Below are 57,083 nucleotides of genomic sequence, written 5' to 3' on the forward strand. Positions count from 1 at the left end.
CCCCCCCCCCCCCCCCCCCCCCCCCCCCCCCCCCCCCCCCCCCCCCCCCCCTTTTTCGGCAGCGTCAGATGTGTATAAGAGACAGGGCCTGCATATTGTGCGAGCTTCTCGACATCGCCGAGATCGCGCACGCCCCATTCCGCGTTGCCTTCGCGCAAGGAGGTGTCGAACACGGCGTTGCTGAGCGCGGTGTGCTTGCCCTCGCGCTTGAAGGGACCGTAGAGGAACAGCGTGCCGCCGGGCCGTAAATAGCGACCGACACCATCGAACAGCCCCTCGGCCACGTTCCACGGCGCGATGTGGATGACATTGGCGCAGAACACCGCCGCAAGATCCCTTGGACCTTCCTTGGACCCCTCGCCGCCCTTCATCTCCGGACACCAGTCGGGATCGGACAGATCGATCCGCAATGGCGGCCGGATGTTCGGCAGGCCTGAATGGACGCGCCAGGCCTCGATGCTTTTCAGGTGCCGCTGGTTGAGGTCGCTCGGCCACCAGACGAGATCGGGCGTATGGCGAGCGAAATGGACCACATGCTGGCCGGTTCCGCTGCCGACCTCGACCACGTCGCCGAGGCGCCCGGCGAGATGCTTCTCCAGCGCCGCCCAGATCGGCCCGTGATTGCGATGGAACGCCGGTGCATCAAGCCGCCCATCGGGCTCGACCCGCCCGCCGTCCTTGCCAAATTCGACGACATATTCAGCCAATTGAGGCCCCCGGAAAAACGACAACGAGATAAAAACGCCGCTGGACGCCAAGACGTCCCAAAAATCACAGGCCCGTCAGGGCCCAATCTGCAGAACAAATAATCTCTCTTGGTGCAACGCGGAAGATATTAACTCCAACTTGCGACCTGAATCGTCGCGATTGTCAGGCGGTGCCCTTTGTGCTTTGAGCACTATATTTCGCAAACGCAATCATCGACATAACGCCTCGGACCGACGCCTTGACCGCCTTTCCCCGGAAGCCCGCTCTGGTCTTCATTCTGGCCACCCTCGCCGCGATGGCCACAGCGCCCGCGCGCGCCCAATCCACCGCCGAGGGCCAGAAACTCGCCTTCGACCGCAGCAAGGGCAATTGCCTGACCTGCCACGTGATCAGGGGCGGCGACCTGCCCGGCACGATCGGGCCGGAGCTAAAGGACATCAAGGCAAAATACCCCGACCGCAACGAGCTGGTCGCGATCCTCGTCGACGAGACCAAGCGCAATCCGCAGACGATGATGCCGCCGTTCGGACGGAACCGGCTTTTGACCGAGCAGGAAATCAACGCGATCGTTGATTTCCTCCAGACCCTGTGATGGCGCCGATACAAGGGATCGCCGAGACGATCGACCAGGAGACTGAGATGAATGCAACGACCGGCCTTCTCGCGACGCGGCGCCTGATCCTGCAAGGCGCGGCCTCCGTCGCGCTGATCGGCCTCGGCAATCTGCCGTTCGCAAGCGCACCGGCGCGTGCCGCAGCCAACGACAAATATCCGGAAGAGGCATTCAAGCAGAAGAGCGAGGCCGACGCGATCAAGGCGCTCTATGGCAAGACGGCCGAGCCGTCCGACAAGATCAAGCTCGATGCGCCCGAGATCGCCGAGAATGGCGGCGTGGTGCCGATCTCGGTGACGACGACGCTCGAGAAGGTGACCTCGATCTCGTTCTTCGTCGCCGAGAACCCGAACGCGCTGGCGGCGAGCTACAAGATTCCCGACGGTACGATTCCGAGTGTCGCCAACCGGCTGAAGATGGCGAAGACCACCAACGTGGTCGCGATCGTCGAGGCCGACGGCAAGCTCTTCAGCGCGACCAAAGAGGTCAAGGTCACCGTCGGCGGCTGCGGCGGCTAGGAGATAAAGTCCGATGGCATCAAGCATTCGCGTACGCGCCACCGCCAACGGCGACATCACCGAGGTGCAGGCATTGATCCAGCACCCCATGGATTCGGGCTTCGTCAAGGACACCAAGGGTGAGCTGATCCCGGCGCATTTCATTCAGGAGCTGAAGTTCGAATGTAACGGCAAGGACGTATTCGTCGCCGATTGGGGCCCTGCAGTCTCCAAGGACCCCTACGTCAAGTTCAGCTTCAAGGGGGCCAAGAAGGGCGACGACCTCAAGATCAGCTGGGTCGACAACAAGGGTGCGTCGGATACGACCACCGCGAAGATCTCGTGATGAAGATGCGCTCCGCAATCCGGCTCGGCTCCGCGCTCGTCGCGCTCACGGCGCTTGCCTTCACCGCGCAGCGCGTGACCGCTGCTGACAAGATCGATCCCGCTGCCGAGGCCAAGGCGTTCCAGAACTTCTTCTTCCAGAAATTCCCGAACGTGAAGCACGAGGATTTCGTCAACGGTCCTTATTCCATGAACGAGGACATGAAGCGACAGTGGCAGGAGAAGGAGGAGTTTCCTCCTTACGAGTTCGCGCTCGACGCCGGCAAGGAGATGTTCGCGACCCCGTTCAAGAACGGCAAGACCTACGCCGACTGCTTCCCGAATGGTGGCATCGGCATCCGCCAGAACTATCCCTACTTCGACGAGAAGGAAGGCAAGGTCGTCACGCTCGAGCTCGCGCTCAACCGCTGCCGCGAGGCCAACGGCGAGACGCCCTACTCCTACGTCAAGGACGAGATGGCCTCGCTGACCGCCTACATGGCCTTCACCTCGCGCGGCAAGCCGATGGACATCAAGATCCCCGACGATCCACGCGCGCTTGCGGCCTTTGAGAACGGCAAGCGCTATTTCTACACGCGGCGCGGGCAGATGAACTTCTCCTGCGCGAGCTGCCACGTGCAGAGCCCGGGCGAGCGCATCCGCGCGGAAGTGCTGGCACCGGCGCTCGGCATCATGAACGCTCTGCCGATCTACCGCAGCGAATGGAGCGGCATGGGCACGACCACGCGCCGCCTCATGACCTGCAACAGCCAGACCCGCGCGGTTCCGCTGGAACCGCAATCGGACGAATACCGCGACGTCGAATTTTTCCTGTCCTACGTCGCCAATGGCCTGCCGATTTCCGGGCCGGGAGCACGGCCATGACCGGAATTCGAGCAGTCGCGCTGGCGCTGCTACTTGCGCTTGTCGCGATGCCCGCGCACGCGGCAACCGAAGCCGACTACAAGGCGGCCTATGCCGCAGCGGAAGCGGCGAGCAACGAGGCTGCCGGTTTGCGCAACCAGTGGACCACGACCGTCTCGACGCTGGCGGCCGCGAAGAAAGCCGGCGATGGCGGCGATTTCGACCGTGCGGTCGCCGCCGCCAAGGAGGCCGAAGCGCTGGCGAAAGCCTCGATCTTCCAGGCGACATCGGAAAAAGAAGCCTGGAAGGCGATGGAAATCCGCTAAACTGGCTCGCGTGGAACTGTTGGACGATCTTCTTCTTTAAGGGGCGGAGAATTTGGGATGACCATCCGCCGCCGCGATTTCCTGAGAGCCGCAGGCGCTGCCGCCGTCACGGCCGGACTGCCGCAGCTTGCGCGCGGCGCCGACACCACGAGCATCTACGACCTCGAACGCTTCGGCAATGCGCGCATCCTGCACATCACCGATACGCACGCGCAGCTCAATCCGATCTATTTCCGCGAACCCAGCGTCAATATCGGCGTCAGTGAGATGGCGGGACGGCCGCCGCATCTGGTCGGCCGTGCCTTCCTCGAGCGCTTCGGCATCCGCCCCGACAGCGCGGATGCCTATGCCTTCACCTGCTTCGAGTTCGAGAAGTCCGCAGCCCGCTTCGGCAGGCTCGGCGGCTTTGCGCATCTGAAGACGCTGATCGACCGCTTGCGCAACGACGTCGGCGAACAGCATTCGCTGCTGCTCGACGGCGGCGACCTCTGGCAGGGCACCGGCCTTGCCAACACCATGCAGGGCCGCGACATGGTCGAGGTGGCGAACCTGCTCGGCATCGAGGCGATGACCGGTCATTGGGAGTTCACCTATGGCGAGCAGGCGCTGCGCGACAATCTCGAGCGCTTCAAGGGCGAGTTTCTGGCGCAGAACGTCTTCCTGACCGAGGAAGCCGCGTTCAACGAGGCACGCGCCTTCGACAAGGCGACGGGGCGCGTGTTCAAGCCATCGACCATCAAGGAACTCGGCGGCCATCGCGTCGCGATCATCGGCCAGGCCTTCCCCTACGTGCCGATCGCGCATCCCAAGCGCTTCACGCCGGACTGGACCTTTGGCATCCGCGAGGAGGAATTGCAGAAGCTGGTCGATGGCTTGCGCGGCAATGACAAGGTCGATGCCGTGATCCTGCTGTCGCATAACGGCATGGACGTCGACCTCAAGCTCGCGAGCCGCGTCACCGGCATCGACGTCATCCTCGGCGGCCACACCCATGACGCCGTCCCGCAACCGGTCGCGGTGAAGAACGCGAGCGGCACGACGCTCGTCAGCAATGCCGGCTCGAATGGAAAGTTTCTCGCGGTGCTCGATCTTCAGCTCGCCAAGGGCAAGGTCGGCGATATCAGGTACCATCTCCTGCCGGTCTATTCCGAGCTGTTGAAGCCAGATCCCGCGATGGCCGAGCTGATCGGCAAGGTGCGCGCGCCGCACGTCACCGACTGGTCGGAGAAGATCGCAACGCCCGACCGCCTGCTCTATCGCCGTGGCAATTTTTCCGGTCCCATGGATGAGCTCATCTGCTCGGCGCTGCGCCGCGAGCTCGATGCGGAAATCGCGCTGTCGCCGGGCTTCCGCTGGGGCGTCACCGCGCTCGCCGGCCAGCCGCTCACGCTCGAGGATGTGCTGGCGGAGACCGCGATCTCCTATCCCGAGACCTATGTGCAGGAGATGCTGGGGGCTCAGATCAAGGACGTGCTGGAGGACATCTGCGACAACCTCTTCAATGCCGATCCCTACCACCAGCAAGGCGGCGACATGGTGCGCGCCGGCGGGCTCAATTACACCTGCACACCGACAGCCGCGATCGGCAGCCGCATCGCTGCGCTGACGCTCGACAGCGGCAAGCCGGTTGAGGCGCACCGGCGCTACAAGGTCGCGGGCTGGGCGTCGGTCAACGCGCAGCAAGGCGCGCCCGTCTGGGACGTGGTCGCAAAATATCTGCGCTCGGGCCGGATGCCGGAGAGCAAGAGCACCAGCGTCACGCTCAGGGGCGTCGAGGACAATCCGGGAATTGCAGAACAGGGATGACGCGTTTGCCAAATCGTCGCGCGATGCTGTTGGCGCTGGTCGCCTGGGCTTTGATGCTGCCTGCCTTTGCGCAGCAGGCGCCCTTGCAGGACAAGCCATTCGCAGAGCACAAGATCGTGCTCCAGCTCTCCGACGGCGATGCCAAGAAGCAGGCGCTGGTGCTCAGCGTCGCCAACAATCTCCTGAAAGCCTATGATCCAGACAAGGTCGCGATCGAGGTGGTGGCGTTCGGTCCGGGCATCGATCTCCTGCTCGCCGCCAACGACCACCGCAAGCAGGTCGAGAGCCTGATCGCGCAAGGCGTCCGCTTCGACATCTGCCTCAACACCGTCGACACCATCGAGCGCGATACGGGCAAACGGCCGGATTTCATCCCTTCCGCCACCCCGGTGCAGGTCGGCGTCGGCCAGATCCTGTTCCTGACCGAGAACGGCTACACGCTGGTCAGGCCCTGACTCGCAACCCCCCTCCCCTCGTCGTCCCGGACAAGCGAGCGGAGCGAGCGCTGATCCGGGACCGATAACCACAGGAAGCGGTTTGGCGAAGATTCGGGGTTGCCGGCTCGCGCCACAACTTCTCCCTGGGGGTATGGGTCCCCGCCCTTCGCCGGGACGACGCTGAGTACGTGGGACCAGCTTCGCTCCGGAAAATGACGAGTGCGGCGTGAGTTCACGGTCAGAGAAAAATTATTCCGAAGCTATCGACTTGTGGAGTAGATTACTTCTCTTTTGTGCGGCCTTTGTAGTATGATTTGAAATCATCGACGCCGGGGGTCCGCCATGATCTTCCGCCAATTGTTCGACAGCGTTTCCGGGACCTACAGCTATCTGCTCGCCAGCCGCGCCGGCGGCGAGGCGCTCATCCTCGATCCCGTGCTGGAGAAGGTCGACCGCTACTGCCAATTGCTGCGCGAGCTCGACCTCAAGCTGGTCAAGGCCATCGATACCCACCTGCACGCCGACCATGTCACCGGACTTGGCGAGCTGCGCGACCGCACCCACTGCATGACCATCATGGGCGACCAGAGCAAGGCCGACGTCGTGGCAATGCGGGTCTCCGACGGCGACAAGGTGACGATCGAGGGCATGTCGCTCGACGTGATGTACACGCCCGGCCACACCGACGATTCCTACTCTTATCTCATGGGCGACCGCGTCTTCACCGGCGACACGCTGTTGATCCGCGGCACCGGCCGCACTGACTTCCAGAACGGCTCTTCACGCGCACAATACGACTCGATCTTCAATCACCTGTTGAAACTGCCCGACGAGACGCTGGTCTTCCCCGCACATGACTACAAGGGCGACACCGTCTCCACCATCGGCGAGGAAAGGCGCCACAATCCCCGACTCCAGGTGCGGTCGGTCGACGAATATATCGAGCTGATGGACAACCTGAAGCTGCCCAATCCGAAGATGATGGACGTGGCGGTGCCAGCCAACATGCATGTCGGCCTGCACCAGGAGGAGCTGGAGAAGGAAGGCCGCGCGCTCAGCGCTGTCGACGCGATCCGCGCGCTCGGCCGGCCCGACATCCTCCTGGTCGATCTTCGCGAGACCAATGAGCGCGCCAAGCACGGCATGCTCGAGGGCGCGCTGCATGCGCCCTATCCGTCCATCGAGGAGAGCCTGAAGCCCGGCGGCATGCTGCGCGAGGTGGCGGCCGCCACCGGCCGCCGCGTGCTGTTCTTCTGCGCCTTCGGCGAGCGCTCGGCGATGGCGGTTGCCGCGGCGAAACAGGCCGGGCTCGCCAACACGGCGCATATCGCCGGCGGCATCGACGCCTGGAAGAAGGCGGGCGGTCCCGTGGTGCGGGCGTAGCGGCGGCCCGGCGCCCCGAGCGCTGCTTGAGAAAGGTCAACCAAATCGGAGCGGGGACCGGCTAGCATCTTGCTGATGCATCACCATCCGGAGAAGGTCATGGCCAGGGCCGGCAACAAGACCCAGCCGCCGAAGAAGGCGGATGACACCAAGAAAAAGCCGCAGCCGTCGCGCGATACCGACGACGATTACGAAGACGGCGACATCGCCACCCCCAAGCGCGACCGCTACGGCCCGGATGACGAGCCGCTGTGAGGGGCGCAACGCCCTCCAATGTCGTCCTGGCGAAAGCCAGGACGACTGTCGGGATGCACTGTGCCCGCACTACCTGCCATGCGCCGGCATTCATGGACAAATCACCGGCCGCGCCGATATTTTGCGGTTCCGCCGAAGGAGTGAAACGGAACTGCGATGGCCGACGTTCTTGCCGCACAGCAACAGGGGAAAGCCGACAGCGCGCTGCGCACGCTGACGGGGATCTCGATCGCGCATTGGGTCAGCCATTTCCATATGCTGGTCCTGCCGATGCTGTTTCCCTTCCTCAAGAGCCAGCTCGGCGTCGGCTATATCGAGCTCGGCTTTGCGCTGACCGTGTTCGCAGTGGTGTCCGGGCTGACCCAGGCGCCGATCGGCTATCTCGTCGACCACTTCGGCGCGCGAAAGATCCTGCTGATCGGGCTCGTGATCGGCGGGCTGTCGCTGGCGCTCCTCGGCCTGCACCTGAGCTACGCCTCACTGATCATCTGCGCGGTGCTGCTCGGGCTTGCCAACAGCGTCTATCATCCCGCCGATTACGCGATCCTCGCCGAGCACATGGACGAAGCGCGGATGGGCCGTGCCTTCTCAGTTCACACCTTCGCCGGCTATCTCGGCGGCGCGGTAGCGCCCGCGATCGTCGCCGCGCTCGTCACGGTCTCGGGCGGCGTCGGCGCACTGATCGCATCGGGCGCGATCGGCGTGCTCTGCGCGCTGCTGCTCATCCTGATGAACATTCCCGACGCTGGCGCGCACAGGAAGAAGCCGGGAAACGAAGCCGCGTCAAAGCAGGCGGTCGTCACCCCGTCGCTGATCATGCTGACCGCGCTGTTCATGCTGCTCAGCCTGTCGGTCGCCGGCATCAACAATTTTGGCGTGGTGGCGCTGATGAGCGGCTATGCCGCGTCCTACTCTGCCGCCAATGTCGCGCTGACGGCGTTTCTGGGGGTAAGCGCCGTCGGCGTGCTCGCAGGCGGCTTCCTCGCGGACCGCACCGAACGCCATGGCCAGCTTGCCGCCGCCTGCTTTGCCGCGAACGCCGCGCTCGTGCTGCTGATTGCGCTTGTCGCGCTGCCCGGCTTGCTGCTGACGGTTGCGATGACGCTTGCGGGCTTCCTCTCCGGCGTGATCGCACCTTCGCGCGACATGCTGGTGCGCAATGCGGCACCCGCGGGCGCAGCCGGGCGTGCCTTCGGCATCGTCTCCACCGGCTTCAATATCGGCGGCATCATCAGCCCGCTTCTGTTCGGCTGGATCATGGACCAGAACGCGCCGCACTGGGTGTTCGGAGCCTCGGTCGTGTTCATGGTGGCCACGGTGTTTTTATCGCTGCTGACCGAGCGGCGGGAGCAAGCCGCGCAAATAGCGCGGTCCGGATAGGTCCACCGGCAGCTCAACTCATTCGGTGTCGTCCCGGGTCGCGCAGCGCGAGCCCGGGATCCATAACCACAGGATTGAGTTTGGCGAAAGATCCGTAACCACGATCTCCTGCCACAACCACTCCCTGTGGCTATGGTCCCGGATCAGGGCTCCGCTTCGCTTGTCCGGGACGACAGTTTGCTTTTGGGCCCGACCAACTACGTCGGCGACACCACGCCCTTCAACGCACCGGCCCGCGTGCCGGCCCCATGCGTCAGCCTCGCCTTCTCCGTGTTCGGCCACAGCAAGAGCAGGCCGAGCACGCCGGAGCCGATCATGACCGCGGCGTTGATGCTGTAGCCGGTCAGGTAGCCGTCGACCGTTGAGCCGGCGCGCTGGATCACGCTGCCCATCACGGCCGGAGCGATGATGCCTGCGAGCGTGTAGAGCGCGCCGTAGATCGCGATGACGGCACCGCGCTGCGAGGCAGGAGTAAATTCGCCGAGCATCGGCGGGCAGACGACGTAGATCGCCCCGCACAGGCCCGAGCCGACCACGAGGAGCGTGATCTGCAACCCTGCACCCTGCACGTGCGGCATCGCCGCGATGATAAGGCCGCCGACCACCAGCGGCACCGAGCCGAGGACGCCGCGCGCGATTCGCGTGGTCGCCCCGCGCGCCACCATCACCTGCGAGATCCACCCGGTGAGGATGACGACGGTAGCACCGAATATCCAGGGCAAGATCGAAATGAAGCCCGCATCGGTTTGCGAGAAGCCAAATCCCTTGACGATGAAGGACGTGAACCAGGTGAGCCCAAGCGACAGCGCCCAATAGGCTCCGAAGGTCGCCGCCACGCAGCCGACGAAGGTGCGCGAGGTGAGAAGCCGGACATAGGGAATCTTCGGCTCGGTGGCCGCCAGGAGCTGCGTGTCCTCCAGCGGCCCCTCCTTGCCGAGCGCGAGCCAGGCCGCGACCCAGATCAGGCCGACGACGCCGAGCGCGCCGAAGGCGTAGTGCCAGGAATGATTGACGATCACCCAGTTCAGCGCCGGCACCGCGAGAATAACGCCGAAGGCCGAGCCCTGCGACAGGATCGCGGTCGGCAGTGTGCGCTTCTCGTCTGGAAACCATTTGTAGATCGCGTGTGCGGCGACCGAGAAGCCCGGCCCCTCGCCCGCGCCGAGCACGATGCGGCAGATCACGAGCGTGGTGAAGCTGACGGTGCCGACCATCGGAAACTGCGCCAGCGACCAGATGACCGCGAGCGTCAGCAACACCCAGCGCGTCGGCACCTTGTTGACGATGAAGCCGACCACGATGGTCGAGATCGAGAACAGGATAAAGAAGGAAGAGCCGAGCAGGCCGAACTGCTCCGGCTCGAGCTTCAGGTCGGTCATGATCGGCACACCGGCGAGTCCCACGACGATCTTGTCGGCGAAATTCACCACCATGAAGAGAAACAGGAGAAAAGTGACGGTCCAGGCTCCCTTCGGCGTTACCGTGGCCTTCGTGCTGCCCGCCGCTTTGGGCGTTCCCCGAGCGCTCATATTTCTCCCCGTCTCGCCGTTTCGGCGCTTTTGATTTGGCCGTCTTGCGAGCTAACAACGGCTTGAACGGCAACACAACCCCGACATTTCCGCATCAACTATGCTACCCAGCATTCCAGTTTATTCCGTGCGGCGCCATTCATCGTGCTGAACATCAAAAACCTGTCCAAAAGCTTCTCCTCGGCCGGCGAGCCGGTCCATGTGCTGCGCGGCGTCGATCTCGACGTTCGCTCCGGCGAGCGCGTCGCGCTGACCGGGGAATCCGGCAGCGGCAAGAGCACACTGCTGCACCTGATCGCGGGGCTGGATGGCGCCGATGGCGGCACGATCATGCTCGAAAATACCGACGTGACGGCACTGCCGGACGCAGGGCGGGCAGCGCTGCGACGCGACCGGCTGGGCCTGGTGTTCCAGCAGTTCAACCTGATCCCGAGCCTGTCGATCGAAGACAATATTTCGTTTCAGGCGCGGATCGCCGGCCGGCACGATGCCGCCTGGCACGGCGAGCTGATCGAGCGACTCGGCCTTGGCAAGCTGTTGAGACGCTACCCCGAGCAGCTTTCCGGCGGCCAGCAGCAGCGTGTCGCGATCGGCCGGGCACTCGCGATCAAGCCGTCACTGCTGCTCGCGGACGAGCCGACCGGCAATCTCGATGAGGCAACCGCCGACGACGTGCTGGCGCTGACGCGCGATCTCGTGGCGCGCACCGGCTGCGGTTTCCTGATGGTGACACACAGCCTGCATCTGGCCGGCACGCTCGACCGCCACGTCACGCTGCATGCGGGGCGGATCACATGAGGCGCGCGCTCTGGATTCTCGCAGTCTTGCTCAGCCATTGGCGGCGGCATCCGATGCAGCTCGCGACGCTCCTGATCGGCCTGATCGCGGCGACCGCGCTGTGGAGCGGTGTGCAGGCGATCAACCAGCAGGCGCGCAGCGCCTATGACCGCGCCGCCGCGACATTCGGCGGAGCGCGCACGGCGATGCTGGTTGCGCCCGATGCCGCAACGTTCTCGCAGGACCTGTTCGTTGCGCTCAGTCGCGCCGGCTGGCCGGTCTCGCCTGTCGTGGAGGGCCGCGTCCAGGTCAACGGGCGCTCGTTCCGGCTGCTCGGCATCGAGCCGGTGACGCTGCCGGCCGAAGTCGGCAACGCGCCGAGGCTCGGCGCGTCGGACTTGCGCGCATTCGTCGCCCCGCCCGGCCAGACGCTGGTCGCGCCGGAGACGCTCGCCGACCTCGACGCGACGGAGGGCGCGGCGCCACTGATCAGCAGCGGCGCAAAGCTGCCGCCGCTGCAGGCGCAGCCGCAGCTCGTGCCCGATGTGCTGGTAGTCGATATCGGCGTCGCACAGCGGCTGCTTGGCAAGCAGGGTCAGGTCTCGCGGCTCCTGATCGGCAAGGCCAAGGGCAAGCCTGCGCCGCTCGCGAGCGTCGTCGGCGACCGCTTGCAGCGGATAGAGCCGAGCGCGGAGACCGAGCTCGAACGCCTCACCGACAGCTTCCATCTCAATCTCACCGCCTTCGGCCTGCTGTCGTTTTTCGTCGGGCTCTTCATCGTCAATTCGGCCGTCGGCCTTGCCTTCGAGCAGCGGCTGCCGATGCTGCGCACGCTGCGTGCCTGCGGTGCCTCGGCGCGGATGCTCAACACCGTGCTGGTGGTCGAGCTGGTGGTGCTGGCGCTCGCTGCGGGGCTCGTCGGGCTCGTCTGCGGCTATGTCATCGCCGCGGCGCTGCTGCCGGATGTGGCGGCCTCGCTGCGCGGCCTCTATGGCGCGCAGATTCCGGGCCAGCTTTCGCTGCGCGGCGAATGGTGGCTCGCCGGCATCGGCATCAGCATCATCGGCGCGCTGATCGCGGCAGCAACCAGCCTGATCAAGGCGATGCGGCTGCCGCTGCTGGCCACCGCGCAGCCGCGAGCCTGGCAACAGGCGCAGCGGCGCTGGCTGATCCTGCAGGGCGCGGCTGCGTGTGCGGTGTTCGCGGTCGCGCTGCTTTTGCTACGCTACGGCGATTCGCTGATCGCAGGTTTTGGCGTGCTCGCCGCGCTGATGCTCGGCGCGGCGCTGATCCTTCCCGCACTGCTCGAGATCATCCTGCTCGTCGGCCAGCGCCGCGCGAAGGGGGCGGTTGCGCTGTGGTTCTGGGCCGACAGCCGGCAGCAGCTCTCCGGACTCTCGCTGGCTCTGATGGCCCTGCTGCTCGCGCTCGCCGTCAATGTCGGCGTCTCCACGATGGTGGAAACGTTCAGCCGCACCTTCGTCGGCTGGCTGGACGGGCGGCTCGCCGCTGACGTCTATATCAGCGCACCCGACAACGCGAAGGCGGTTGCGATCCGGGGCTGGCTGCGCGATCGGAGCGAGGTGCAGGCGATCCTGAGCGGCGGGCGAGCAGAGACGCAACTCGAAGGACAGCCGGTGGAGCTGTTCGGCCTGCCCGACCATCCGCTCTATCGCGAGCGCTGGCCACTTCTGGAAGCCGCGCCGCGCGCCTGGACGCAGCTCGTGCCGGGTGATGCCGCCTTCGTCAGCGAACAATTGAGCCGGCGATTGAACCTGCGCGTCGGCGACGTCATCGAGATCCCCGCGCCCGGCGGCAACTGGGTGCTCGATATTGCGGGCATCTATGCCGACTACGGCAATCCCAAGGGACAGCTCGCCGTGAACGTCGCGGCGCTGATCCGGCGCTTTCCGCAAACACCGCAGACGCGGATCGGACTGATCGTGCCGCGGGACAAGATCCCCGGCCTGATCACGGCTCTACAAAAGCAGTTTGCCCTCGACGACCGCAGCGTTGCCGACCAGGCAACGGTGAAGGCGGAGTCCATCCGTATCTTCAACCGCACCTTTGCGGTGACGGGAGCACTGAACGCCTTCACTCTCGGCGTTGCCGGGATCGCGCTGCTGACCAGCCTGCTGACGCTTGCCAATTCCCGCCTGCCGCAGCTCGCGCCACTCTGGGCGATGGGCCTCACCCGGTCGCGCCTAGCCGCGATCGAGCTGACCAAAACGCTGGCGGTCGCGCTGTTCACGGCACTGCTGGCATTGCCGCTGGGACTCGTCGTGGCCTGGTGCCTGATCGCGATCGTGAACGTGAAAGCGTTCGGCTGGCGCCTGCCGTTCCACGTGTTTCCGCTGCAACTGGTGGAGCTGGTCGCGGTCGCACTATTCGCCTCGCTGCTCGCCGCATTGTTGCCGGTCGCGCGGCTCGCGCGCATGCAGCCCGCGAATCTGGTGAAGGTGTTTGCCAATGAGCGCTGACCAAGTATCGCGGCGCGCATTTGCCGGCGGCCTCGCCGCGCTGGCATTGTCGCGCAGCGCATTCGCTCAAGGCTATGCCGGCCTCGGTGAGAGCGTGGATGGCTTTGCACAGGTGGCGCCTGGAAAAGTGTTCTCCTTCCCCGCCGATCACGGTCAACATCCCGACTTCCGCATCGAGTGGTGGTATCTCACGGCGAACCTCGTCGACGCCAATGGCGCGGCTTGCGGCCTGCAATGGACGCTGTTTCGCCAGGCCGCCGAGGCCGGGCCGCAGCGCGAGGGGTGGGCCAATCAGCAGCTCTGGATGGGACATGCCGCGGTGACCCGCGCCGACACCCACCGCTTCAACGAGATGTTCGCGCGCGGCGGCGTCGGGCAGGCAGGCGTGGAGGCAAAGCCATTCGCGGCCTGGATCAACGACTGGGAGATGAAGGGCACTGAGAGCACCGATGATAGCAAGCTGGCGCCGCTGGCGTTGAAGGCGTCAGGCACCGATTTCAGCTATGCACTGACGCTTCAGGCTGATCGTCCGGTGGTGCTGCAAGGCGATGGTGGTTTCAGCCGCAAATCCGAGCGCGGCCAGGCGTCGTATTACTACAGCCAGCCATTCTTCCGCGCGCGCGGCAGCCTCGTCATCGACGACAGGACGGTCGATGTGTCGGGGCAGGCCTGGATGGACCGCGAATGGAGCAGCCAGCCACTTGCCTCCGACCAGACCGGCTGGGACTGGCTGTCGCTGCATCTCTCATCGGGCGACAAGCTGATGCTGTACCGGCTGCGGCAGAAGGACGGCAAGGACGATCCGTTCGGCAACTGGATTTCGTCCGACGGCCGTACGCAGCAGATCTTTGCCGCCGACATCCAGATGACACCGAAAGGATGGGCCGAGGTCGCGGGGCGCAAACTGCCGGTGGAATGGCAGATCGCGATTCCTTCGCGCTCGTTTTCGATTTCCTGCAAGCCGCTCAATGCCAAAGCCTGGATGGGCACCGGCTTTTCCTATTGGGAAGGGCCGATCAGCTTCGCCGGCAGCCATGACGGCGTTGGCTATCTCGAGCTGACGGGCTATTGAGCGTCCGGCGACTTCCAAAGCGCGATGAGATTTGTCATCGCGCTTTGGGCTTGTTGTTTGCGCATGATCTTTCCGGAAAACCGCTTCACACTTTTCCGGACCATGCTTTAGGGGACCCCGTCGATGTATCATCTCACCGCGCTCGTCACGCTGCTGGCAGTGGCGTTCTGCTTCTTCACCGGCATCAACGTCGCGCGGTCACGCGCGAAGACCGGCGTCAAGGTGCCCGCGATGTCGGGCCATCCCGACTTCGAGCGCGCCTTCCGCATCCAGATGAACACGCTGGAATGGATGCCGATCTTCCTGCCATCGCTCTGGCTGTTCGCGATCTATGTCAGTGATGGAATCGCGGCCGCAATCGGCGCGATCTGGATCATCGGCCGCATCGTCTATTTCATCGGCTATTCGAAGGAAGCCGCCAAGCGCGGCCCCGGCTTCGCCATCCAGGCCTTTGCCAGCATCGCGCTGTGGGTAGGCGCGCTTGGCGCGGTGGTTTGGCGGGTGGTGTGATTGAGGCAGGTCGTAACCTCAATCACAGCCGTCGTCCCGGACAAGTGCAGCGAAGCGGAGCGCAGATCCGGTATCCATAACCACAGGGAGCGGCTGTGGCGCGAGGGTCTCAACCCCGAGTCTTCGCCAAATTACTTCCTTGGGGGTATGGGGTCCCGGCCTTCGCCGGGACGACACCGGAGTTGTCGCGCCGCTCTCGCGTCACTTCGTCAGCGGGCAGCCGCTTTCCTTGGCGGTGAAGAACGCCTTGTCGCCGGGAACAGTTGCGAGCAGCTTGTAATAATCCCAAGGCTTCTTCGATTCCGAGGGCTTCTTGACCTCGAACAAATACATGTCGTGCACCATGCGACCGTTCTCGAGCACCCTGCCTTGCGCGAAGGCGTCGTCGACCGGAAGCTCCTTCAGCTTCTTGGCGACCGCGTCCGGATCCTTGGTGCCGGCGGCCTTGACCGCCTTCAGGTAGCTCAGCGTCGCCGAATAGGTGCCGGCGTGGATCATGCTCGGCATTCGCCCGGTGCGCTTGAAAAAACGTTCGCCGAGATCGCGCGTCTTGTCGTTGAGATCCCAGTAATAGCCCTCGGTGAGCACGAGGCCTTGCGCGGCCTGCAAGCCGAGACCGTTCACTTCCGCAAGCGTCATCAGGAGACCGGCAAGCTTCTGGCCGCCGGTGACGATGCCGAACTCGGCGGCCTGCTTGATCGAGTTGGTGGTATCCAGGCCTGCGTTGGCAAGGCCGACGATCTTGGCCTTGGAGCTCTGCGCCTGGAGCAGGAAGGAGGAGAAGTCCGACGAGTTGAGTGGCACGCGGACCGAGCCGACCACCTTGCCGCCATTGGCGGTCACGATCTCGCTGGTGTCCTTCTCCAGCGCGTAGCCGAAGGCATAGTCGGCGGTGAGGAAGAACCAGGTGTCGCCGCCGGCTTTCGTCAGCGCGCCGCCGGTGCCGACCGCGAGTGCGCGGGTATCATAGGCCCAGTGAAAGCCGTAGGGCTGGCAGGCATCGCCGGTGAGGCGCGATGTCGCAGCACCCACAACGATATCGATCTTCTTCTTTTCCTTGGAGAGCTCGTGGATCGCGAGCGCGACGGAGGAGGTCGTCAGCTCCGTGATCATGTCGACGTTCTCGACGTCGTACCACCGCCGCGCGATGGAGGTGGCGAGATCCGGCTTGTTCTGGTGATCGGCGGTGACGAGCTCGATCTTGTGCCCCAGCACCTCACCGCCAAAATCCTCGATCGCCATTTTTGCGGCTTCGACCGACCATTTGCCGCCGTAATCGGCGTAAACGCCGGACTGGTCGTTGAGGATGCCGATCTTGACGCCTTGCGCGGAGCAAGGTGCCGCAAGCAACACGGACACAGCGGCGGCGGCCAAAAGTGCTGATTTCATATTTATCTCCCAGCAGTTTTCTGTTTTGAAATCGCGCGGATAGTAGTGAAGAACCCCGGCAATGCCCATCCATTTCGGCCTCAGCCGTTAGTATGGAGGGTGGTCACGCCCCAATCTCAACTCGTCGTCCCGGACAAGCGAAGCGGAGCGGAGATCCGGGATCCATACCCACAGGATTGAGTTTGGCGAAGATTCGTGGTTACCAGCCTCGCGCCACAACATGATCCTGTGGTTATGGGTCCCGGCCTTCGCCGGGACGACACTGAGTTGTGGATGCAGCGGTGGCCACAATAACCAATCACGCCCCCGCAACTGCCTTCTTCCCGCGCCCATCCGCCAGGTTGCGCACGATCATGTAGAAGATCGGCGTGAAGACGAGGCCGAACAGGGTGACGCCGAGCATGCCGAAGAACACGGCGACGCCGACGGCCTGGCGCATCTCGGAGCCGGAGCCGGTCGAGACCACAAGCGGCAGCACGCCGAGGATGAAGGCGAAGGACGTCATCAGGATCGGCCGCAGGCGCAGTCGGCACGCCTCGATGACGGCTTCCAGCCGCGGCTTGCCCTCGAGCTCGATGTCGCGGGCAAACTCCACGATGAGAATCGCGTTCTTGGCGGCAAGCCCCACCAGCACGACGAAGCCGATTTGCGTGAGGATGTTGACGTCCTGCCCCATGATGCGCACGCCGATGGTGGCAGCGAGCAGACACATCGGCACGATCAGGATCACCGCGAACGGCAGCGACCAGCTTCCGTATTGCGCGGCGAGCACGAGATAGACGAACAGCACACAGATCGGAAACACGTAGAGGCCGGCATTGCCGCCGGTGACCTGCTGGTAGGACAGGTCCGTCCATTCGAAAGTGAAGCCGCTGGGCAAGGTCTCGTCTGCGAGCTTCTTGATGGCATTGAGCGCGGTGGTCGAGCTCGCGCCCGGCGCCGGCTCCCCCTGCAATTCGGATGCTGCATAGAGATTGTAGCGCGCGACGCGATCGGGGCCCGAGACGTCGCGGAAATCGACAACGCTGCCCAACATCACCATGTCGCCGGAGGCGTTGCGCGTGCGCAGCCGCGCGAGATCGCTGGGTTCCTTGCGGAACGGCAGATCGGCTTGGGCCGTGACGTGATAGGTGCGGCCGAACAGGTTGAAGTCGTTGACATAGGTCGATCCGAAATAGGTCTGGATCGTGTCGTTGATGCCGGCGATGGGAACGCCGAGCTTTTGCGCCTTGGTGCGGTCGATGTCGACGAATAGCTGCGGCGTGTTGGCCGTGAACGGCGAGAACACCGAAGTGAGCTCCGGCGACTTGCGCGCGGCGGCCACCAGCTCGTCGGTCGCTGCCGCCAGCAATTCCGGTCCACGGCCCTGGCGATCCTGGATGCGGATGGTGAAGCCGCCGCCGGTGCCGATGCCGGGCACCGCGGGCGGTGGAATGACGATGATGAAGGCGCCTTCGATTCTGGACAGCCGCTTGCGCAGTTCGGCGGTGATGGCGTTCGCGGACAACCCTTTCTTCAGGCGCACCTCCGGCTCGTCGAACACCGGAAACAGCGCCGCCGCATTGCCGGCCTGCGTGCGCGTCGCGCCCGAGAAGCCGGCGAAGGCGGCGACGCGAACGATGCCTGGCGTGTCCAGCGCGATGCGCTCGATCTCACGCACGATCTCGGTGGTGCGCACGAGCGAGGCTGCGCCCGGCAATTGCACGGAAACGATGACGTAGCCGCGGTCCTGCGCCGGAATGAAGCCCTGCGGGGTGGTCGCGATCAGCCAGCCGGCGCTGCCGATCAACGCGACGTAAATCAGGAGCATCACCGCCGAATGCCGGATCACGAAATTGGCAACGCCGGCATAGCCGCGCGACAGCCGGTCGAACACACGGTTGAAGACGCCTGTGAATGCGCCCCAGCCGCGCGCGACGACATTCCAGCGCGCCGGCGGCCGTTTCTCTTCGTGAGGCGTGAGAATTTGCGAGGCCAGCGCCGGTGACAGCGTCAGTGAGCAGAAGCAGGAGATCGCGGTTGCAACCGCGATGGTGACGGCGAATTGCTGAAAAAATTGTCCGGAAATGCCGCCCAGGAACGCCGTCGGCACGAACACCGCGCACAGCACCAGCGCGATCGAGACCAGCGCGCCGCCGACCTCCTCCATTGTCTTCAGCGCAGCATCGCGCCGGCTCATGCCGTGCTCGAGATGGCGCTCGACGTTCTCGACCACGACGATGGCGTCGTCGACGACGATACCGACGGCAAGCACGAGCCCGAACAGCGTGAGATTGTTGATGGAGAAGCCGAGTGCCGCCATCACCGCGAAGGTGCCGACCAGAGAGACCGGGATCGCGATGATCGGAATAATCGCGGGCCGCCAGCCCTGCAGGAAGACCAGCACCACGATGACCACGAGCAGCATGGCCTCGTAGATGGTCTTGATCAGCTCATGGACGGATTGCGCGATGAATTCGGTCGGGTTGTAGCCGATGTTGTAGTCGAGGCCCTTCGGGAAGCTCGTCTTGAGCCTCGCCATGGTGTCGGAAATGTTCTTGGCCGTCGCAAGCGCGTTCGATCCGGGGCGCTGGGTGACCAGCATCGCGACCGCCGATTTGCGCAGCAGGAAGCTGTTCGTGGTGTAGGACAGTGCGCCGAGCTCGATGCGGGCGACGTCGCGCAGCCGCACCGTCCGGCCGTCGGAACCGGCCTTGATCAGGATATCCTCGAATTGCCTCTGATCCTTCAGCCGCCCCGTGAAGGTCAGGTTCGGCTGGAAAGCGCGGTCCGCGATCGGCGGCTCGGCGATCTGGCCGCCCGCGATCTGCACGTTCTGTGACCGGATCGCCGCAAGCACCTCGGTCGATGTCAGCCCGAGATTGGCGATACGATCGGGATCGAGCCACAGCCGCATCGAATAGTCGCGCGCGCCAAAGATCTGGATGTCGCCGACGCCGTCGAGCCGCAGGAGCTGGTCGCGGACCTGGAGCAGCGCGTAGTTGGAAATGTAGAGCTGGTCGAAAGTGTCGTCGGGCGACAGCATGAACGCGACCATCAGGATGTCGGGCGAGTTCTTGCGCGTCGTGACGCCGTTCTGCTGCACTTCCGCGGGCAGGCGCGGCTGCGCGATCGCGACACGGTTCTGCACCAGCACCTGGGCCTTGTCGAGATCGGTGCCGAGCTTGAAGGTGACGGTGATGGTGAGCTGACCGTTCGATGTCGCCTGGCTGTAGAGATACAGCATGTCCTCGACGCCATTGATCTCCTGCTCGATCGGAGCGGCGACCGTGTCGGAGACGGTCTGGGCGGAGGCGCCGGGATATTGCGTGGTGACGACGACCGTGGGCGGCACGACCTGCGGATATTCGGAGACCGGCAGCGTGGTGTAGGCGATCGCGCCGACGATCAGCAGCACGATCGACAGCACCATCGCCAGGATGGGCTGGTTGATGGAGAGGCGGCCGAGGTTCATGATTTGCCACCCGCGGGCGCTTGAGCCTGATGCGGGTTGACCTTGGCGCCGACGCGGGCGCGCTGAATGCCGTCGACGATGACACGGTCGTCGGCCTTCAGCCCTTTGCGGATCACGCGCAGCCCTTCATCGAGAGGACCGAGCGTCACGGGCCGCGCCTCGACAGTGTCATCCGGCTTGACCACGAAGACGATCTTGCGGGATTGATCGGTCGCCACCGCGACGTCTGGAATCAGCAGCGCCTCGTAGGGCGCGCTGCCGATCAGCCGCACGCGGCCGAACTGGCCGGGCAGGATCGAGAGGTCGGTATTCTTGATGACGGCGCGACTGCGCAGTGTGCCGGTGGAGACGTCGAGGCGGTTGTCGAGGAAATCGATGGTGCCGTCATGCGACGGCTTGATCTCGCCGGCCAGCGTCACCTGCACCGGATTCGGCGTATCGCGCGAGCTCGGGCGCTTGCCCTCGAACCAGAGCTTGCTGTTCTTGATGTAGGTCGCCTCGTCCATGTCGAAATAGATGTAGATCGGATCGAGCGACACGATCGAGGTCAGCAATGTCGACGTGCCGGTATCGCTGCCCTGGACCAGATTGCCGGGACTGACGAGATGACGGCTGACGCGGCCGGTGAGGGGCGCCGCCACATGGGTGAACTCGATATTGAGCTTGGCGGCCTTCAGCGCGCCTTCGGCCTGCATCTCTGCGGCGTGCGCGGCTTGCAGGGCCTGGCGACGCTGGTCGACGACCTGTTCGGAGACGGCGCTGGTCTGGACCAGGTTCAGGCCGCGATCGAGCTCGCGCTTGGCAAGCTCCACCTTGGCGCGTGCGTCCGAGAGCTGACCGTCCGCCTGCTCGGCGACCGCCTCGAACGGACGCGAGTCGATGACATAGAGGAGATCGCCGGCATGAACGATCGCGCCGTCCTGGAATTCGACCGAGGTGACGAAGCCGCCGACCCGCGGGCGCACCTGCACCTCTTCTACTGCCTCGAAGCGGCCGGTGAATTCTTCCCAATCGGTGACGGTGCGCTTGACCGGCTGAGCGACCGTGACGGAAGGCGCTGGGGGAGCTGCCGCTTGCGTAGCCGGCTTCTCGCAGCCGGCGAGGAGGCTGGCCGTCGTCAGCACCATGAGAAAGGGACGCAGCGCAGATTGCCGTCGGACTGGACGCTGCCTCAGGTGCGGCTCGCTCATGTCTTGCCCCCTTCCTTGGTGGCTGCGGCGACCAACAGGGTAGTCTCTTACCCGCAGGCGGCACAAGATGGGTTTCAATGATGAACTCTTCAAGACGAAGGCGACGCAAGCCTGGGCCTCAGGCCCTAGCCGGATGATGGGTTGACAGGTAGAAGGCCGGCCGCGCGATGGCCGGGCTTGTCCCGGCATGAGCACCTCTGGTCGATCCAGAAACGAGCACGACAGCGTCTTCGCGCATGACGGGCGCCGGTGGCTCGGCTAGATTAATCGAACAAAAACAAGACGAATTGTCCGGGAGGACAGGCGTGCATCAAGGACGTGTCGTTTTCGGCGCGATCGAGGAGGTCGTGTTCGGCCATCCGGCCGCGGGCGCCATTCTGGCGCAGATGGATCGCCTGGGATCGAACCGCGCCTTCCTGATGGTCTCGGGCACTCTCAACCGGCAGACCAACGAAATCCAGAAAATCAAGCAGTCGCTGGGCTCGCGCTGTGCGGGCTTGTTCGACGCGATGCCAGCGCATACGCCGCGCGAGGCGGTGATCGCGGCCGCCAACGCAGCGCGAGACGTGAAGGCGGATCTGATCGTCACCGTCGGCGGCGGCTCGATCACCGATGGCGCCAAGGCGGTGCAGCTCTGCCTCGCCAACGAAATCGACAGCGTCGATGGCATCGAGCGCATCCGCGTCCATAAGGGCGTGGCGCCGGAGATGACCGCCCCGACGGTGCGCCAAGTCAGCGTGCCGACCACGATCGCCGGCGGAGAGTTCAGCGCGATCGCAGGGGTAACCGATCGCAGCACGCATGTGAAGCAGATGCTGCGGCACCCGCTGATGGTGCCGCGGGCGACGATCCTCGATCCCGCCATCACCGTGCATACACCGGAATGGCTGTTCCTCTCGACCGGCATCCGTGCTGTCGACCATTGCGTCGAGGCGATCTGCTCGCGCGAGACGCATCCCTATGCCGACGCACAATCGGTGAAGGGGCTCGCGATGCTCGCCGATGCGCTGCCGCGGGTGAAGGCCAACCCTTCAGATCTCGACGCGCGAATGGATGCGCAGATCGGAACCTGGCTGTCGATGGGTGCGCTCGCCGCCGGCGTTCCCATGGGCGCGAGCCACGGCATCGGTTACGTTCTGGGCGCGGCCTTCGACGTGCCGCATGGCTACACGTCCTGCATCATGCTGCCGGCCGTGATGCGCTGGAACGAGCCTGAAAATGCCGACCGCCAGATGATCGTCGCGGCCGCGATGGGCTTTCCGGGCCAGAATGCCGCCGACGTGCTGGATGCCTTCATCCGCTCGCTGGGCATGCCGCGCAGCCTCTCCGAGATGCGCGTATCGCCCGAGCATTTCGATGGCATCGCCGGGCAGGCGATGCGCACGCCCTGGGTGCCGCGCAACCCGCGCAAGATCGACGGGCCCGCACAGGTGCGCGAAATCCTGCTTCTCGCTGCATAGCATGACGACCACAAACTCGGTGTCGTCCCGGGCTCGCGCTTCGCGCGCCCCGGAAGGACGACTGAATTCGTCGGTACGCCCTAACCCAGCATCTGGGTATCGCCGCAGATCGAGATCGCCTGGCCCGAGATCGTGCGGCCGCGCGGGCTTGCCATGAACAGGATCTGATCGGCGATCTGCTCCGGCGTCACGTAGTCCTTGATCGAGGTGTAGGAGAACGCGATGCGCTCCATCTCGGCATAGGAGATGCCGCGCTGCTGTGCCTTCGCTTCCAGCACGCGGCGCTGACGGTCGCCGGCGACGAGACCGGGCAGGATCGCGTTGACGCGGATGTTGTCGGGGCCGAGCTCGATCGAGAGCGATTTGGTCAGGCCGATGACGCCCCATTTCGCCGCTGCGTAGGGCGTGCGCATGGCAAAACCGACCTTTCCGGCCGCGGACGAAATGTTGACGATCGAGGCGTTCTTGCTCTCGCGGAGCAGCGGCACCGCCAGCCGCGTGCAGTTGAACTGGCCCGTGAGGCAGACCTCGAGGCAGCGGTCCCAATCCTCCGGATTCATCTCTTCGACCTTCGCCGTCGGACCGGCGATGCCGGCATTGTTGACGAGCACATCCAGCCCGCCAATCGCACGGACCGCCTCGTCGAACATCGTCTTCACCGCAGCGCGATCGGAGACGTCGCATTGCGAGCGCGTGATGGCGGGATCGCTGTTCGTCAGCGCGGCAAGCGCCATCTCGTCGACATCGCAGACATGCACCTTGGCTCCCTCGGCAAGGAAGCGGCGGGCGATGGCAAGCCCTATGCCGCCCGCCCCAGCGGTCACCAATACGCGCAACCCCTTGATGTCGAGATCCATGATGGCTCCGATCGTATCTTGATGCTAAGCGTGAGGATAGATCACAGCCGCCTCGGAGTTGCAAACCCATGGTTAGCAAGGTATCGGCCCGCAAAGTCATCATCACCTGCGCCGTCACCGGCGCGATCCACACGCCGTCGATGTCCCCTGCCCTGCCGGTGACGCCGCAGGAGATCGCGGACGCGGCGGTGGAAGCCGCCGAAGCGGGTGCAGCGATCGTGCACCTGCACGCACGCAATCCCGAGACCGGCCAGCCGGATCAATCTCCGCAGGCCTTTGCGCCGTTCCTCAAGATCATCAAGCAGCGCTCCAATGCCGTGATCAACCTCACCACTGGTGGCGCGCCGACTATGACGGTGGACGAGCGCGTGCGGCCGGCCGCGGTGTACAAGCCGGAAGTCGCCTCGCTGAACATGGGCTCGATGAATTTCGGCTTCTTCGGCATGCTCAACCGCTTCAAGACCTTCAAGCACGATTGGGAACGCAAGCATGTCGAGAACAAGGACATCGTGTTCCGCAACACCTTCCAGGACATCGAGTTCGTGCTGAAGACGCTGTCGGAGACCGGAACCCGCTTCGAGTTCGAATGCTACGACACCGCGCATCTCTACAATCTACAGTACTTCCTCGATCAGGGCCTGGTGAAGCCGCCGCTGTTCGTTCAGACCGTGTTCGGCCTGCAAGGCGGCATTGGCCCGCATCCCGAGGACGTGCTGCATATGAAGCGCACCGCGGAGCGCCTGTTCGGCGACAAGTTCATCTGGTCGGTGCTGGGCGCGGGACGGCACCAGCTTCCGATCGCGGCGATGGCCGCCGCGATGGGCGGCAATATCCGTGTCGGCCTGGAAGACTCGCTTTGGGCCGCGCCGGGCCGCATGGCCTCGTCGAATGCCGAGCAGGTGCGTCTCGCCCGCAAGATCATCGAGGGCCTCGGCCTCGAGGTCGCCACCTCCGACGAGGCACGCGAAATGCTGCATCTGAAGGGCGGCGATACGCTGCAGGTGTGATGAACCGGCCAACCTGCCTGATCTCGCAGTTTTGAACCAGCGGATGTCGGCTTCGGTCGCGCGTGCGGCGGTGGTCCCGTATGCTGCCTGACAGCATCCCCCTGGAGCTTGCAATGCTCGCCGCGATCCTCTTCGTTGTCGGCCTTCTTGCCATCCTGGCCCTATGTGGGCGCTGCACTGCGAAATTCGCGGCGCAGAAGGGGCGTTCATGGGGCGTCTGGTTCGTCCTTGGCGCGCTGTTCTTTCCGCTGCCCTCGATCGTCCTGGCGCTGATGCCCGCCCGCGCGCAAGCGCGGCCGTAGCATCAAGCTGGTTCCAATCATCGAAAACGATGACGTCGGGTTCTCTCACATCGTGAGAGAATGAGGTGCCGTGCGGCTTTACGTCATCCGAATTGCCAAGGCCGCAACCAGCCTTGGCCGTTGCCTGCCCTCGCGGGCATGGCTATCGTCGTCGTCAAACAGGCTGCACAAGGCCTTGAGGCTCGAGGGAGAGAAGCATGCGGAGCGGGAGGGCGCTCGCCGCGATGGTGGCGCTGTCGGTGCTGACGGTCTCCACCATCACGCTGGCTGACGAGGGCAAGCAGGGCGGCATTTTGCGGATGTATCACCGCGACAGCCCCGCCAACGCCTCGATCCATGAAGGCGCGACCTACTCGGTCAACATTCCCTTCATGCCTGTCTTCAACAACCTCGTCATCTACAAGCAGGACGTTCCGCAAAACAGCATGGACGACATCGTCCCGGAGCTCGCCGAAAGCTGGGCATGGGTCAATGACAACAAGACGCTGACCTTCAAGCTGCGTCAGGGCGTGAAATGGCACGACGGCAAGCCGTTCACCTCCGCCGACGTCAAATGCACCTTCGACATGCTGATGGGCAAGTCGCAGCAGAAATTCCGGCAGAATCCGCGCAAGGCCTGGTACAACGAGGTCAATGACGTCACCACCAATGGCGATTTCGAGGTCTCGTTCAACCTGAAGCGGCCGCAGCCTTCGCTGCTGGCGCTGCTTGCCTCGGGCTACACGCCGGTCTATCCCTGCCACGTCTCGCCCGCGGACATGCGCACGCATCCGATCGGCACGGGTCCGTTCAAATTCGTCGAGTTCAAGGCCAACGAATCGATCAAGCTGACCCGTAATCCCGACTATTGGAAGAAGGGCCGGCCCTATCTCGATGGCATCGAGTTCACGATCATACCGAACCGCTCGACGGCGATCCTCGCTTTCGTCGCCGGCAAGTTCGACATGACGTTTCCGACACACATCACGATCCCGCTCCTGAAGGACGTGAAGACGCAGGCGCCGAACGCGGTCTGCGTGGTCGAGCCGGACAACGTCTCGACCAACATCATCGTCAACTCGACGGCGCCGCCGTTCGACAACATCGACATCCGACACGCGATGGCGCTGGCGCTCGACCGCAAGGCCTTTATCTCCATCTTGTTCGAGGGTCAGGCCGACATCGGCGGCACGATGCAGCCGCCGCCGCAAGGGCTTTGGGGCATGCCGAAGGACTTGCTGGAGAGCATTCCGGGCTATGGCCCGGACGTGAATGCCAACCGCGAGGAGGCGAAGAAGCTGATGCAGAAGGCGGGCTATGGCCCGGACAAGCATCTTGCGGTGAAGGTCTCGACGCGCAATATCGCGGAATATCGCGATCCCGCCGTGATCCTGATCGACCAGCTCAAGAGCATCTATATCGACGGCGAGCTCGACGTGGTCGAGACCGCGAACTGGTTCCCAAAAGTCGCGCGCAAGGACTACATGCTCGGTCTCAACCTCACGGGCAATGCGGTCGACGATCCCGACCAGTCCTTCTACGAAAACTATTCCTGCGGTTCCGAGCGCAACTACACCAACTATTGCAACAAGGATATCGAGAAGCTGTTCGACGTGCAGTCGCAGGAGACCAATGTCGAGAAGCGCAAGAAGCTGGTCTGGGAGATCGACAAGAAGCTTCAGGAGGACGTCGCCCGCCCGATCATATTCCACGCGCGCGCGGGCACCTGCTGGCAGCCCTTTGTGAAGGGCGTGACGATCATGACCAACTCCTCCTATAATGGCTACCGCTACGAGGATGTGTGGCTGGACAAGTAGTGCGGCGGACAGGCTGTTAGGTATCCGGCGGGAGGCGAAGGATGTTTGCCTATCTGGTGCGCCGCCTTTTCCTGATGCTCGTAACCCTGTTCGGGATCTCGGTCGTCATCTTCTTGCTGTTGCGCATCGTTCCCGGCAACATCGTCGACATCCTGTTCGCCGCGGCCGGTTATGTCGACCCCGCTGACAAGGCCAATCTGGAAAGGGAGCTTGGCATCGATCAGCCGCTGGTCGTGCAGTATCTGCACTGGATCGGCGGTCTTCTGCGCGGCGATCTTGGCTACTCCTATGTCTCGGAGAAGCCGGCCCTCCAGGAGATCCTGCCGCGTATCCCGATCACGGCGCGTCTCGCGGGGCTCGCGCTGCTGTTCTCGGCTTCCATCGGCATTCCCCTGGGCGTCATCAGTGCGGTGAAGCAGGGAACGAAGCTCGACTATGCATTGCGTGTCGTCAGCCTCAGCGGGCTGTCGCTGCCCTCTTTCTGGCTCGGGCTCTTGATCCTTACCGCGTCGGTCGCGATGTTCGGGCAGATGCCGATCTTCAACCCCAATCCGCAGACCTGGCTCGAAGCGTTCACGACCTACGCCGTTCCAGCCGCCGCGGTCGGCTTCCGGAGCGCCGCGCTCACCATGCGCATCACGCGCTCCTCGATGCTGGAGGTGCTGCGGCAGGACTACATCCGCACCGCGCGCGCGAAGGGCGCTTCCGACGCCGCGGTGAACTATCACCACGCGCTGAAGAACGCGATTTTGCCCGTGATCACCGTGATCGGCATCGAGGCGGCATTCCTGATCGGCGGCCTCATCGTCACCGAGACCGTGTTCAACATCCCCGGCGTCGCTCGATTCCTGGTGGAGGCGATCCGCTGGCGGGACTATCCGATCGTGCAGAACCTCGTGATGTTCATCGCCGTGGTCGTGGTGTTTGCGAACTTCACCGTCGACATGCTCTACGCGGTGTTCGACCCGCGCATCCGGTTTACGGACTAGGGGATCCGCTTGGCTGCAATCGACTACGATCTCGAACTGAAGCGCGCAGGTGCAGGCGCAACCGGCGGCTGGCGGCGCGTGCTGTTCCTGGCGCGACGCCACGTGCTGGGCGCGGCCGGGTTGATCACCATGACGCTGTTCGTGTTCACGGCGATCTTTGCCAATGTCCTCGCCCGCTTCGATCCCCTCACCGTTGATGCCGCGCATGCGTTGGCGCGTCCGAGCGCGCTGCACTGGATGGGCACGGATTCCTTCGGCCGCGACGTGTTCAGCCGCATCATCCATGGCGCGCGAATCTCGCTGGCGGTCGGCCTCGGCTCGACCGCGCTCGGCGGCTCGATCGGCGTCATCGTGGGACTGACCTCGGGCTATCTCTCCGGCTGGGTCGATCTCGTGTTCCAGCGCGTATCCGACATCCTCCAGGCCCTGCCGCTTCTGGTGCTGGCGCTGGTGATGACGGCCGCGCTCGGGCCGTCACTGCCGAACGTGATCATCGCGATCGCCATTCCGTTGATCCCGACGGTGGCGCGCGTGATCCGCGCCAACACGCTGGCGCTGCGCGAGCAGCCCTTCGTCGAAGCCGCCAAATCGATCGGCATGAGCGAGGTGCGCATCGCGCTGCGGCATGTGCTGCCGAACACGTTGGCGCCGCTCATCGTGCTTGCAACCGCGCAGCTCGGCTCGACCATCCTCACCGAAGCCTCGCTTTCGTTTCTCGGCCTCGGCATTCCCGAGCCTTATCCATCCTGGGGCCGCATGCTGTCGGAATCGGCCGCCGAATATGTCCGCACTGCGCCATGGCTAGTGATCTTTCCCGGGATTGCGATCAGCCTTGCCGTATTCGGCACCAATTTGTTCGGCGATGCGCTGCGCGACATTCTTGATCCGAGGCAGCGAGGCTGATGAGCGACGCATCCGAGCTCGTACTTGACGTCAAGAACCTGAAAACGGTGTTCTTCACCAATTCAGGCCTGTTCAGGGCGGTCGACGACCTCTCCTTTCACGTGAGACGCGGCGAGACGCTGGCGATCGTCGGCGAATCCGGCTGCGGCAAGAGCGTGACCGCGCTCTCCCTGATGCGGCTCGTGCCCGATCCGCCCGGTCGAATCGTCGGCGGATCGGTGATGCTCGAAGGCACCGATCTGCTTGCGCTCGACGATGCGAAGATGCGTGCGATCCGGGGCAATCGCATCTCCATGATCTTCCAGGAGCCGATGACCTCGCTCAATCCGGTGATGCGGATCGGCGACCAGATCGTCGAGGCCGTGCGACTGCACCGGAACATCTCGACCAAGGAGGCTCACGACATCGCGGTCGAGATGCTGCGCCTGGTGCGTATTCCCGAGCCGGCGCGGCGCGCGAGGGAATATCCGCACCAATTGTCCGGGGGCATGCGCCAGCGCGCGATGATCGCGATGGCGCTGGCCTGCCGGCCCGCGCTGCTGATCGCGGACGAGCCGACCACTGCACTCGACGTCACCATCCAGGCGCAGATCCTGGCGCTGATCCTCGACCTCCAGAAGGAGCTTGGCACCGGCCTCGTGCTGATCACGCATGACCTCGGTGTCGTCGCGCAGACCGCGCAGCGCGTGATCGTGATGTATGCGGGCAAGAAGGTGGAAGAAGCGGGCGTCGAGGCACTGTTCGCCGCACCAAAGCATCCCTATACGCGTGGCCTGATGGCTTCGATCCCGGCGGTCCCGGCGTCCGGTGTCGCGGTGCAGGCGCGGCTGAACGAAATCCCCGGCACCGTGCCTTCACTGGTGCGGCTGCCAAAAGGTTGCGCCTTCGCGCCACGCTGCAAGCTCGCGGTCAAGCGCTGCGAGGAGGAGTATCCGCCGCTCATGGATCAGGGCAGCGGTCATCTCGCCGCCTGCTGGCGCGCGGCCGAGGTTGCGGCGGAGGTGGCATGAGCAAGGCACTGCTCGAGGTCACCGACCTGATCAAGCACTATCCTGTGCGCGCCGGCGTGCTGCGACGACAGGTCGGCACCGTGCACGCAGTCGATGGCGTCAGCTTTTCGCTGGGCACAGGCGAGACACTGGGCTTGGTCGGCGAATCCGGCTGCGGCAAGTCGACTGTTGCGCGTAGCGTGCTGCGGCTGGTCGAGCCGACCTCGGGCCAGATCCGTCTCGACGGCGAGGACATCACCCATCTCTCCAAGACCGAGTTGCGGCCACATCGCCGTTCGATGCAGATCGTGTTCCAGGATCCCTTTGCCTCGCTCAACCCGCGCATGGTGGCAGGCGACATCGTCGGCGAGCCGATCGCGGTGCACGGCCTTGCGAACGGAAAACAACTTGAACAGCGCGTCGCGAAACTGTTCGAGCAGGTGGGCTTGCGGCCCGATCAGATGCGCAACTTCCCCCACCAATTCTCGGGCGGCCAACGCCAACGCATCTGCATCGCGCGGGCGCTCGCGCTCGAACCGCGGCTGATCGTCTGCGACGAGCCGGTTTCTGCGCTCGACGTTTCGATCCAGGCGCAGGTGATCAACCTCCTGATCGACCTGCAACGCCAGCACGGCTTCTCCTATCTCTTCATCGCGCATGATCTGGCCGTGGTCGCCCATATCAGCCACCGTGTCGCGGTGATGTATCTCGGCCGCATCGTCGAGATCGCGGACAAGGACGAGTTGTTCAGGAATCCGCGCCATCCCTATACGCAAGCCCTGCTCGCCTCCGTTCCGATCGCCAACCCGCTCGCGAAAAAGCTTGCGCCGTTGGTCGATGGCGACGTGCCGAGCCCGGTCAACCCGCCCTCGGGATGTGCGTTTCACACCCGCTGCCGATTTGCGATGGAACGATGCAGGACGGAGCGGCCGGCGTTGGCGGCTGTCGGCTGTCGGCACCAGGTAGCGTGCCTGTTGAACGAGGGGACGGGGCGATCATCGCAGGTCGGTTAGCCGCTTAGGTGGGCAAAGGTGCGTCAGCGCCGTGCCCACCATCTCTCCACCATTGCGGTAGAGGCGGTGGCCACGCAGCGCTTTGCGCACTTACAAAATTTGCAGCTAGCTTGCTTCCGCAAGCTTCATGGTCTCATCGCTGCGGTAGATCGCAAGATCGCGCGAGCCGACGAAGATGGCGCGCGGCTTCAGGCCATAGAAGCGACGGATCGAATGGCTGAAATGGGTACTGTCGGGATAGCCGATATCCTGCGCGAGATGGGCAAGGTTGAGGTCCTGGTTGGCGAAGTGCAGCAGGTGCCGCGCGCGCTTCCAGGCACGGAAGGAGCGGAAGGAGATGCCGGTCTCTTCCTTGAACAGGTGCAGGAAGCGCGAGGCTGAGAGCCCTGCTTCCGTCGCGCAAATGTCCGCCGTCACCGGTTCGCCGGAGAAACGCCCGATGCGCGCGATCGCCCGCATCACACGCGGGTCGAGCACGCGCCGCGGCAGCGCCTCGCCAAAACACATCTCGTCGAATTCGGCGGTGGTGACGTCGCCATAGCGGCGCTGGCGCAGGCACGCGTAAGCGGCGAGGATCTTTCGCGCACAGGCCGCCTTGTCCGGTCCGGTCAGGCGCTGCCGCAATGCCTCGATCACGCCATCCGGCATGCTCTCTGGCTCGAGCGTCACACTTATAACGGTGCGATAATCGCTCGCGATGGTGTGCCGCTCGTTGGGCAGGGTCACGACGAGGACATCGGTGGTGTGGACGTCGTCGATGGTCAGATGAAGGCAGCCCTTGATAGCGACATAGACGTGGCAGCAGCCGGCGGTCCGCCGGCGCGGCCGGCCAAGCAGCCCCGCATAGAACACGCGCTCCGGCGTGATCAGCATCAAATGGTCGGATTCGCGACCTCTATCTTCCATCGGCGGCCCTCCTTGCGCGGCTCTTCGGCCGCTGCAGATGGGGTGTCACCTTAGCGGAATTTCGCTTGGTGTCACGACGGGATAGCGCTGTCACCAAGCTCGCACCGTCGTTCCCGGGCGGTCCGCAGGAGCGAGCCTGGAACCTGGAAGGAGCACGCCCGGAATTGCCGCGGGTTCATCTCCCGGACCTCGCCCGGGCATCTGGTCAGTCCATGGGGTCCGGTTCGTCGGAACGTTCGATCCAGTCCTGCTTTATGAGCAGATGGATGATCTGCTCAAGCGCGCCGACCGGGCTATCGAGGATAGCTATCGAGTTAGGGAGCAAGCGATAGAGCACCTGATACGGGCCAGAAAGGTGGCCTGGCAGGTCAGGGGGACCATACGGCACGCTCATGCCGACGGCACTAGGTTTCGACAGCTTGGGCTGGAAACGGCTGCTAGACAGGCCGAGTTTCAGGAAAATCCTGCGGGTAGCTTCTCTTCCGATCGGCCGGACTGAAGCGCTTCAAGTGCCGCGCGGCTATCTGCGCCAACAAGCTTTCATGCGAAGCAGAAAAATCAGTTCCGCTGGTAGTTTTGCCCGGAGCGTTGCGGCTTGGGCACGTGCGAAGAGCATCTCCAGATCCTGTGCTAAGCCAATATGCAGATCATGCGCGAGCACCGTGATTGATCATCAGGACCATCGAGGACGTGGACTTTAATGCATCCTCGTTGCCGGTCGATGTCCATCACGACGCTCGCTCAAATGGATCATGCTGAGCGGCTCGCACCTCATCTGCCTTGCAACAGTTAAGGGTTAAGGATGTCGGCGAGACGTCGGAGGTTCGTCAGGCGCCTTGCCTTGCAGGTGTTTCAATGCGAGGCGCGCGTGATGCTCGGCCTCTTTGTTGCCGGTCTTCGCGATCTCCTCGATGGCCCAGACCAACGACTGAATGGCACTTTGCGAACTGTCCGTCATAAAAAAGAAAAAGCCCCGCGCCCGCAAATTGTTCCCGGAGGAAGAGCAATCGCCAAGTCTCGCGCCAAGCAAAGCGAGAGCGGCCTTCTATCTCGCCAACATCCAGCGGACAACGCTCCACCATATCACCGGTATGACGAATGAATACGCGCGATGTGTAGACGGGTTCGCGATAAGCCCTCTGTCATTAGTGTGTGGCTTGGCCGCAGCCACCCGGCAGGCTGTCGTTACTCCGGATGTGACGGAAGAGCCGACTTGGGCGTGGTGGCGGTGGCTCGCGAAGGAGTTCGATTACCGCGCGTGCTGGTCGTTTCCTGTCGAAGCGCCAAACGGGCGCATACTCGGGACGTTCGCAATGTATTACAGGTCCCCAACAGCACCTACGCAAGGCGACCTTGACCTCCCGTCAATGCTGACGCGAACCGCAGCAAGATCATCTCAGAGACGGAGTAGCACCGGTCGTGCCCGCCTGAATTTGCGAATGGCCCTAGGGAACCAATCGCGGTACTTCCCGTTCAGATCACATCACCGGCCAAGTTACCGGCCAAGGCTCTGCCCGTAGGCGTCGGTGGCTGAGAGACCGAGCGTGCTCCCGCCTGCACAGGGAAAGGAGCGCCGGTCATGCCGGGCAACACCAACATCTATCGCGCCCGCGATCTGGCTTCTGAGGTCACAGAGCAGGATGCTCGCATGCGCGAGGTCATCGAGAAATCCAAGGACATCCTTCAAACGCCAGCCCCGGACACGTTTCTAGGCCGCTCTGCCCACGTCCCGAAAGAGAGCGATGAAGCGCTTGCTGAGGTCCAGCGCGATCGGCCTTATTCGGCTTTGCCGCAGCGGCGGTAGGGCCGCGCAACACGCCGAGATCGCAGGGCTGCGGCGCTTTGGCCCGAAAAACGCGTGACACAGGCTGGCAATATCCGGCGATATTGCGCGGAGCGTTTGCTCCGGCTGTGACAGTGCCAAGTTGCTGAACACTCGATTGCGAGATATCGCCCTGGAATGACGGGCTCCCTCACGGCCTCAGCCTTGGCGCGACGTTCTGCTCGATGCCGGCTTTGCGTTCTGCCGCCACGGCCCGCTTGAAACCATCGCGCTGCTGCAGCCGCGCCCAATAGTTTGCGACATTTGGCCCGAAATCCCGCGAAAGCCCAATGTTTTCAGCAAGGCGCAGCGCATAACCGATCACGATGTCGGCGGCGGTAAAGCGGCCGGCGCACAAGGCCTCCGTATTTGCGGTCGCAGCCTCGACCGCGCGCAGCCGCCCCAGGAACCATTTTGCATAGTCGCCGGCGACCTGCGGATTGCGTCGCTCCTCCGGCTCGAGCTCGGCGTAACGGAGCACCAGCGTCTGCGGGAAGGTCAGCGTCGCATCGCTGAAATACATCCAGTTGAGGAAGGCGCCGAAATCTGGATCGTTGGCATCGACCATCAGCGGCGTCGGCCCGTATCTGGTGCCGAGATAGTGGCAGATGCCGGAGGATTCCGTCATCCTGGTCTCGCCGTCGATCAGATAAGGGATCGTGCCGAGCGGGTTGATCGCAAGATACTCCTTGGCGAAGACGCGCGGCGGGAACGGCAGCATCTTCAGCTCATACGGCAGGCCCATCTCCTCCAGCATCCAGAGCGGACGGAAGGAGCGCGCCGCGTCGCAATGATAGAGCGTGATCATCAGGCGTTTCCCCTGCTGCCGGGCAGCGTGCCCATCTTGCGAAGTGCCATGGCCTCATCGGCCGCCTCGCACGGTTGCGCATCGTTCCCCATTTCGATCCCCACCACCGGCAGGCCGAGGCGGCGTGGATCGCCCACCGCCGGAAAACGGCGACAGGTCCATGCCAGTGTGGCCTCGCCCGACGATGGCAGTTCTAGGCACACCTCGACGCCGTCCTCCTGGATCGCGATCGCTCGGTCGGCGACGTGCGCGCCGTCGAGATAGAAGCATAGCCCGATTCGATCGAGGGGTTCGCGGACGTTGAGGCATTGAACACGGACGACGTTGCGGCCAAGCGGCGCGCTGATCCGCACCGCTGCCTCGGGCTCGCTCCAGCGGAAGGTGCGGCCTTGCCAGATCTCCGGCGCGTTGAAGCCGGCCTGTGCAAGCACGGACTTGCCCAGCCGCTGCAAGGAATCGTCTCCGGCCTCGCGAATACGGTGGATGCAATCGAGGCGCTGAAAGTCGATCAAGGCCGCAATGTAACGCTTCATCCAGCGCGCGATGTTCTCACGCGAGCCGAAGCGCGCCAGAACGGTCAACACGCAGCGGGCATGGGCTGCCGCGAGCCGCGCCGCAACGCGCGCGAGGAGGTCGCCAAACAGCGTAGGCCCGATCCAGCGCCTGAGTCCGCGCCATGTCTCGTGGGGTCGTCTCAACCATGAACGGCCGTCCAGCACCAGGGCGCTCAGCGCACGCCGCGCAAGCGCGGGATCGAAATTGTCCTGGCGGCTCCATTCGACTGGAATTTCCAGAAGCTCACTGCCCGGCTCGCGCCGCGCTTCTCCGAGGTAACGGATCTCGCCTTCCACGAAATCGAGCGTGAACGTCTTCAGGTCGGACAGCCGCCCGACGTAGTAATGATGGAAGCGGGCCTCCTCGAGATAGCCGATGACCCGGCCGCGCGCATGGTAGGCGGCCGCGAGCACCCATTCTGCGAAATGGCCGAGCTCCTCGCGCAGGCCGCCGCATTCCTCATAGACCTCGCGACGCGTCACGAAACATTGGTCCAGCACCTTGCGCCATGGATGCACTTTCATGCCGAAATCGATGTCGGCTTGATACATCGCGGCTTCCGCTTCGGACAGGCGGTTGTGGCAGACCGGAATCGACTTGCAGGAAAAGCCCGACCATTCGGGATGATCTTCGAAGGCGCGCACACAGAGCGCAAGCACGTCGGGCTCCGGCCAGCAGTGCGACTCCGTGAAGAACAAATATGTCCCGCGCGCCCTTGTCGCGCCGAACGCACAGAGCCCGATGTCATGGGCCGAATCGCAGAATTCGAGCCGTGCCTCGCCGCCGGCAAGCACGGACAGATCTTCGCGTGGCGAGAAGTCCGGCGGCACGACCAGGATGATCTCGTAAAGCGAGCGCGCGATGGTCTGCGACATCCAGCCCTGCCATGACTGCTCCCATTGTCCGCGGTGAAATTCGAGCGGAATGATGACGGAGAACAGCGGACGTTCGGCGTCGGGCACGACTTGCGGACTGGACATGAATGACACTGGCAAAATGAATTCAATAAGAACGCCTGGACGAAAGAGCCGCTAGACCGGAAGGAACAGCGCGAATGGCTCGTCCACCGTACGGCGCAGATGGTCACGGTACAGCGCGTAGTTGACGTTGTCGGGGGAAATTCGTCCCAAGGTCGGCGTCTTGACGTTTCGCGCCGGCACGAGGGCGATGGGGGCCGCGATCGGCGTCAGTTGCGAGCCCGGGCCGGCGCGCAATGTCGAGATGATGCCATACATCTCGCCGGCCACCGTCGGCCGCGACACCGTGATCACGCGGTGCTGCCCGTGCCGGTTGATGACGAGATAGATGAAGCCGGACTGATGCGGAACCGCGACCTCACCGGCATGCTCGTAGGCGGCGTCCGTGCGCTCACCCTCGCGGAAGACCAGCGACGATACTTTCGGCTCCCAGAAGATCTCCGTCCGGTAGGCAAACAACGCATCCTTGTCGCCAAATGACGGTCGCAGCGTGATGTAGACGTCCTCGAGCCAGGTCACCGCGCGGTGCGAATAGGAGCCCAGACTGTCAGGCGCGACATCGTTGCCTGCGGCCAGCGCTGTCGGCGCGGCGTGATTTTTTCGCAAGGCGACCCCCAGGGCCTGCTCCAGCCGCACCGTGGTCGCCAGCGTGAACGGGCGCCGGCCGCCCAGCACCTTCTCCAGCGTCGACAGGCTGAGCTTGGCCTGCTCGGCCAGCGCCTGCCGGGAGATACGCCGTTTGGCAAGCTCCTCGCGGATTTTCTCCGCGACCTCGCGGCTTTGCTCCTCGGTAAGCTGCTTGTCCGGCGTGTGCATCGCTATTCCCTGCTCCAGACGGACACTCTAGCAGGCCGGACAAATCAGCACAAAACCGCACAGGACCGTCTCCGCGGCGGCCGGTCCGGGTGGCCGGCGGCCGAACATTGCCGATCATTCTGCTCGCGAAATCAGGGCTCCGCGGCCGAAATAGAGGCCAGACAACCGTTGCTTCGGGAGCAGGTGAGATGAGCATTTATGACGAGACCGACGTTGACGAGCACCCCATGCTGCGAAAGCTGATCAATGTAGGGCTGTTTCTGCTGGCGCAGGGCATTGCCGTGATCCTGATCGCCTTCGTGGCCCTGCTCGTGAGCTTCGTGCCGAGCTGGTCGGCCACGTCGGAGCAGGCAAGCGTGCTGCAGCCTGGCGAGGCCCGCTCGGGGACGCTGTTTCTGAAGGACGAGGGCGCCACCACGGAGGCCGTCCGGCTCGGCATCGACGTCGACATCACCGTCTCCGGCCCCACGCTGCGCGCTCGCGTCACGCAGGTGTTCAGGAATCCCACCAAGAACTGGGTCGAGGCGACCTACGTCTATCCGATGGCCGCCAACGGCGCGGTCGACACGCTGAAGATGGTGGTCGGCGACCGTGTCATCGTCGGCGACATCAAGGAGCGGCAGCAGGCGCGCGTAATCTACGAGCAGGCGCGCCGGGACGGCCAGAAGGCCGCGCTCACCGAACAGGAGCGGCCGAACATCTTCACCAACTCGGTCGCCAATATCGGCCCGGGTGAAACCGTGCTGGTCCAGATCGAATATCAGGAGCCGGTGCACCAGTCCGGTAACGAATACTCGCTACGCGTGCCGCTGGTGGTCGGGCCACGCTACAATCCGGCGCCGATCGTGCAGAGCGCCGATTTCCGTCCCGACGGCTCCGGCTGGGGCGCAATCAAGAACGACCCGGTACCGGATCGTGACCGTATCTCGTCGCCCGTGCTGGACCCCGCCAAGAACCCGCCGGTCAATCCGACAAGCATCACGGTTCGTCTTCAGGCGGGCTTTGCGCTCGGCGAGGTCAAGAGCCATCACCACGCCGTCAAGATCGAGAGCCCCGACGATGCAACGCGGATCGTTCGTCTTGCCGACGACACCATGCCCGCCGACCGCGATTTCGAACTGACCTGGAAGCCCGCGGCCGAGAAGGCGCCGTCGGTCGGCCTGTTCCGCGAGCATGTCGGCGACGCCGACTACCTGCTCGCCTTCGTGACCCCGCCGTCGATCGAGCAGGCGGCGCAAAAACCCTTGCCGCGTGAAGTCGTGTTCGTGATCGACAATTCCGGCTCGATGGGCGGCACCTCCATCATCCAGGCCAAGGCAAGCCTCAACTACGCCCTCGCGCGTCTACAGCCGGCCGATCGCTTCAACGTCATCCGCTTCGACGACACCATGGACGTGCTGTTCACGACATCGGTGCCGGCAGATGTAGAGCATGTGCGGCAGGCAACCGCTTTCGTGGACGCGCTTCAGGCCCGTGGCGGCACCGAGATGGTGCCGGCGATGCGCGCGGCGCTGACCGATGGTCTCGGCGACACCAGCATGGTCCGCCAGGTCGTGTTCCTGACCGACGGCGCCATCGGCAACGAGCAGCAATTGTTCGAAACGATCACGGCGATGCGTGGCCGCTCGCGCATCTTCATGGTCGGCATCGGCTCTGCGCCCAACACTTATCTGATGACCCGCGCCTCCGAGCTCGGCCGCGGCGCTTTCACGCATATCGGCTCGGTCGAGCAGGTCGAAGAGCGCATGCGCGGTCTGTTCGCCAAGCTGGAAAATCCGGCCGTGACCGGTCTCTCCGCCAGGTTCTCGGACGCCTCGGCCGATATCACGCCGGCGATCATTCCCGACGTCTATCGCGACGAGCCGCTGGTGCTCGCGGCAAAGCTCGACAAGCTTTCGGGCTCGCTCGAGATCAAGGGCCGCGTCGGTGACCGGCCGTGGTCGGTGACGCTGCCTCTGCAGAGCGCGGCCGAGGGCAAGGGTCTGTCAAAGGTCTGGGCCAATCGCAAGATCGGCGATGCCGAGGTGGCGCGCACCATGCGCCAGATGAACCCGGAGGATGCCGACAAGGCCATTTTGCGGCTTGCACTGGAGCACCAGATCGTCACCCGGCTGACCAGCCTCGTCGCCGTCGACAAGACGCCGAGCCGCCCCGAAGGCGAACCACTGAAGGTCAGCGAGCTGCCGATCAACCTGCCGGCTGGTTGGGACTTTGAAAAGGTGTTCGGCGAACGGCCGCAGCAAGTACCGACGCAGCTCCGCGAGCGTCATGCGGATGCGAGCGGCCAGCCGACCGCGCGGCGCCCGACGCCTGCGGCGGCCGACACGGTCCGCCTGCCGAAGACGGCAACTTCGGCCGAACTGAAAATGATCGCAGGACTGATCGTGCTGCTGCTCAGCCTGGTCCTGTTCGTGTTCAACCGGCGTCAGCCTTTGCTCACTGACGCCGGGTGAAAGAGGGGGTCTCAGCCACCTCCTCTTCTCCAGCGCGCGCGGCTGTCCGTCACCCGCCCCAAACAGCCGCGCGCGCTTTTTTTCTCAACACTGGTCCAACGAGATTCGTCATTGCGAGCGCAGCGAAGCAATCCAGGCTGCTTCCGCGGATACAGTCTGGATTGCTTCGTCGCTTCGCTCCTCGCAATGACAGGAGAAAAAAGTGCCCCGCCTGATCTCCCCCCTCGTTCTGGCCCTCGTCGGTCTCGTCCTGTTCGGCGACGGCGCCTATATCCACGCCAAGGCATGGCTGGCGCAGGTGCTGTTGGAACGTGCATTCACAAGGAGCATCGCAAGCGGCCAGCCGGTCAAGCCGTGGTCGTGGGCGGATACGTGGCCGGTGGCACGGATCGCGGTGACGCGGATCGGCGCCAGCGCCATCGTGCTCGCCGGCTCGAGCGGCCAGGCGCTCGCCTTCGGTCCCGGACACGTCGAACAGACCGCGGATGCCGGCGAGCGCGGCGTCGCCGTCTACGCTGCACACCGCGACACGCATTTCCGTTTCCTGCAGCATGTTGCCATCGGTGACGAGATCGAGGTCACGCGTAGCGACGGCAAGCGCTTCCGCTACCGGGCCGATTCGTCGGCCGTCGTGCGTTTCGACGCCTCGGGCATCGATCCCGATACACAGGGCCACGAACTCGTGTTGTCGACCTGCTGGCCGTTCGACGCGCTCACCTCAGGCCCCGACCGATACATCCTGCACGCAACGCTGATTGGAACCGACAGCTAAAGCGCGAACTGTCAGCGCGCTTTAGCTCACTATTTGAGCATGATTTCCGCATCAACGCGTTCCGCGTGCGTCGCGAGGGGTAACCGCTTCCCGGTTTGTCATCACGGCCGTCCCGTGGGATGCTGGCAGGGCCGTGCCACGCTCAGATCCAGTCGTGTGACCATGCATTCACAAGTTCAGTACCTGCCGATCACACCGGGCCTCTTCTCCATCCTGGTGCTGCTGTTTGCCGGACTGATCATCCTGATCCAGCTCCGCATCCTGCGCTACGCCTATATGAAGCTTGGCGTCGGACCGGGCGTTGCGCTGCTGCTGTTGTTCGGCTCGCTGGTCGGCAGCTATTTCAACATTCCCGTCACTGTGCTGCCGGGGAAGGCGGTGCGCTCGGGCGAGATCGTCGATTTCTTCGGCATGCGCTATGTGGTACCGCTGGTGACGCAATGGCCGGGCACGGTGCTTGCGGTGAACGTCGGTGGCGCCGTGATCCCGACATTGATGTCGAGCTATCTCGTGCTGCGCTACCAGCTCTGGCTGAAGGCTGCGATCGCGGTGATTGCCATCGCGTTCGTCATCCACATGATGGCGACGCCGGTGCAGGGAGTCGGCATCGCCGTTCCCGTCTTTGCGCCGGTCGTGGTCACGGCGATCCTGGCCTTTCTGCTGTCACGCGAGTATGCCGCGCCGCTCGCCTATATTGGCGGCTCGATGGGCACCCTGATCGGTGCCGATTTGCTCAACCTCGACAAGATCGGCAATCTTGGCGCCCCCGTCGCATCGATTGGCGGCGCAGGCACATTCGACGGCATTTTCCTCACGGGCATCCTCGCCGTACTGCTGGCTGGCATCGCCTCGCCCTCGAGACCCAGGGAGGTCTGGTGAGAGCTTCTCATGTCGCGCACAATTAACTATGGCTTCTAACCATGGCTTCCGGGCACCATTTGGAGCGGGGAACTGAACTGGCGTCGCCGGCCGTAGACCTATAGAGAACGGCTCGTAGCGAACGGCCTGGCCGGCGATTTTTGATACTACATTTGCGTTGCGGAACTTTATTGATGGACGACGAATTCAAGCAGAAGGTCTTGCAACAGCTCGATCAGATCGAAAATCGCATCGCACTTCTGGAGAGAAATCAGCATCTCATCGCCGCGGGACAACGACGGGAGTCGCTGCGCAGCCTCTGGCGGCGACCGCCGATGTGGACGTTCGAGCAATATCCGCCGCGCCTGCTCAATGGGGACTGCTTTCAGCCCACGCTACCGGCGCCTGCGAACGCGCCGCGGATCGCGATGGTGACGCCGAGCTACAATCACGTGCACTATCTCGACGCCACCATCGACAGCATCCTCAACCAGAACTATCCGAACCTGCACTATCACGTGCAGGATGGCGCCTCGATCGACGGAACGGCTGAGTTGCTGAGCAAACGCGGCAACGGCCTGAGCTGGCGCAGTGAGCCCGACAAGGGCCAGTCCAATGCCATCAATATCGGCTTTTCAGGCGTCGACTGCGAGATCATGGCGTACCTCAACAGCGACGATATGCTGCTGCCCGGCACGCTCGCCTATGTCGCCAATTATTTCATGTCCAATCCGAACGTCGACATCGTCTACGGGCATCGCGTGTTCGTCGATCGCGACGGCCTGGAGGTTGGCCGCGCCGTGCTGCCGCCGTATCACGGCAAGACGCTGAGATATGCCGACTACATTCCGCAGGAGACCATGTTCTGGCGCAAGCGGGTTTGGGACAAGGTCGGGGCGATCGACGAGAGTTTCCATTTCGCGATGGATTGGGATTTCATCCTTCGCGCGCAGGCGGCAGGCTTCAAATTCGTTCGTCTGCCGCGCTTCTTGTCGTGCTTCCGCATCCACGATGCGCAGAAGACTGCCGCCACCTATGCGGTGGGCGTGAAGGAGATGGGAATTCTGCGGCGGCGCGTCCTGGGTTTCGACGCGACACAGACCGAGATCCGCCGTGTCATCGCGCCCTATCTCGCGCTCCAGATCGCCTACCACTACGGCTACAAGCTCGGCCTCCTGAAGTACTGATTGCAACACGCCCTATTCCGCGCGGCGGCATGCCGGCCGCGCGGTTGCCACCTGTGCGAACTCACCCTACAAAAGCGGACGTGCCGACAAGAACGCACGCCAAGAAGAACAAGGTGAGGAACCATGGAAGCAAAGCTGACTGCTGCGACCGCCCTGCCATGGTCTCCAGCTCCCGACGCCAGCGTCGTCGTGAAGGACATCCACGCGATGCTTCATCCACGCAACATCGTGCTGGTCGGCGCCACCGACAAACCAGGCAACTATGCCGAACGGATCTGGAACAACCTGATCAAGTACAGATTCGCAGGATCGCTGTTTCCGATCAACGCGAAGCGCGAAACGATCTGGGGCGTGCCCTGCTACAAGGACTTTTCGAGCCTCCCCGAACAGCCCGATCACGTGCTGGTGCTGGTGCCGGCGCGGTTCGCCGTGCAATTGATCCGCGATGCTGCCGCAGCCGGCGCACGCTCTGCCACCATCGTCACGTCCGGCTTCAGCGAATTGCAGGATGAGGAGAGCCAGAAACTCGCAAGCGAGTTGCAGCAGGCGATACGCGAGACCGGCCTCGCGGTGACCGGCCCGAATTGCCTGGGCAATCTGAGCGCCGGCGAAAAACTCTTCACCAATATCGACGACCGCGTCGTCACCATGGAACAGGGCGCGGTGGCGATCGCCGGACAATCCGGAGCCATCGTGATGGCGATCCGCCAGGCACTGGAGGATCGCGGCGTCGGTGTCGGCTACATGGTGACAACCGGCAACGAGGCCGGGCTCGAGACGCCGGATCTCATGCGCTATTTCGCCGAAGACCCAAGCATTCGCGTGATCGTCGTCTATCTCGAGGGCGTACGCAACACGAAGGCGTTTCGTGACGCCTGCAAGGCGGCGCGTGCCGCGAGCAAGCCGGTGATCGCGCTTAAGCTCGGCGCCTCGGAGGGCGGCCGGGCGGCGGCGATGGCGCATACCGGCGCGCTAGCCGGCTCAATAGAAACCTTCGACGCGATCGCAACGCGCGAGGGCGTGATCCGCGCGCGCGGTCTCGACGAGCTGATCGAGACCACCGAATGTTTCGTGCACAGCAGCGTACCGAAGAGCAATCGCCTTGCGGCGGTGACACTCTCCGGCGGCAAGCGCGGGCTTCTGATCGATGCCTTCTATGCGGCCGGGCTCGATTTTGCGCCGCTAAGCCCGCATGTCAGCGGCGAACTCGCAAAGATGCTGGGTCCCGGCTCGATCGTCGGCAATCCGCTCGACGCCGGCTTCGCTGCGGTGGTGGACCCCTCCGTTTACATGCGATCGATCAAGCTGATGATCGACGATCCCGACCTCGACATCGTCATCATCGATGCAGAACTACCGAAAGCGCCACATGAGCAGCGCGAGCGCAACTTGCGCATCGTCAACGAGATGGCGAGCCGAGCCGCAAAGCCGGTGATCTACATCAGTGCCATGTCGATCGGCTTCACCGAATTCACAAAATCCCTGCGCACATCGCTGCCGCATATCGCTGTCATGCAAGGCCTCGACCGCGCGGTGACCGCTATCAGGTCGCTGCTCGACTACGCAAAACTCGCCAAGGAAGTGCCCGATGTCGTCGCAAGCTCGAAGCCGGCGGCGCGCACCGTGCTGGAGAAAACGCTGAAGGCCGCCACCGGCGCCGCGCTCGATGAGGTTGCCTCGAAGACGCTGTTGAAGGCCTACGGCATCCCGGTCTCCAAGGAAGGAATCGCACAGACGCCGGCCGAGGCCGCGAAGATCGCCAAGCAGATCGGTTTTCCCGTCGTCGCCAAGGTCGTCAGCGCGGAGATCCTGCACAAATCCGACATCGGCGGCGTGGTTCTCAACCTCAACAGCGCGAGCGAGGTCAAGCAGGCCTTCAACGACATCACCGCGCGGGTCAGGAGGCTGAAGGGCAAGCCCAGGCTCGACGGCATCCTGATCGCGCAGCAGGTCAAGGCCGATCTCGAGCTCGTGGTCGGCGCCTCGCTCGACGCCGAGATGGGGCCGGTGGTGCTCTTCGGAACCGGCGGGGTCGATATCGAGCTGATGAAGGACGTCGCTTTAGCCGGTGCGCCGCTCGATGCGGCCGAGGCACGGCAGTTGATCGGCCGCACCAAGGCCGGCGTCAAGATGCGCGGCTATCGCGGCAAGCCGAAGCTGCATGAGGCCTCCGCCGTCAAGGCCCTGGTCGGCCTCTCCAACCTGATCGCAGATGCCGGCGACCGGATCGCCTCGATCGACGTCAACCCGTTCCTGATCAACAGCAAAACCGGTGTCGCGGTAGACGCGTTGATCGTCCTCAACAATGCCGCCGCAAGACGCGCGGCAGGGCATTGATCGGCTTCCACTGGAGTTGCTTTGCCCATAAAATCGGTCTGCGACCCTGCCTTCCTCGAAGGCGGGGCACGAGCCGGAACGGACTATGGCGCACAGAAGCAATCTGATGATCGGAACCGTGACGCTGCTGGCGATCGCCGTGGCGTTCGGCGGACTGCTTGGCGTGCAGAAATACCGCGCGGCACAGAGCCGCAGCCAGCTACGCGTCGTCTTCGAGGGCGGCTCGGCCAGCGGCCTGCGCCGGGGCGGCCCGGTGAATTTCGACGGCGTCCCGGCCGGCCAGATCATCTCGATCAAGCTCGACAATCCGCGCAAGATCGTCGCGCTCGTCATGCTCGACAACGCGGCCCCGATCCGCAAGGACACCGTAGCCGGCATCGAGTTCCAGGGCCTGACCGGCATCGCCGCGATCTCGCTGATCGGCGGCGCGCCCTCGGCCCCGCCTGTGCCGCTCGATGACGACGGCATTCCCGTACTGACCGCGGACCTCAGCGACGCCGAGTCGATCGTCGAGACCCTGCACAATGTCGACCGCATGATCGTGAGCAACTCGGCCGCGATCAAGGACGGCCTGCGCACATTCGAAGACTATACCGCCGACCTCAAGGACAAGGGCGACGAGATCGATGCCGTGATGGGCAAGATCGACAAGGGCTTCGCGAGCTTCGACAATGCGGTCACCAAGATCGAGAATGTCGTGCCCGGCTTCGCCGACGGCAAGGCCGACGAACTGTTCGAGAAGTTGAAGGGGCTGCGCGAACTCGCCGATACCATGAAGAAGAAGTCGGCGAGCTTCATCGAGGACGGCCGCCGTACACTCCTCGACATCAGCGAGGCTGCCAACAAGATGGCCGGCACGCCGGTGGCCCCGCGGCCGCCGCGCAAGCCCACGCAGCAGAAGCAGTGATCGCGATCAACGCGACGCGAAGGAATTCCTAAGGCGCGACGAGATGAGAATAAATCGTCATCGCGCTTTAGGTTGTTGTTTGCGCACGATCTTTTCGGAAAACCGCTTCACACTTTTCCGGATCATGCTTTAGGTCCTCACCGTCCTGGCTCTCGCCAGGACGACATTGGGTTTGACGCGAAGGCAAGACACCTCACCCGTACACAAATGCCTTGTCATCCAGATCCGTCTTCGGGATCTCGTCCTTCTCGGTCCAGTAGTCCTGGCTGTGCTGCCATTCCGGCTTGTCGCCACGCTTGGGCAGCAGGTCCATGTTGCGCATCATGTAGCCGGGATTGAAGTTTTCCGGATCGATCCAGGGCAGGATCGGCATGTTGTGATCTTCGGCACGCAGCTTGACCTCGACCTTTCCAGCACCCTTCTCCTTCATGTGGCCGAGAAGCCGGCAGACGAAATCGGCGACGAGATCGACGCGCAGCGTCCAGCTGGCGCGGAAATAGCCGAACACCCACACCATGTTCGGCACACCCGTGAACATCATGCCGCGATAGGTGACGGTGTCGCCGAAGGCGAGCGGCTTGCCGTTGATCTCGAAGGCGATGTCTCCGAGTGCAGCCAGGTTGAAACCGGTCGCGGTGACGATGATATCGGCCTCGAGCAGCTTGCCGGATTTGAGCTGGATGCCGTTCTCAACGAAGCACTCGATCTCGTCGGTGACGGCCGAGGCCTTGCCGCCGGCGATACCCTTGAACAGGTCAGCATCCGGCACGAAGGCGATGCGCTGCCGCCAGGGCCGATAGGTCGGCGTGAAATGCGTCTCGACATCGTAGTCCGGACCGAGGATCGCACTGATCTGCCCGATCAGCTCCTTCTTTACCTCCTCAGGCTTCGCCACGCAGAGTTTTGTGAACGCATCCTGCTCGAACAGGATCTTCCGCCGCACGATCTCGTGGATCCAGGTCTCATCGACCTGCAGCCGGCGCAACTCCTCCGCGATCTCGATGGCATTGCGGCCGATGCGGAAATAGGTCGGCGAGCGCTGCAGCATGGTGGCGTGCGCGCATTTGTCGGCGATGTTCGGCAATAGCGTCGCGGCCGTCGCACCCGAGCCGATCACCACGACCTTCTTGCCCGTGAGATCGAGATCATCCGGCCAGGTCTGCGGATGGACGATGCGGCCCTTGAACTTGTCCGTGCCCTTCCATTCCGGCGTATAGCCTTCGGAATGGCGATAATAGCCCTGGCACATCCAGAGGAAGTTGGCAGTAAAGGTCTTTGCCTCGCCGGCATCGGTCGTCACCGCCTCGATGGTCCAGAGATTGGTCTCGCTAGACCAGCGGGCCGAATTGATCTTGTGCCCGTAGCGGATGTGCTTCCCGAGATCGTTCTCCTCGATCACATCGTTCATGTAGGCCAGGATCTCATCGGCAGTCGCAATCGGCGGCCCCACCCAGGGCTTGAAGCGATAGCCGAAGGTATGGAGATCGCTGTCGGACCGGATGCCGGGATAGCGATGCGTGATCCAGGTGCCGCCGAAGCTGTCCTTCGTTTCAAGGACGACGAAGCTCGTGCCAGGAAGCTGCTTGGTCAGATGATAGGCGCTGCCGATGCCGGAGATGCCGGCGCCGACGATCAGAACGTCGAAATGTTCAGTGGCTTGCTGCGTGGTTGGCTGAGTACGGATGGCGACATTCATTGTTGATTCTTTGCCTTTTTGAGGCCGCCCTTGATCGGGCGACGCGTTTCCTCCGCGACGGGTTCATGGTCGTCCACCGCGCTTCCGCTTCAAAATGACATAGATCAAATCGCAATCAAATCACAGCGCGGCACCCCAGCTCCGCGCTGTCTGCAGAATCCAGTCGCGGTAGAGCGTGAGCGGCGTGACGCCGGTCAAACCGCCGCAGCCTGCGCTGCCATTCGGCCCCGTCGACCAGCTGATGACGCCGACAACGACCGGACCGCTCGGCTTGTCCTCGAACGCAGGACCGCCGGAATCGCCGGTGCAGGCGCCGATTCCCGCGCGAACGCCGTTGGTTACGGGGTCCGTGAGCCTGATTTGCAGCGTACCGGGCTGGCCGGTCACGATGAGGCCCGCAAAGCGCGTTACGCCGCTGCTCTTGCCGTCGCCAGGCACGGTGACGCCGACCCCTGCGATGGTGAAGCGGCCGCCGACAGCGATCGGAATTTGCGGCGCGCCGATTTGCGCTACTGATTTTCCTTTCAGTGGAATTTCGAGTTGCAGCAACGCCACATCGGCGGTCGCACGATGCGACTGCATGGCCTGCATGTTGAAGCTCGGATGGATCGCGACCGCACGCACATTCTGCAATTGCGGCTTGCCGTCGGCGGCATAGTCGAGGATCTTGTAGTCCGCACCGGGTTGCACGCAGTGAGCTGCGGTGAGCACCAGCCTCGCTGCGATCAGGCTGCCGGTGCAGAAATTGCCGCGCGATCCGACGATCGTAACGATGGAACGCGCAACGCCTTCGGACTGCGGCGTACCGCCGCCGACGATGGCCCGGGCTGGCGCAGTGAAGAGCAGCACCGCCGCGACAAGCAGGATGGACGTCTTGTTCATGGGCGAGTGTGGTAGCCGCTGGGACGCCTTTAGCCAAGAGATCCCTTGGAAGAGATCCTTCATGCTGGTCGTTGCGACGACAGCATGCTAGCTGTTTTCACCTGATATCGACGGGGGCAGGATAGTGCCGATCGAAGCTGTGATCTTTGACTTTGGCGGCGTGCTGACGACCTCGCCCTTCGAGGCCTTCACGCGATTCGAGACAGAGCGCGGGCTTCCCGCCGACATCATCCGGCGCACCAATGCCGCCAATCATCTGGAAAACGCCTGGGCGAAGTTCGAACGCGCCGAAGTCGACATCGAAACATTTGACCGGCTGTTCGCCGCGGAATCGCTCGCGCTCGGCGCGGAGGTGCGCGGCCGCGACGTGCTGCCGCTGTTGCAAGGCGATCTACGGCCCGAGATGGTCGAAGCGTTGAAGCAGATCAAGGCGCGTTTCAAGACCGGCTGCATCACCAACAATCTTCCGGCCAACGCCATCGGCAGCATGACCGGCCGCACACTCTATGTTGCCGAGGTGATGGCGCTGTTCGATCACGTCATCGAGTCCGCCAAGATCGGCCTGCGCAAGCCCGATCCGCGGATTTACCGGAAGATGGTCGAGGCGTTGAAGGTCGATCCCGCGCGGTGCGTTTACCTCGACGATCTCGGCGTCAACCTGAAGCCGGCGCGCGAGATGGGGATGACGACGATCAAGGTCGTAAGCGGCGCACAGGCGATCGCGGAGGTCGAGGCGGCGACCGGGCTGAAGCTCGGGTAGGCGCGACGGACCGTAGGATGGGCAAAGCGAAGCGTGCCCACCACTTTCAATGACATCGAGAAAAGTGGTGGGCACGGCGCGATGCGCCTTTGCCCAGCCTGCGAGAATAAAGCTACTCCGCCGCAGTCGCGATCCGCTCAGGAAATGCGGCGGAGAGCGATGCGCGATCCGGCTTGAGCACACCGCGTTCGGTGATCAAGCCCGTCACCAGCCGGGCCGGCGTCACATCGAACGCGTAGTTGGCGACCGGCGAGCCCTCGGGCACGACCCGCACCGTCTCGAGCCGTCCATCGGCGGTGCGGCCGGTCATGTCGGTGACCTCGATGGCGCTGCGCTGCTCGATCGGAATGTCGCGGATGCCGTCATTGACCGCAAAGTCGATCGTCGGTGACGGCAGCGCGACGTAGAACGGCACGTTGTTGTCGCGTGCGGCAAGCGCCTTCAGATAGGTGCCGATCTTGTTGCAGACGTCGCCATTGGCAGCAACGCGATCGGTGCCGACGATCGCGAGATCCACCATGCGGTGCTGCATCAGATGCCCGCCGGTGTTGTCGGGGATCACCGTGTGCGGTACGCCGTGATGCCCGAGCTCCCAGGCCGTGAGCGAGGCGCCCTGGTTGCGGGGCCTTGTCTCGTCGACCCAGACATGGATCTTGAGGCCGCGGTCATGCGCGAGATAGATCGGCGCCGTCGCAGTACCCCAGTCGACGGTGGCAAGCCAGCCGGCATTGCAATGGGTCAGCACGTTAACTGTCTCGCCCGGCTTTTTCTTCGCGGCGATCGCCTCGATCAGCTCCAGACCATTGCGGGCAATGCCCCGGTTGATCTCGACATCCTGCTCCAGAATTTCGTCGGCGCGCGCGTAAGCAGCTTCCGCCCGCTCAAGGGGATCGATCGGCGCGAGCGCAGCACGCATCTCGTCGAGCGCCCATTTGAGATTGATGGCTGTGGGGCGCGCGACCACCAGCGTCTCGTAGGCTCGCTTCAAGGCGGCATCGGAACTGTCCTCGCGCATGGCCAGCGCCATGCCGAACGCTGCCGTGGCGCCGATCAGCGGCGCGCCGCGCACCAGCATGGTGCGGATCGCGTCAGCCGCTTCTTCGCTTGTGGTGAGGCGAGCGATGACGAACTCGTGCGGCAGCCGGCGCTGGTCGATGGCACCCACCGACCAGCCGTCGCGCTCGCGCCAGATGCTGCGATAATGCTTTCCGTCGACCTTCATGGCGTTTTGCCTTTCGTCCTATGCCCTGAGCAAGCGCGCTGCCACGGCGTCGAGCTTCTTGAGAAGTTCGGGATCACGCGCCTCGGGCGCGGTGATCAGCGCCGTATCCAGCGCGCGGTCCGAGCCGATCGGGCATGGCTCATGCTCGCGCGGAAAATCTTTTGCCAACCGCGCCACCAGTGCCTTGGCCTTGTCCGCGTTCGATGTCAGCACGCGGATGATATCCTGAACGGTGACGGCGTCGTGATCGGGATGCCAGCAATCGAAGTCCGTCACCATGGCGACGGTGGCGTAGCAGATCTCCGCTTCGCGGGCGAGCTTGGCCTCAGGCATGTTGGTCATGCCGATCACGGAATAGCCCAGCGTCTTGTAGGTCATGCTTTCCGCAAGCGTCGAAAATTGCGGGCCCTCCATGCAGACATAGGTTCCACCGCGCGAGATCGCTATGCCTTCGGCTTCGGCCGCGGCAGCGAGATGGATGCGCAGCCGCGGCGAGACCGGATGCGCCATCGACACATGCGCGACACAGCCCTTGCCGAAGAACGAGCTCTCACGCTTGTGCGTGCGGTCGACAAACTGATCCACCAGCACGAAGGTGCCCGGCGGCAGTTCCTCCTTGAAGGAACCGCAGGCCGAGAGCGATACCAGGTCGGTGACGCCGGCGCGCTTCAGGACGTCGATATTGGCGCGATAGTTGATGTCGGAGGGCGACAGGCGGTGGCCCTTGTCATGCCGCGGCAGGAACACGATCGGCAGACCGGCGATGGCGCCGCGCCTGACCGGCGCCGACGGCTCGCCCCAGGGGCTCCTGATCACCTCTTCGCGCGCGCCCTCGAGTCCCGGCAGGTCGTAGATGCCGGAGCCGCCGATGATGCCCAATACCGCCTGCGTCATGCCTGCTTCACCCCGTCCGCGATGTGCAACGTGGTTAAGCTATGCCAGTTTTGGGACGAATTTGGAACGGGGGGAATCGTGGCGCGGGAGGATCGCAAGCGAGCGCCACACGCTCAATGTCGTCCCGGCGAAGCAGTAGCGCTTTTGGCTACGCCGCCTTCATCGGCTGCAACTGGCTCGCCACCATCCGGTGCAGCGTATCGATCGACTGGAAATTCTCCGGCGTGATTTCGGATTGGGGGATGGTGAAGTCGAACTCGGCTTCGACCCCGAGCATCAGGTTGACCATGTCCATCGAGGTCAGGCCGATGTCGACGAGCCGCACACCCGGCGCGACGTCTGCCGCGAGCGAGTTCTGTTCGAGGATGCCCTTCACCAGCTTGATGATGCGATCCCGCACATCGGTATCGAACGCCTGCATCTGCAATATCCCATACTCTGATAAGGTCTGGACCACCGTCTACGATGGGCATAACGGGCCGCCCCCGCAATGGGCGAAACTCTTAACTCGCGTTTCTTAGTAAACGATGACAGAGATTGACTAAAACTCGCACCTTCCTCGCATCATTAACGTGATCTCGGAAAGTCAGGGGATGCAACAAACCAGGCTTTAACTGCTCGCTCCGAATTAAGCCTTGTTTACCTTCAATTTCGTCGACGAATTTGAATTAAATCCATAGCCTCCGGGTCAAGCAAACATGGTCGGATGATCGGCACGGCGTGACCGTACCGATCTCGAACGACGAATCGGAGGCGAACCAGCATGAACGTGCGTGAAGCGGCCCTTCAACCTCTCGACGACGCTCAGGCAAGCTTTCTCGAGCACAGCCCTTCTCTGGTGGAACGCGCCACACGCGTGGCGACGGTGGCAGCCGGCGAAGCCGTGGGCGTCGATCGTGACGGCCGCTTTCCCCACGAGGCATTCGATGCCGCGCGCGAGCAAAAGCTGCTCGGCGTGATGATCCCCGTCGAATTCGGCGGCTTCGGCGCCTCGATCTACGACGTCACCGACATCTGCTACACGCTCGGGCGCGCCTGCGCTTCGACCGCGATGATCTATGCGATGCATACGACCAAGGTTGCTTGCGTCATCAGGCACGGCCACGGCATTCCCTGGATGGAAACCATGATGCGCCGCGTCGGCCGCGACCAGTGGCTGCTCGCCTCCTCCACCACCGAAGGCCAGAATGGCGGCAACATCCGCGCGAGCGCGGCCGCGGTCGATCATGACGGCGACATGATCGCGCTGACGCGCGATGCCACCGTGATCTCCTACGGCGCCGAGGCCGACGGCCTCGTCACCATCGCGCGCCGCGCGGGCGATGCAGTCGCCTCCGACCAGGTGCTGCTGGCGCTTGCCAAGGACGATTATTCGCTGAAGCGGACGCTGGGCTGGGAAACGCTCGGCATGCGCGGCACCTGCTCGACCGGCTTCGAGCTGAGGGTCGACTGCCCCGCCGATCGCGTCTTCCCCGAATCCTACGACAAGATCCACGCGCAGACGATGACGCCATTCGCGCATCTGTGCTGGTCGTCGGCCTGGGCCGGCGTTGCGGCTGCCGCCGTCACGCGCGCGCAGGCATTCGTCCGCAAGGCTGCGCGCGCATCCGGCGGGCAGATGCCACCGGCGGCCGCCCATTTCACTGCTGCGAAGATGTCGCTCGCAAAACTCCGCGCGTTGATCTCCGCCAATACCGATACCTTCGCCCATCATGAGCATGACGAGCGCGCGCTCGGCTCGCTCGACTTCCAGTCCTCCATTACGCTGCTCAAGGTGCAAGCCTCCGAGCTCGCGGTCGAGACCGTGATGCACGCCATGCGCACGACCGGTCTTGCCGGCTATCGCAACGACGGCGACTTCACGATGGGCCGCCACCTGCGCGACGTGCTGTCCGCGCCGATCATGATCAACAATGACCGCATCCTCGCCAACGCCGCGACCTCGACCTTGATGAGCGGCGTGCCGGCCAGCCTCAGGGATTGATGAGCCTTCGCGACTAACAAGCTTTCGAGTCCGACGTGCCTACGCGACCAACAAGAAGAATTGCAGATAACAGGAAGTCTTGGCCATGAACGTTGCCGTTCTACCGACCTCGCCCGACACCGCACCGCAAGCCATCGACCCGCTCGACCATCTCACCGACGTGCTGTTCCACCGCATGGGCTCCGACGGCGTCTACGCTCGCACCGCGCTCTATGAGGATGTCGTGGAGAGGCTCGCCGCGCTGATCACGCGGCACCGTGAGGCCGGCACCGAGGTGATGCGCTTTCCGCCGGTGATGAGCCGGGCGCAGCTGGAAAAATCCGGTTACCTCAAGAGCTTCCCGAACCTGCTCGGCTGCGTCTGCGGCCTGCACGGCACCGAACGCGAGATCAACGCCGCGGTCAGCCGTTTCGACGCCGGCGGCGACTGGACCTCCTCGCTTTCGCCCGCCGATCTCGTGCTGTCGCCGGCGGCCTGCTACCCCGTCTATCCGATCGCGGCGAGCCGCGGGCAACTGTCGAAGGGCGGCCTGCGCTTCGACGTCGCCGCCGACTGCTTCCGCCGCGAGCCCTCGCGTCATCTCGACCGCCTGCAATCATTCCGCATGCGCGAATATGTCTGCATCGGCAGCCCCGACGACGTCGCAGATTTCCGCGAGCGCTGGATGGTGCGCGCGCAGGCGATCGCCCGCGATCTCGGCCTCACCTTCCGCGTCGACTATGCCAGCGACCCCTTCTTCGGCCGCGTCGGCCAGATGAAGGCCGTGAGCCAGAAGCAGCAGCAGCTCAAGTTCGAGCTGCTCATTCCGCTGCGGTCGGAGGAGCAGCCGACGGCCTGCATGAGCTTCAACTATCATCGCGAGCACTTCGGCACGACGTGGGGCATCCGCGACGCCAATGGCGAGGCAGCCCACACGGGCTGCGTCGCCTTCGGCATGGATCGGCTCGCCGTTGCGATGTTCCACACCCACGGCACCGATCTTTCCATCTGGCCCGCCAAGGTGCGGGACATCCTGGGCCTGTCGCCGCATGTGGCGACTGACGCCCATGTCGAGGGCTGGCGCTAAGCGACGAGGCCGATCATTTCTACGGGCAAGACGAGCGTGATCCATACCAAGGTCCGATGCCGCGAGATCACAGAGGCGGATGTCGATGCCATCGCGGACCTCTTGACGCGCGGCTTCGTCGGCCGCTCGCGCGACTACTGGATCCAGGGTCTGCGCAGGCAGGCATTCCGGCCCGTGCCGGAGGGCTATCCACGCTTCGGCTACATGCTCGACAATGAGGGGATGCCGGTCGGTGTGCTGCTTCTGATCTATACGGCGCGCAAGGATGGCGAGGCCATCGCCATCCATTGCAACCTGTCGAGCTGGTACGTCGAGCCGGCGTTTCGCAACTACGCACCCATTCTGACCAAGATCGCGCAGCGTCACAAGGACGTGACCTATCTCAACATCAGCCCGGCGCCGTGGACCTGGCCGATCATCGAGACCCAGGGATTCAGGGCTTATTGCCGCGGCCTGTTCTTCTCGCTGCCGATGTTGTCGCGCGTGCCGCGCTGGACCGAGATCGAGGTGATCGCGCCGCACGCCAAACGGATCGAGGGCCTTGGCGAAGCCGAGACCGAGCTTTTGACGCGTCATGCGCGCTACAACTGTCTGAGCCTCGTGGTCCGTACGCCGAAGGGCGTATTCCCATTTATCCTGCAACCGGTTCGCATCCGCCGGGGCTGGATCGCACCGCCGGCAATGCAACTGATCTATTGCCGTAGCATCGACGAATTCGTCGCCTGCGCCGGCCGCATCGGCCGGCTGCTGCTGCGGCTCGGCAAGATCTCGGTGATCGTCGATTCCAACGGCCCCATCCCTGGCCTCGCCGGCGTCTACACCGAGCGGCGCGGCCGCAAATATTTCAAGGGTCCCCACCGACCGCAATTGGCTGACCTCACGGACACGGAGCTCGTGCTGTACGGGCCGTAGGCGGCTCGATCAACGCGAGATCGCGGATCTACCCTCCCTCTCCGTCGTCATGCCCCGGCTTGACCGGGGCATCCAGTATTGCGGAGACCCCGACGTCCTTTGCACTGCCGCGGCGTATTGGATCGCCCGATCAAGTCGGGCGATGACGACTGAGCGCGTGGTAAGCTCGCCCCTTCATTTGACACGCCTGACGTGGTAAACTCCGGCATCGGTCGGAGATGCTTCCATGTCCGAGCGCAGCACGCATTGGGAACGCCTCTACTCGACCAAGGGCGAGACCGAGGTAAGCTGGTTCCAGGAGAACCCGGCGATCTCGCTCGATTTGATCCACGCAGCGAATCCAGGCCATGGCGCCGCCATCATCGACATCGGCGGTGGCGCGTCGCGGTTGACCGATGCGCTTTTGCAGGAAGGCTATCGCTCCGTCGCGGTACTCGATCTCTCCGCCCATGCACTGGACGTCGCAAAGGCGCGGATCGGACCTGCCGCCACCAGCGTCGACTGGATCGTTGCCGACGTCACAACTTGGCGTCCGGCACGCTCATACGACGTGTGGCACGACCGTGCCGCGTTTCATTTCCTGACCGAGCCTTCCGATCAGGCGGCGTATCTCGATCGCCTGCGATCGGCGGTGTGCGGGGGCGGTCACGTCATCATCGGCACGTTCGCGCTCGATGGTCCGGACAAATGCAGCGGCCTGCCGGTGCAACGCTATAACGGCAACAGTCTCGCCGCAGAGCTTGGCCCAGATTTCGAGCTAGTGGAGACGCGGCGCGACGAGCACCGCACGCCATGGGATTCGACGCAGGCGTTTCAGTTCAGCCGCTTTCGCAGGCGCTGATGAGCAGCTCTACGCCGCAAGCTTCACGTCGTGTGCAAATTCCCAGTAGAGCTTGCGCGCCTTGGTATAGAACGGGCCCGGCTGCAGCTCGCGGTCGTCGATGCGGATGACGGGAGCGACCTTGGCGAAATTGCCGCTCGAGAAGATCTCGTCGGCGGCAACGAAATCGGCATAGCGCAAGGTCGTCTCGACCACGGTGACGCCGTCGGCACGCAACAAACCGATCACGCGCTGGCGCGTGATGCCGTTCAAAAAGGTGCCGTTCGGCGCTGGCGTGTAGACCACGCCGTCTTTCGCCATGAACACGTTGGAATTGCCGAACTCAGCAACATTGCCGAGCATGTCGAGCATCAGGGCGTTCTGGAAGCCGCGGGAGGCCGCCTCGGCGAGCGCGCGCGAATTGTTCGGATAGAGACAGGCCGCTTTCGCCTCGACCGGCGCGCATTCGGCAGTCGGCCTGCGGAACGGCGACAGCGTGATCGCGTTACCGACCGGCTTTGGCATCGGCGCCTCGTAGATGCACAGGCACCAATTGGTGGTTTCAGGGTCGAACAGCACGCCGCCGCCCGCGCCGTTCTGCGCCCAGTACATCGGACGAATGTAGAGCTCGGCCTTCGGCGCAAAGCGCGCGATGCCGTCACGCGCGAGCGTCATCCAGGTGTCGGTGTCGACCGCCGGCTTGAGGCCAAAGTTGATCGCGGATTGATTGGCGCGGGCGACGTGGCGATCGAGATCGGGCGCAACGCCTTCGAACGCGCGGGCGCCATCGAACACGACGGAGCCGAGCCAGGCGCCATGTGTGCGCGGCCCCATGATCGGCACATTGCCTTCGTGCCACTTGCCTTCGAAAAAGGTCCAGCTCGGCGAGTATTCGATGGGTTTTGTGCTCTCGGCCATGAGCCGGCCTCCCCTTACCGTGATGCCGCAATATGTGTCACTATTAGCCGAATTCCTAAAGGATTTCCTGCGTGAAACCACCATTAACCCGCGTGTGCGCGCATTCAGATTTGCAGTACTATCAGGCCATCGTTTGTCATTAACTGGTGCCCGATGCCACTCGATCCGCTTGCAAAACGCTTGTTGACCATGATGGCCGCGGCAGGTCCTGCGGCGCGCACCCGCCCGAGCGTCGAGGGGCGGCGGCAGTCGCTGGCGAAGCTGATGCAGTTTGCGCGCGCGGAGGCTCCGGACGTTGCGACATCCGACGGCACGCTGCCCGGCCCTGGCGGCGAGCTGGCTTATCGGCTCTATGCGCCGGAGAGCGCCGCGCCGCGAGCGCCGGGCTTCGTGTTCTTCCACGGCGGCGGACTCGTCGCCGGCAGCATCCAGACCCACGACCGCATCGCGGCCGGCATCGCGCATGTGACCGGTTGCCGGCTGGTGTCGGTCGACTACCGGCTCGCACCCGAGCACAAATTCCCCGCCGCAATCGACGATGCGATCGCGGCGACCGAATGGGTGGCGCGCAACGCTTCTCTCCTCGGCATCGACGCCGAGCGGCTGGTGATCGGCGGCGATTCCGCCGGCGCCACGCTGGCGGCCGTCGTGTGCCAGGAGGCGACACAGAACGCCGGACTCTCCATCGTTGCGCAATGCCTGATCTGCCCGGTGCTTGATTTCGAGGAAACCTCGCCCTCGCGCGAAGATTTTGCCGAAAATCACCTGATCGATCGCGTCACGATCGACGCCGATCTCGCCGACTATCTTCCTGATGGCGTCGATGCCGCCGATCCCCGCATCTCGCCGCTCCGCGCGACGCGGTTGACGGGCTTGCCACCGGCGATCATTCACACCGCCGAATTCGACCCCATGCGCGACGAGGGCAACGCCTATGCGCGCAAGCTGCTGGCGGCCGGCGTCGTCGTCGAGCATGTCTGCCACGACGGCATGGTTCACAATTTCCACGCCATGGGCGCGATCCTGCCGCAGGCGCAGCTCGTGCTGTCGCAGATCGGTGAGCAGGTCCGGCGGGCGGTCTCGAAGTAAGGCGGGCACGCTGCATCCTCTCCCCTTGCGGGAGAGGATGGCTTCGCGTAGCGAGGCCGGGTGAGGGGTCTCTCTCCACGAACTCGCAAGCAATTCTTTCGCTGAGAGAAACCCCTCATCCGGCGCTTCGCG

At 63.8% G+C, this 57,083-nt stretch carries 53 protein-coding genes; 36 read left to right on the forward strand and 17 right to left on the reverse strand.

Translation table 11 applies throughout. The features are described 5' to 3' along the window. Positions 1-707, reverse strand: a 707-nt coding sequence (locus ACV1FX_RS22310; protein ID WP_473119712.1) for a DUF938 domain-containing protein, incomplete at its 3' end; no start/stop codon positions are given. 239 nt (positions 708-946) lie between these two features. Between ACV1FX_RS22310 and soxX the strand changes: the two genes are divergently transcribed. The 10 genes from soxX to ACV1FX_RS22360 all read left to right on the forward strand — a co-directional run bounded on the left by soxX (position 947) and on the right by ACV1FX_RS22360 (position 8,593). Then, positions 947-1,300, forward strand: a complete 354-nt coding sequence (soxX, locus tag ACV1FX_RS22315) for a sulfur oxidation c-type cytochrome SoxX (protein WP_473119713.1) — start codon at positions 947-949, stop codon at positions 1,298-1,300. Between the two features lie 47 nt (positions 1,301-1,347). Further along, complete coding sequence (soxY, locus tag ACV1FX_RS22320) at positions 1,348-1,839, forward strand: thiosulfate oxidation carrier protein SoxY (RefSeq protein ID WP_473119714.1); 492 nt, start codon at positions 1,348-1,350, stop codon at positions 1,837-1,839. Between the two features lie 13 nt (positions 1,840-1,852). Next, a complete protein-coding gene (soxZ, locus tag ACV1FX_RS22325) occupies positions 1,853-2,164 on the forward strand; it encodes a thiosulfate oxidation carrier complex protein SoxZ (protein ID WP_473119715.1) in 312 nt (103 codons plus the stop codon). Beyond that, positions 2,164-3,027: a sulfur oxidation c-type cytochrome SoxA gene (gene soxA, locus ACV1FX_RS22330; RefSeq protein ID WP_473119716.1), complete on the forward strand. Its 864-nt coding sequence runs from the start codon at positions 2,164-2,166 to the stop codon at positions 3,025-3,027. Before soxZ ends, soxA begins: the two co-directional genes overlap by 1 nt. Beyond that, a complete protein-coding gene (locus tag ACV1FX_RS22335) occupies positions 3,024-3,332 on the forward strand; it encodes a hypothetical protein (protein WP_473119717.1) in 309 nt (102 codons plus the stop codon). Before soxA ends, ACV1FX_RS22335 begins: the two co-directional genes overlap by 4 nt. Positions 3,333-3,389: 57 nt before the next feature. Next, positions 3,390-5,138, forward strand: coding sequence for a thiosulfohydrolase SoxB (gene soxB / locus ACV1FX_RS22340; RefSeq protein ID WP_473119718.1), 1,749 nt, complete (start codon positions 3,390-3,392; stop codon positions 5,136-5,138). Beyond that, positions 5,135-5,593: a DsrE family protein gene (locus ACV1FX_RS22345; protein WP_473119719.1), complete on the forward strand. Its 459-nt coding sequence runs from the start codon at positions 5,135-5,137 to the stop codon at positions 5,591-5,593. The genes soxB and ACV1FX_RS22345 overlap by 4 nt, the downstream gene beginning before the upstream one ends. Positions 5,594-5,917: 324 nt before the next feature. After that, positions 5,918-6,958 (forward strand): MBL fold metallo-hydrolase, encoded by a 1,041-nt coding sequence (locus ACV1FX_RS22350; protein ID WP_473119720.1) that lies wholly within the window; start codon positions 5,918-5,920, stop codon positions 6,956-6,958. Between the two features lie 99 nt (positions 6,959-7,057). After that, complete coding sequence (locus ACV1FX_RS22355) at positions 7,058-7,213, forward strand: hypothetical protein (protein ID WP_473119721.1); 156 nt, start codon at positions 7,058-7,060, stop codon at positions 7,211-7,213. 156 nt (positions 7,214-7,369) lie between these two features. Next, a complete protein-coding gene (locus ACV1FX_RS22360; RefSeq protein WP_473119722.1) occupies positions 7,370-8,593 on the forward strand; it encodes an MFS transporter in 1,224 nt (407 codons plus the stop codon). Positions 8,594-8,790: 197 nt separating this feature from the next. Here ACV1FX_RS22360 and ACV1FX_RS22365 read toward each other — a convergent pair whose 3' ends face one another. Continuing rightward, complete coding sequence (locus ACV1FX_RS22365; protein WP_473119723.1) at positions 8,791-10,122, reverse strand: MFS transporter; 1,332 nt, start codon at positions 10,120-10,122, stop codon at positions 8,791-8,793. A gap of 144 nt (positions 10,123-10,266) precedes the next feature. On the opposite strand from ACV1FX_RS22365, the gene ACV1FX_RS22370 reads away from it, so the two are divergent. The 4 genes from ACV1FX_RS22370 (at position 10,267) to ACV1FX_RS22385 (ending at position 14,961) form a co-directional block, all read left to right on the forward strand. Beyond that, complete coding sequence (locus tag ACV1FX_RS22370; protein ID WP_473119724.1) at positions 10,267-10,920, forward strand: ABC transporter ATP-binding protein; 654 nt, start codon at positions 10,267-10,269, stop codon at positions 10,918-10,920. Beyond that, positions 10,917-13,379: an FtsX-like permease family protein gene (locus ACV1FX_RS22375; protein ID WP_473119725.1), complete on the forward strand. Its 2,463-nt coding sequence runs from the start codon at positions 10,917-10,919 to the stop codon at positions 13,377-13,379. Before ACV1FX_RS22370 ends, ACV1FX_RS22375 begins: the two co-directional genes overlap by 4 nt. Next, positions 13,369-14,451, forward strand: coding sequence for a lipocalin-like domain-containing protein (locus tag ACV1FX_RS22380; protein WP_473119726.1), 1,083 nt, complete (start codon positions 13,369-13,371; stop codon positions 14,449-14,451). The genes ACV1FX_RS22375 and ACV1FX_RS22380 overlap by 11 nt, the downstream gene beginning before the upstream one ends. Before the next feature lie 123 nt (positions 14,452-14,574). Next, positions 14,575-14,961, forward strand: a complete 387-nt coding sequence (locus ACV1FX_RS22385; protein ID WP_473119727.1) for an MAPEG family protein — start codon at positions 14,575-14,577, stop codon at positions 14,959-14,961. Between the two features lie 201 nt (positions 14,962-15,162). On the opposite strand, the gene ACV1FX_RS22390 is transcribed toward ACV1FX_RS22385, so the two are convergent. The 3 genes from ACV1FX_RS22390 to ACV1FX_RS22400 form a co-directional block, all read right to left on the reverse strand. After that, a complete protein-coding gene (locus tag ACV1FX_RS22390; RefSeq protein ID WP_473119728.1) occupies positions 15,163-16,350 on the reverse strand; it encodes an ABC transporter substrate-binding protein in 1,188 nt (395 codons plus the stop codon). 298 nt (positions 16,351-16,648) lie between these two features. Beyond that, a complete protein-coding gene (locus tag ACV1FX_RS22395) occupies positions 16,649-19,804 on the reverse strand; it encodes an efflux RND transporter permease subunit (RefSeq protein WP_473119729.1) in 3,156 nt (1,051 codons plus the stop codon). Then, on the reverse strand, positions 19,801-20,931 hold the full coding sequence (locus ACV1FX_RS22400) for an efflux RND transporter periplasmic adaptor subunit (RefSeq protein ID WP_473119855.1): 1,131 nt from the start codon (positions 20,929-20,931) through the stop codon (positions 19,801-19,803). Before ACV1FX_RS22400 ends, ACV1FX_RS22395 begins: the two co-directional genes overlap by 4 nt. A 368-nt stretch (positions 20,932-21,299) precedes the next feature. On the opposite strand from ACV1FX_RS22400, the gene ACV1FX_RS22405 reads away from it, so the two are divergent. Continuing rightward, positions 21,300-22,454 carry an iron-containing alcohol dehydrogenase gene (locus ACV1FX_RS22405; RefSeq protein ID WP_473119730.1) on the forward strand — a complete coding sequence of 385 codons (1,155 nt, stop codon included), beginning with the start codon at positions 21,300-21,302 and terminating at the stop codon, positions 22,452-22,454. Positions 22,455-22,534: 80 nt separating this feature from the next. Here ACV1FX_RS22405 and ACV1FX_RS22410 read toward each other — a convergent pair whose 3' ends face one another. Continuing rightward, the gene (locus ACV1FX_RS22410) at positions 22,535-23,311 is read right to left on the reverse strand and encodes an SDR family oxidoreductase (RefSeq protein WP_473119731.1); all 777 of its coding nucleotides are present in this window, start codon (positions 23,309-23,311) and stop codon (positions 22,535-22,537) included. Positions 23,312-23,379: 68 nt separating this feature from the next. Here ACV1FX_RS22410 and kce point away from each other — a divergent pair, with 68 nt between their 5' ends. The 7 genes from kce to ACV1FX_RS22445 all read left to right on the forward strand — a co-directional run bounded on the left by kce (position 23,380) and on the right by ACV1FX_RS22445 (position 30,310). Next, positions 23,380-24,318 carry a 3,5-dioxohexanoate:acetyl-CoA acetone transferase gene (gene kce, locus ACV1FX_RS22415; protein WP_473119732.1) on the forward strand — a complete coding sequence of 313 codons (939 nt, stop codon included), beginning with the start codon at positions 23,380-23,382 and terminating at the stop codon, positions 24,316-24,318. 113 nt (positions 24,319-24,431) lie between these two features. Then, positions 24,432-24,620: a hypothetical protein gene (locus ACV1FX_RS22420; protein ID WP_473119733.1), complete on the forward strand. Its 189-nt coding sequence runs from the start codon at positions 24,432-24,434 to the stop codon at positions 24,618-24,620. 197 nt (positions 24,621-24,817) lie between these two features. Further along, a complete protein-coding gene (locus ACV1FX_RS22425) occupies positions 24,818-26,416 on the forward strand; it encodes an ABC transporter substrate-binding protein (protein WP_473119734.1) in 1,599 nt (532 codons plus the stop codon). 41 nt (positions 26,417-26,457) lie between these two features. Further along, complete coding sequence (locus ACV1FX_RS22430; protein WP_473119735.1) at positions 26,458-27,405, forward strand: ABC transporter permease; 948 nt, start codon at positions 26,458-26,460, stop codon at positions 27,403-27,405. Positions 27,406-27,414: 9 nt separating this feature from the next. Next, complete coding sequence (locus tag ACV1FX_RS22435; RefSeq protein ID WP_473119736.1) at positions 27,415-28,308, forward strand: ABC transporter permease; 894 nt, start codon at positions 27,415-27,417, stop codon at positions 28,306-28,308. Further along, entirely contained in the window at positions 28,308-29,318 is a 1,011-nt protein-coding gene (locus tag ACV1FX_RS22440) for an ABC transporter ATP-binding protein (protein ID WP_473119737.1), read from the forward strand. Before ACV1FX_RS22435 ends, ACV1FX_RS22440 begins: the two co-directional genes overlap by 1 nt. Then, on the forward strand, positions 29,315-30,310 hold the full coding sequence (locus ACV1FX_RS22445) for an ABC transporter ATP-binding protein (RefSeq protein ID WP_473119738.1): 996 nt from the start codon (positions 29,315-29,317) through the stop codon (positions 30,308-30,310). The genes ACV1FX_RS22440 and ACV1FX_RS22445 overlap by 4 nt, the downstream gene beginning before the upstream one ends. A 105-nt stretch (positions 30,311-30,415) precedes the next feature. Here the strand turns inward: ACV1FX_RS22445 and ACV1FX_RS22450 are convergent, their stop codons facing one another. After that, positions 30,416-31,216, reverse strand: coding sequence for an AraC family transcriptional regulator (locus ACV1FX_RS22450; protein ID WP_473119739.1), 801 nt, complete (start codon positions 31,214-31,216; stop codon positions 30,416-30,418). Positions 31,217-31,421: 205 nt separating this feature from the next. After that, positions 31,422-31,610 carry a hypothetical protein gene (locus ACV1FX_RS22455; RefSeq protein ID WP_473119740.1) on the reverse strand — a complete coding sequence of 63 codons (189 nt, stop codon included), beginning with the start codon at positions 31,608-31,610 and terminating at the stop codon, positions 31,422-31,424. Positions 31,611-32,307: 697 nt separating this feature from the next. On the opposite strand from ACV1FX_RS22455, the gene ACV1FX_RS22460 reads away from it, so the two are divergent. Both ACV1FX_RS22460 and ACV1FX_RS22465 read left to right on the forward strand, forming a co-directional pair. Beyond that, on the forward strand, positions 32,308-32,736 hold the full coding sequence (locus ACV1FX_RS22460) for a GAF domain-containing protein (protein ID WP_473119856.1): 429 nt from the start codon (positions 32,308-32,310) through the stop codon (positions 32,734-32,736). A gap of 59 nt (positions 32,737-32,795) precedes the next feature. Beyond that, positions 32,796-33,020: a hypothetical protein gene (locus ACV1FX_RS22465; RefSeq protein ID WP_473119741.1), complete on the forward strand. Its 225-nt coding sequence runs from the start codon at positions 32,796-32,798 to the stop codon at positions 33,018-33,020. Between the two features lie 169 nt (positions 33,021-33,189). On the opposite strand, the gene ACV1FX_RS22470 is transcribed toward ACV1FX_RS22465, so the two are convergent. From ACV1FX_RS22470 to ACV1FX_RS22480, 3 genes are read right to left on the reverse strand one after another with little or no spacing between them, the layout of a single operon-like run. Then, a complete protein-coding gene (locus ACV1FX_RS22470; protein ID WP_473119742.1) occupies positions 33,190-33,846 on the reverse strand; it encodes a glutathione S-transferase family protein in 657 nt (218 codons plus the stop codon). Beyond that, positions 33,846-35,381: a glycosyltransferase family 2 protein gene (locus ACV1FX_RS22475; protein WP_473119743.1), complete on the reverse strand. Its 1,536-nt coding sequence runs from the start codon at positions 35,379-35,381 to the stop codon at positions 33,846-33,848. Before ACV1FX_RS22475 ends, ACV1FX_RS22470 begins: the two co-directional genes overlap by 1 nt. Positions 35,382-35,432: 51 nt before the next feature. Next, on the reverse strand, positions 35,433-36,194 hold the full coding sequence (locus tag ACV1FX_RS22480; RefSeq protein ID WP_473119744.1) for a helix-turn-helix domain-containing protein: 762 nt from the start codon (positions 36,192-36,194) through the stop codon (positions 35,433-35,435). A 188-nt stretch (positions 36,195-36,382) separates the two neighbouring features. Between ACV1FX_RS22480 and ACV1FX_RS22485 the strand changes: the two genes are divergently transcribed. The 6 genes from ACV1FX_RS22485 to ACV1FX_RS22510 all read left to right on the forward strand — a co-directional run bounded on the left by ACV1FX_RS22485 (position 36,383) and on the right by ACV1FX_RS22510 (position 44,708). After that, a complete protein-coding gene (locus ACV1FX_RS22485; RefSeq protein ID WP_473119745.1) occupies positions 36,383-38,647 on the forward strand; it encodes a marine proteobacterial sortase target protein in 2,265 nt (754 codons plus the stop codon). A gap of 202 nt (positions 38,648-38,849) precedes the next feature. Then, a complete protein-coding gene (locus ACV1FX_RS22490; RefSeq protein WP_473119746.1) occupies positions 38,850-39,419 on the forward strand; it encodes a class GN sortase in 570 nt (189 codons plus the stop codon). 162 nt (positions 39,420-39,581) lie between these two features. After that, complete coding sequence (locus ACV1FX_RS22495) at positions 39,582-40,298, forward strand: DUF1614 domain-containing protein (RefSeq protein WP_473119747.1); 717 nt, start codon at positions 39,582-39,584, stop codon at positions 40,296-40,298. Positions 40,299-40,471: 173 nt separating this feature from the next. Beyond that, positions 40,472-41,464 (forward strand): glycosyltransferase family 2 protein, encoded by a 993-nt coding sequence (locus tag ACV1FX_RS22500; RefSeq protein ID WP_473119748.1) that lies wholly within the window; start codon positions 40,472-40,474, stop codon positions 41,462-41,464. A gap of 123 nt (positions 41,465-41,587) precedes the next feature. Further along, the gene (locus tag ACV1FX_RS22505; RefSeq protein ID WP_473119749.1) at positions 41,588-43,801 is read left to right on the forward strand and encodes an acetate--CoA ligase family protein; all 2,214 of its coding nucleotides are present in this window, start codon (positions 41,588-41,590) and stop codon (positions 43,799-43,801) included. Positions 43,802-43,886: 85 nt separating this feature from the next. Beyond that, positions 43,887-44,708, forward strand: coding sequence for an MlaD family protein (locus tag ACV1FX_RS22510; protein ID WP_473119750.1), 822 nt, complete (start codon positions 43,887-43,889; stop codon positions 44,706-44,708). Between the two features lie 193 nt (positions 44,709-44,901). On the opposite strand, the gene ACV1FX_RS22515 is transcribed toward ACV1FX_RS22510, so the two are convergent. Together ACV1FX_RS22515 and ACV1FX_RS22520 are read right to left on the reverse strand one after the other, a co-directional pair. Then, on the reverse strand, positions 44,902-46,404 hold the full coding sequence (locus ACV1FX_RS22515; RefSeq protein WP_473119751.1) for a flavin-containing monooxygenase: 1,503 nt from the start codon (positions 46,402-46,404) through the stop codon (positions 44,902-44,904). A gap of 120 nt (positions 46,405-46,524) precedes the next feature. Continuing rightward, a complete protein-coding gene (locus ACV1FX_RS22520) occupies positions 46,525-47,286 on the reverse strand; it encodes a S1 family peptidase (protein WP_473119752.1) in 762 nt (253 codons plus the stop codon). Positions 47,287-47,410: 124 nt separating this feature from the next. Between ACV1FX_RS22520 and ACV1FX_RS22525 the strand changes: the two genes are divergently transcribed. Beyond that, positions 47,411-48,046 (forward strand): HAD-IA family hydrolase, encoded by a 636-nt coding sequence (locus tag ACV1FX_RS22525; protein ID WP_473119753.1) that lies wholly within the window; start codon positions 47,411-47,413, stop codon positions 48,044-48,046. Positions 48,047-48,158: 112 nt separating this feature from the next. Here ACV1FX_RS22525 and mtnA read toward each other — a convergent pair whose 3' ends face one another. From mtnA to ACV1FX_RS22540, 3 genes are all read right to left on the reverse strand, one after another. After that, positions 48,159-49,268, reverse strand: a complete 1,110-nt coding sequence (mtnA, locus tag ACV1FX_RS22530; RefSeq protein WP_473119754.1) for an S-methyl-5-thioribose-1-phosphate isomerase — start codon at positions 49,266-49,268, stop codon at positions 48,159-48,161. A gap of 18 nt (positions 49,269-49,286) precedes the next feature. After that, complete coding sequence (locus tag ACV1FX_RS22535; protein WP_473119755.1) at positions 49,287-50,162, reverse strand: S-methyl-5'-thioadenosine phosphorylase; 876 nt, start codon at positions 50,160-50,162, stop codon at positions 49,287-49,289. A 148-nt stretch (positions 50,163-50,310) separates the two neighbouring features. Then, positions 50,311-50,583, reverse strand: coding sequence for a phosphopantetheine-binding protein (locus tag ACV1FX_RS22540; protein WP_473119756.1), 273 nt, complete (start codon positions 50,581-50,583; stop codon positions 50,311-50,313). Positions 50,584-50,925: 342 nt separating this feature from the next. Between ACV1FX_RS22540 and ACV1FX_RS22545 the strand changes: the two genes are divergently transcribed. From ACV1FX_RS22545 to ACV1FX_RS22560, 4 genes are all read left to right on the forward strand, one after another. Then, a complete protein-coding gene (locus ACV1FX_RS22545) occupies positions 50,926-52,146 on the forward strand; it encodes an acyl-CoA dehydrogenase family protein (protein WP_473119757.1) in 1,221 nt (406 codons plus the stop codon). A gap of 85 nt (positions 52,147-52,231) precedes the next feature. Continuing rightward, complete coding sequence (locus ACV1FX_RS22550; protein ID WP_473119758.1) at positions 52,232-53,212, forward strand: amino acid--[acyl-carrier-protein] ligase; 981 nt, start codon at positions 52,232-52,234, stop codon at positions 53,210-53,212. A gap of 36 nt (positions 53,213-53,248) precedes the next feature. After that, positions 53,249-54,124 carry an acyl-CoA acyltransferase gene (locus tag ACV1FX_RS22555; protein WP_473119759.1) on the forward strand — a complete coding sequence of 292 codons (876 nt, stop codon included), beginning with the start codon at positions 53,249-53,251 and terminating at the stop codon, positions 54,122-54,124. Positions 54,125-54,350: 226 nt separating this feature from the next. Then, positions 54,351-54,965, forward strand: a complete 615-nt coding sequence (locus tag ACV1FX_RS22560) for a class I SAM-dependent methyltransferase (RefSeq protein ID WP_473119760.1) — start codon at positions 54,351-54,353, stop codon at positions 54,963-54,965. 9 nt (positions 54,966-54,974) lie between these two features. On the opposite strand, the gene ACV1FX_RS22565 is transcribed toward ACV1FX_RS22560, so the two are convergent. Continuing rightward, positions 54,975-55,862: a branched-chain amino acid aminotransferase gene (locus ACV1FX_RS22565; RefSeq protein WP_473119761.1), complete on the reverse strand. Its 888-nt coding sequence runs from the start codon at positions 55,860-55,862 to the stop codon at positions 54,975-54,977. Between the two features lie 153 nt (positions 55,863-56,015). On the opposite strand from ACV1FX_RS22565, the gene ACV1FX_RS22570 reads away from it, so the two are divergent. Next, on the forward strand, positions 56,016-56,951 hold the full coding sequence (locus tag ACV1FX_RS22570) for an alpha/beta hydrolase (protein WP_473119762.1): 936 nt from the start codon (positions 56,016-56,018) through the stop codon (positions 56,949-56,951). The last annotated feature ends 132 nt before the right edge of the window (positions 56,952-57,083 follow it).

It is taken from the genome of Bradyrhizobium ingae (genome assembly GCF_055791185.1).

Coding starts and splice junctions, on each gene's coding strand:
- ACV1FX_RS22565 (WP_473119761.1), bottom strand. CDS start 55,862: ATGGCCGAGAGCACAAAACCCATCGAATACTCGCCGAGCTGGACCTTT.
- soxB (WP_473119718.1), top strand. CDS start 3,390: ATGACCATCCGCCGCCGCGATTTCCTGAGAGCCGCAGGCGCTGCCGCC.
- ACV1FX_RS22540 (WP_473119756.1), bottom strand. CDS start 50,583: ATGCAGGCGTTCGATACCGATGTGCGGGATCGCATCATCAAGCTGGTG.
- soxY (WP_473119714.1), top strand. CDS start 1,348: ATGAATGCAACGACCGGCCTTCTCGCGACGCGGCGCCTGATCCTGCAA.
- ACV1FX_RS22495 (WP_473119747.1), top strand. CDS start 39,582: ATGCATTCACAAGTTCAGTACCTGCCGATCACACCGGGCCTCTTCTCC.
- ACV1FX_RS22515 (WP_473119751.1), bottom strand. CDS start 46,404: ATGAATGTCGCCATCCGTACTCAGCCAACCACGCAGCAAGCCACTGAA.
- ACV1FX_RS22460 (WP_473119856.1), top strand. CDS start 32,308: ATGACGAATGAATACGCGCGATGTGTAGACGGGTTCGCGATAAGCCCT.
- ACV1FX_RS22520 (WP_473119752.1), bottom strand. CDS start 47,286: ATGAACAAGACGTCCATCCTGCTTGTCGCGGCGGTGCTGCTCTTCACT.
- ACV1FX_RS22390 (WP_473119728.1), bottom strand. CDS start 16,350: ATGAAATCAGCACTTTTGGCCGCCGCCGCTGTGTCCGTGTTGCTTGCG.
- ACV1FX_RS22365 (WP_473119723.1), bottom strand. CDS start 10,122: ATGAGCGCTCGGGGAACGCCCAAAGCGGCGGGCAGCACGAAGGCCACG.
- ACV1FX_RS22420 (WP_473119733.1), top strand. CDS start 24,432: ATGCTCGCCGCGATCCTCTTCGTTGTCGGCCTTCTTGCCATCCTGGCC.
- ACV1FX_RS22510 (WP_473119750.1), top strand. CDS start 43,887: ATGGCGCACAGAAGCAATCTGATGATCGGAACCGTGACGCTGCTGGCG.
- ACV1FX_RS22350 (WP_473119720.1), top strand. CDS start 5,918: ATGATCTTCCGCCAATTGTTCGACAGCGTTTCCGGGACCTACAGCTAT.
- ACV1FX_RS22440 (WP_473119737.1), top strand. CDS start 28,308: ATGAGCGACGCATCCGAGCTCGTACTTGACGTCAAGAACCTGAAAACG.
- soxA (WP_473119716.1), top strand. CDS start 2,164: ATGAAGATGCGCTCCGCAATCCGGCTCGGCTCCGCGCTCGTCGCGCTC.
- ACV1FX_RS22425 (WP_473119734.1), top strand. CDS start 24,818: ATGCGGAGCGGGAGGGCGCTCGCCGCGATGGTGGCGCTGTCGGTGCTG.
- ACV1FX_RS22400 (WP_473119855.1), bottom strand. CDS start 20,931: ATGGTGCTGACGACGGCCAGCCTCCTCGCCGGCTGCGAGAAGCCGGCT.
- ACV1FX_RS22470 (WP_473119742.1), bottom strand. CDS start 33,846: ATGATCACGCTCTATCATTGCGACGCGGCGCGCTCCTTCCGTCCGCTC.
- soxZ (WP_473119715.1), top strand. CDS start 1,853: ATGGCATCAAGCATTCGCGTACGCGCCACCGCCAACGGCGACATCACC.
- ACV1FX_RS22375 (WP_473119725.1), top strand. CDS start 10,917: ATGAGGCGCGCGCTCTGGATTCTCGCAGTCTTGCTCAGCCATTGGCGG.
- ACV1FX_RS22455 (WP_473119740.1), bottom strand. CDS start 31,610: ATGAGCGTGCCGTATGGTCCCCCTGACCTGCCAGGCCACCTTTCTGGC.
- ACV1FX_RS22355 (WP_473119721.1), top strand. CDS start 7,058: ATGGCCAGGGCCGGCAACAAGACCCAGCCGCCGAAGAAGGCGGATGAC.
- ACV1FX_RS22385 (WP_473119727.1), top strand. CDS start 14,575: ATGTATCATCTCACCGCGCTCGTCACGCTGCTGGCAGTGGCGTTCTGC.
- ACV1FX_RS22430 (WP_473119735.1), top strand. CDS start 26,458: ATGTTTGCCTATCTGGTGCGCCGCCTTTTCCTGATGCTCGTAACCCTG.
- ACV1FX_RS22465 (WP_473119741.1), top strand. CDS start 32,796: ATGCCGGGCAACACCAACATCTATCGCGCCCGCGATCTGGCTTCTGAG.
- ACV1FX_RS22380 (WP_473119726.1), top strand. CDS start 13,369: ATGAGCGCTGACCAAGTATCGCGGCGCGCATTTGCCGGCGGCCTCGCC.
- ACV1FX_RS22550 (WP_473119758.1), top strand. CDS start 52,232: ATGAACGTTGCCGTTCTACCGACCTCGCCCGACACCGCACCGCAAGCC.
- ACV1FX_RS22535 (WP_473119755.1), bottom strand. CDS start 50,162: ATGACGCAGGCGGTATTGGGCATCATCGGCGGCTCCGGCATCTACGAC.
- ACV1FX_RS22360 (WP_473119722.1), top strand. CDS start 7,370: ATGGCCGACGTTCTTGCCGCACAGCAACAGGGGAAAGCCGACAGCGCG.
- ACV1FX_RS22445 (WP_473119738.1), top strand. CDS start 29,315: ATGAGCAAGGCACTGCTCGAGGTCACCGACCTGATCAAGCACTATCCT.
- ACV1FX_RS22545 (WP_473119757.1), top strand. CDS start 50,926: ATGAACGTGCGTGAAGCGGCCCTTCAACCTCTCGACGACGCTCAGGCA.
- ACV1FX_RS22335 (WP_473119717.1), top strand. CDS start 3,024: ATGACCGGAATTCGAGCAGTCGCGCTGGCGCTGCTACTTGCGCTTGTC.
- ACV1FX_RS22475 (WP_473119743.1), bottom strand. CDS start 35,381: ATGTCCAGTCCGCAAGTCGTGCCCGACGCCGAACGTCCGCTGTTCTCC.
- kce (WP_473119732.1), top strand. CDS start 23,380: ATGGTTAGCAAGGTATCGGCCCGCAAAGTCATCATCACCTGCGCCGTC.
- ACV1FX_RS22505 (WP_473119749.1), top strand. CDS start 41,588: ATGGAAGCAAAGCTGACTGCTGCGACCGCCCTGCCATGGTCTCCAGCT.
- ACV1FX_RS22410 (WP_473119731.1), bottom strand. CDS start 23,311: ATGGATCTCGACATCAAGGGGTTGCGCGTATTGGTGACCGCTGGGGCG.
- ACV1FX_RS22560 (WP_473119760.1), top strand. CDS start 54,351: ATGTCCGAGCGCAGCACGCATTGGGAACGCCTCTACTCGACCAAGGGC.
- ACV1FX_RS22485 (WP_473119745.1), top strand. CDS start 36,383: ATGAGCATTTATGACGAGACCGACGTTGACGAGCACCCCATGCTGCGA.
- ACV1FX_RS22480 (WP_473119744.1), bottom strand. CDS start 36,194: ATGCACACGCCGGACAAGCAGCTTACCGAGGAGCAAAGCCGCGAGGTC.
- ACV1FX_RS22395 (WP_473119729.1), bottom strand. CDS start 19,804: ATGAACCTCGGCCGCCTCTCCATCAACCAGCCCATCCTGGCGATGGTG.
- mtnA (WP_473119754.1), bottom strand. CDS start 49,268: ATGAAGGTCGACGGAAAGCATTATCGCAGCATCTGGCGCGAGCGCGAC.
- ACV1FX_RS22345 (WP_473119719.1), top strand. CDS start 5,135: ATGACGCGTTTGCCAAATCGTCGCGCGATGCTGTTGGCGCTGGTCGCC.
- ACV1FX_RS22500 (WP_473119748.1), top strand. CDS start 40,472: ATGGACGACGAATTCAAGCAGAAGGTCTTGCAACAGCTCGATCAGATC.
- ACV1FX_RS22450 (WP_473119739.1), bottom strand. CDS start 31,216: ATGGAAGATAGAGGTCGCGAATCCGACCATTTGATGCTGATCACGCCG.
- ACV1FX_RS22570 (WP_473119762.1), top strand. CDS start 56,016: ATGCCACTCGATCCGCTTGCAAAACGCTTGTTGACCATGATGGCCGCG.